Genomic DNA, 57,671 nt, shown 5'->3' with positions numbered 1-57,671 from the left:
GCGGATCGACCGGATCGTGCGGTTCACGGCGCGGCGGCTGGATGCCGTCGTCGGGGTCAGCGAGGGGTCGGCGCGCCGGCTGGAACGCTTCGTCGGCCTGCCGCGGGGTGCGGCGCGCGTCGTGCGCAACGGGGTCCCCGAGCCGGGGACCGGTCGCCCCGTGGCAGCACCGCCGGGCCGTCTGGTGGTCGGGGCCGTCGGCCGGCTCGATCCGCAGAAGGGCTTCGACGTGCTCGTCCGGGCCGTCGCCGGCCTGCCGGACCTGCACCTGGCGCTGGTCGGGGACGGTCCCGAGCGGGCAGCGTTGGAGACGCTGGTAACCGAACTCGGCCTGCAGGAGCGGGTCACCATGACCGGCTGGTCGAACGAAGTTCCTGCCCTGCTGCCCTCCTTCGACGTGCTCGCCGTCCCGAGCCGGTGGGAGGGACTCCCCCTGGTCGTCCTCGAGGCGATGCTCGCCGGCATACCGGTGGTCGCGACTCCGGTGGGCGGGGTTCCCGACGCCGTGCGCCACGAGCAGACGGGGCTCCTCGTCCCGGTCGACGACGCCGCGGAGCTCACCGCCGCCCTGGACCGGCTGATCACCGACCCGAGCCTGCGGCGGCGACTCGCCGCCGCGGCGGCCGACGATGCCCGGCGTCACTTCACCGTCGAGGCGATGGTCCGCTCGTACGTGGCGCTCCACGCCGAGCTGCTGGGCCGGCGCGCTGACGGACGGCGACTAGAGACGACCGACGAGGTGGTCGACACCGTCCTGCCGGGCGGACCGTGGCCCGTCCTGGCGCCTGCTCCTGCCACGCCCGTGCGTCGATTGGCGGACCCGCCCACGTTCTCGGTGGTCATCGCGGCTCACCAGGCGGAGCACACCGTCGCCGAGGCCGTCGAGTCGGCGTTGGACCAGACGCATCCACCGCTCGAGGTCGTCGTCTGCGACGACGGGTCCACCGACCGCACGGCAGAGGTGTTGGCCGGATTCGGCGACGCCATCCGGGTCGTGCGCCGGCCCAACGGCGGCGAGTCGGCTGCAAAGAACACGGCTGTCGCCGCAGCCAGCGGCGACTACGTGGTCGTCCTGGACGCCGACGACGTCTTCCACCCGCGCCGGCTGGAGGCCCTGGCGTGGTTCGCGCAGGAACGGCCGGACCTCGACATCCTCACCACGGACGCCGTCGTGGAGGCGGACGGCGTCCCTGTCCGCCGCGCTTACCACGCGGAGTGGCCGTTCCCGATCGAGGGCCAGAGAGCAGCGATCCTGGACGGCAACTTCGTCCTCGGCATGTGCGCGATTCCTCGTGGGCGGTGGCTCGAGGCCGGCGGTTTCGACGAGTCCCTCGCGGTCACCGCGGACTGGGAGTTCTGGCAGCGGTTGGTCCTCAGCGGCTCTCGAGTGGGACTGGTGGACGCCCCCCTCGCCCGCTACCGCCTGGCGCAGGGCTCCCTCAGCTCGAACCCCGTCGGGATGACCGAGGCGCGGCTGCGCGTCCTCGACCGCGCCGCCGGGCGGACTGACCTCGACCCGCCGGAGCGAGGGGTGGTCTGGCGTGCCCGGGCCCGCGAGCTCTGCGAGTTCCGATGGCGACGGCTCATCTACCTGCTCGCTGAAGGCCGACACGGGGTGCGTGAAGCAGCCCTTGCAGTGTTGGTCGACGCAGGGCAGCGACCGCGGAGCCGCGTGGTGGCTCTCTTGGCCTTCGTCTCGCCGGGTGTGGCAAGTCGACGACGCCGGCGCCGCGTCGGGGACACCGTCGAGATCGGAGCAGGCGTCCGCGTACGGCGCGGCGAGGCGTGACGTCGCGAACCCTTCGCCGCCGGAGGCCCGGACGCCTGTCTGCCCTGGGCGCCTGGCTTGGCAGGGCAGCGATACCGCGTCACTACCGGCTGGACGGGTGCTTGTCAAAGCACTGAGCGGACTGTCTTCGTGGACGCCGCGCCGGGCTACCGCATGGCCGAGCTGCGCACGTTTTGCGCGGCACGGTCGAATCATCCGCCGGAGCTAGTCCCGTCCCGCGGTCTTCCCCCCTGTCAGCCGTCCACGAAGTGGGGCAAGGAGGGTCTCGAGGACACGAAGCGACTCACGCCACACGAGCGCGACGTCGCCCGGCCCTGGGACCACGAAGCGGTGAGCTGGGACCCCGAGCACGCGCGAGGCTGCGACCACGAGGAAGAGGGACTGCAGCGCACTTGCCACGATCCCCGTCAGGCATGCGCCGAGGATCCCGAACCTGGGGACCAGAACAACGAAGACGGCGATGTTGATCAACAAGGTCAGACCGAAGCCCAGACTGCGGAGCCCCGGCCGACCGAAGGAGGCCAGTCCCGCGCCGGCCAACGGACCGGGGATGTAGCAGACCACGGAGATGAGCAGGAGCTGGGTCGGCAGGACCGCGTCCGCGAAGCTCTCGCCGAAGAGTGGGACCATCCAGAGGGGCGCGCTGAGGCCCAGAACTACGCACCCCACCAAGCCGAGCAGCGTCGTCACCCGACAGGCGGTCGCCACTTGGACCGCGTTGCTGGTCTTGCTGTTGACCCCGTGCAGGGCACCGGCGACAGCTCGCGAGAAGATGATCGGCACGTCCATGACGGTCGCGGCCACGCTGTACAGCCCCAGATCGCGCACGCTGGCTAAGGGCGTCATGAGTATCTGGTGGATCGTGGCAGCGAGCATGCTTGCCACCGAGCCGAACCACGTCCGTCCCCCGTAGGAGACGAGAGGGACCAGGACCCGCTCGGCGTCTCCATAGACCGGTTCGGCAGCCATGCCCGGCGGCTTCCGCAGCAGGGGCCAGTAGCAGAGTCCGGCGACAGCAGGCGCCAGGAACGTCACCATGACACCGATCAGCGGTGTCAGATCGCCGGTGAGCCACAGGCCCACGAACACCAGCACCCTCAGGCTAGTGGTGACGATGCTCTCCAGGGCAACGGCTCCCCACATCTGATGGCCCATGGCTGCCCCGCGCAGTGCACCCACGATGAGCATGGGAATGGACAGCGCCATCGCCAGGAGCATCAGACGGCCGAGCGCCGCGTCGCCATCGGACAGGAACGGCAGCAGCGCCCAGGCGAGGAAGAAGCACAGGACGCCCATCGCCACAGACAAGAGCGCCGACCACGCCAACGCCCGTCGTACGGTCCACGGCCGCTTCGCGGCCAGGTACGTCAGGGCATCCGGCAGCCCCAGCGTGGCCACCGACCCGGCGAGCACGGCGGGGACGATGGCGGCGGCCATCTCTCCCCGGCCGGTGGCTCCCAGAGCACGCGCGAGGACGGGCTGGGTGAGCAGGCCTGCGAGCGGGACCAAGGCGCTGGACGCGCTCGTGAACAGGACTGCTCGCCGAAGGCTAGCGCCGGGAGCGCCGGGAGCACCGGTCACGTCAGCCACTCGGGGAGCCTAAGCGCAGGTCAGTCACTCCCTCGTCCGGGGCAGACGATCATCGCAGCACTGATCGGTAGACCTTGTCGTAGTCCTCGGCCATCCGGCGCACCGAGAAGAAGCCCGCGTTGTCCCGTGCGCGCGCACGCCACCGGGCCAATTCGTCGCTGTCGGTCATGAGCCGCCGCAACGCGGCTGCCATGGCTTCCGGCGCCGACGCTGGGACGAGCTGACCCGCTCGCCCGTGGTCCAGCACCTCGGGGACACCACCGACGGCGGTCGCCACGACGGCGCAGCCGGCTGCTCGGGCCTCCGCGATGCTCAGACCGAAGGGTTCGTCCAGGGATGACGAGACGAAGACATCCGCCTGCTCGAGCAACCGCCAGGGCGTGAGGCTGGGTCCGGTGAAATGGACGAAATCCGACATCCCCAGGTCCCGGGTCAGCGCCTCCAATCTGCCCTGATCCGGCCCGGACCCGATGACGTGCATGTGCCAAGCCGGAGCGGAGGACTGCGCTTCGCTGAAGGCGGTGATCGCGTCACCGACCGCCTTGCGCGCATGCAGGCCGCAGAGACTGACGACGCTCGGCCTCGCCAGGGGCCCGATGGTCGCGTCGTCGCGCAGCGCCTCCCTCGGTGACGCGACGGCGCCGTTGAGGACGCACCTGACCTTGCGCGCGGGGAATCCGCGATCGATCAGTCGCTGCCGCTCGGCCTGACTGACCGCAACGACGACCGCGCCCAGGCGCATGAGCCAGGAGTGCCCGTCGAAGGAGTTGTGCATGGTCGTCACCAGAGGGCTGGCCACGAGCTTGGAGACCGGATAGGCGAGGACCGCCGAGGACATCATATGGGCGTGCACCACCTGGGGGCGCGCCCGACGAGCGACGTGCAGGAGCGCTCGCTCGCTCCGCAGTGCGCTCATCGGCGACCTTGCTTCAGGAACGGTTGCTATGGCGACGCCATGGTCCCGGAGGAGCTCGTCGTAGGAACCGTGCGCATGGGCGAAGGTCACCTCGTGGCCGGCGTCCGCCTGAGCACAGGCGAGGTCGACTGCCACGTGGACGTGCCCGTTGCTGCGCTGTGAGTGCTTCAGGACGTGCATGATCCTCATGGCGGGCAAGCTCCTCCCGTCCGTCTCGTCGCGGGACTCACGGACCCGCGGGGCGCAGCGCCCGCTCCGCCTCGACAGTCGAGGCTCGCGCGGTCGGCTGGTACTGGAACGCGCCTTGACGACCGAGGGACTCGAGCCCGAAGTCGCGTAATGCTCGGACCGAGTCCCGGGCGCGCTGTCCACTGCCCTGTGTGTAGATCGGGTACGCGTTATCCAACACGTGGTGCCCTTCCAGGCGCAGGTCACCCACGAGGAGACCATTCGCGGCGCAATGCGCCCTGAAGTCCTCCACCGCAACTTCAACGGAGTTGTTCACACGCTCACCGATGACTTCGACGGTGAAGAACTCGCGCCCACCCGAGGATCCGTAGAAATCGGAGTACACGGTGATGCGCTTCCAGGCACCCTCGCGCGAGAAGTTGTACAAGATCGGCGTCTGAAAACCCTTGCTGCCCGAGAAACTGCAGAAGAGGCTCAGGAGGGTGACAGTCGGCAGCGGGGCGCCAGGGGCCTCCAGGCCGCAGAGCCTGAGCGCTCGGTCTAGGGGGATGGTCGAGACAACTCTCGGGGCGGTCACCGATCCGCGCTCCGTGGTCACGATGAACCTGTCACCGTCCTTGCGGATCTCCCGCATAGCAGTGTCGAGGTGGAACACGACCCCCCGCTCGCTCAGGCTCCGCACGGCTGGTCCGTACAGGAAGCCGTAACCCTCCCGTGGACGAGCCAGCTGCCTGTTGTGACTGGGTGGCTCGGGGTTGCCGGTCATCGATCGCAGCAACCGTCGGACGAGGTTGCGGGCGCTCGACTGGTCCTCCAGCCACCCGAGACGGCTTCTCGCGAACTCGAGGTCGATCTGTTCCGGCGGCAGACCACAGAGCCGCTGCATGTAGTAGCCCAGGCCCGACCGCTCAACGAAGTAGGCGCCGAGCAGATGCTCCGCGAAGTCCCGCACATTCCTCTGACGTCGCTTGGCGACCCTGCCGGCGATGGCGGAACCGACCATGCGGAGGAGCTCGAGAACACCTGCCCCGAGCACGTCGTCCCGGATGGAGAAGGGATAGTGCGTAACGAGGCCCTGCGGGTTCAGCCTCGACCAACTGGGCTCGATCGGGACGTACCTGGGCAGGATCTCGGGGAAGTGGACGAGCAACGGTGAATCGTCCTGGAAGATGAGGCTGCCGATGTCGAAGGTGTAGTCGCCGATGGTCCGGTCGATGTGATTTCCGCCTACATGGGCGTACTCGTCCAGCACGATGACGCGCCGAGTGCCCTGTGCGAGCAACACGGAGGCGGACACCAGGCCGCTGATCCCAGCTCCGAGCACGACGGCGTCAGCTGACAGCGGATCCTCGTCCCGAGCGTCCGACACCCCTTCTCCTCCCCGTCCCCTGGTCACTGCTCGCCGCTGCCACGGCGGTGCGCCATCGTGTCATCCGAAGCTGGCGGCGGCCATGGGACTGCTGGTGCAGTCGTGGCGTCCATGCTGTCGCGTGGCCGACCAGAGAAAATGTCACGCAACGCGCTATCGGCCGATACGCGGCGAAGTGAAAGCGACGTTATCGTCCCCACATGGCTTGGAGCGCGGCCCGAACGGGCATCCTCCGGTCGATCGCCGTCGAAGCGGTGCACCACCCACAACTGCTGACCGAGGTTGCGCCCTGGCTGAGAGACCGCAATCGTTCGACCGTCGACGTGCGACGGCCGTGGTGGCCGTACCGCGCGGCGCAAGCCGTCGCTGATCTGCTGCCCGAGGGCGCCGAGGTCTTCGAGTTCGGTGGGGGTGGTTCGAGCCTCTGGCTGCACGACCATGGCGCCCGGTTGACCGTGGTCGAGCACGATCGCGAGTGGTACCAGACACTCAGCAGCCTGCTGCCCGCGGACGTGACGCTCCTGCTCCGTGAGCCCACGCGGAGCGGCCACATGACCTCGGAGGCAGCTCCGGGCTCCTACTTCGATGACTACGTACAGACCATCGCCGATACCGCGGAGGGCTCGCTCGACCTCGTCATCATCGATGGTCGCGCGCGCGTGGCCTGCGCACGTGCGAGCACGACGAAGGTGAAGCGAGGAGGGGCGCTGCTCCTGGACGACTCGGACCGGCCGCGGTACGCCGGACTCTCCGTCGACCTTTCGGAGTGGCACCGGACAGACATCCGAGGTCTGAAGCCAGGCGGCGGCGGCGTGCATCAAACGACGCTGTGGCGAAGGCCCACCTAATCTTCGCGAACGCGCGACAGCCCGTACCAGTCCGCTGCACCGCGCTGGTGGGTCCAGCCGCCATTCGACCTCCCTACCCCTCCTCACCCCGGTTCTCCTGATGTCCCCGGCACTTCGCGGGTACCGGTTGGCTGACGGTCTCCCCAGTCGACGCCCTGGCGTGCATCTCCTCGCCGGATCAGAAGGTGGAACCGATCCGTGCGATCAACCCATGTCCCGTCAGGTCGGCCGGCTGATGGTACTGGCGGGTTTCGTCCCCCACCATGATGACGTCTCTGACATTGTCGTAAGCGCGGTACTCCGTCGTGTGCTGCGCCCGGTGACTTTCGTCCACCATGAGCGCTGATGCCGAGGGCGTGAACTTGAAGTGCAACAGCGCCAGTTCCGCGGGCTTGAGCCCTCCGTTGAGATTCCTAGGCCAGATGAGATGGGCAGCGCGCAGGAATGCGTAGCGCCGACGCCACAGGACGAGCGGCGTCTTGTTGAGCGCCGGCCCTTCCCAACGCCTGGGAAAGAACAGGCGCCCGCGCACGCCACCCTTGACCCACGTGGTGGCCGAGGGCCAGTGATGATGACGTTCGTAGCCAGTCGCGTCGAAGAGATTGCACACCTCGAGCGGGTCCTGCCCCTCCCGCACGATGTTCTCCGTCGCCTTTCTGTCGCTGTACATGTCGATCATGATCGCCTGCAGGGACCGGCGCCCAGACTTCTCGAGCCATGCACACACCGACAGCAGGTCGGGCAGTTCTGAATCGAACACCAAGAACTCGTCGGCATCGACATGGACGACCCACTTGCCGCTGCAGTGACGAGACAGCACGGTGTTCAGCCAGTCGAGTCCATAGCGCGCAGAACTGAATGACCCTTCAGCCCTGTAGATCGATACGTCATCGACATCGCTCAGCAAGCTGAGCAGAGTGTCCGTGGACTCGTTGTCGATGAAAATGAAGTGTTCGACCCCGAGTCGTCGATAGTGCCGAAGGAGCGCCGGGAGACGATGTGCCTCATTCTTCACCATCACCGCGGCAACCAAATGCGCCGACTGCAAGCCCGGTCGAACGACAACGGGGCGGATCTGCCGACGCTTCATAATGCGACGCACGTGGGCCTTGACGGGTTCGAGCAGTGCAAAGCTCAATCTCTCCCTGAACAGGACAACCCTCCCACTCATGACCTCACTCCTCCGTCGACCGTGAGGGCGAGGACCCTGTGGTACTCCCGCGCGAGTGGTCAAGGACGGCCTGGGTCGACCCTCCGCCCTGATCCCGGAGGGCAGCGTGAGCGAGGACCCCCAACGATAGCCAGAGAATCCCTGAAGGGTCGGACAAGTCGGGTCCGGACACCACCTTGGCGGTCAATGTTGCCGCCAGCGCCCAGATCACCGGTCGCACCTCGACCAGTTTCCAGGTCCTGCGGACCAGTACGACGACGGCGGCGACGAACAGTGCAGTGCCGACGATCCCGACGGTGCTCAGCAGCGATGCCGCGAATGACGACCCTCGGTTGGAGCCAAGACCCGCTCCGATCCCCCAGGTGTCCATCACGAGCTGATAGGACCTGCTGTCGGCTGAGGACCGGTCGTTGTATGACGAGGTTCCGACCTTGGCCTCGATCTCGGCGCCGACGGTGTTCGCGATGTAGGGCAGCAGCCAGACAGCCGTCAGGGCAGCGCCACACAGGGCCGCGACCACCACCGTGCTCAACGTCCCCCGGCCGAGCACGAACGAGGCGACGTGGACCACGGTTGCCAGTCCAGCCAGCATCACCCCTGCGACTAGGAAGGTCGTGGATGTCGAGATGGAGCCGAGATACAGCGCGGCACCCCCGATGATTAGCACGCCGAGGCTCCGCGGCCCGCGTACGTGTCTCATGCGAGAGGCGCAGTAGGCGATCGTCACAAGGCAGGAGATCGCCAGACCGGCTGGCTCGGAGAAGATCCCTCTGACTCTCGGAGCCCCTCCGGGCAGGGTGTTCTGGAACGTGAACGCCGGGGAGTTGTCGAACAGGCCTTCGGGAAACGGGATTCCCGCGGCCATGTGGGTCCACGCCCAGAACGACAGCATGGTGGTGAGGCACGCTGCTGTCCCGACAATTTCCGGTCCCGTCCAACGAGAACGAGCGAGATATGCGACGACCCCAACGCTCAGGACGAGGTAGACGCTCTGCGCGAGGTTCGACTTCGTGACAACCCCGGCGACAAGCGTGCCGACCCCGCCTGCGGGGTTCAGGACCGGCAGACCGTCGAAGAGCAGGGGCGACACGAGGGTGATGAGCACCGAGATGACCACGAGGAGCACCAGCGGCCGGCTGGCCGGCACCGGTGAGGGCACGGCGCCGGACCGATGGCCCTGCCGGAGGAGGCGCAGCCCGACGCCGATGACGGCGCCCACGGCCACGGCGTAAAAGGTCGGCACGGCGATGGCGCCCACCACCGCTGCCGCGCCGACCGGGGTTGCGGCTCCCAGCGCGAGGGCGCGCCCATACCCACGGGCGTTGAACACCCCGTAGACGACGACCGCGACCGTGACGAGGGTCAGGCTCGTCATGCTGGCCTCCGGACGGGCGCACCCGACCGGTGACGCCTGCGGCGCCCGGACGGGTCCACCTTGTTCCCGGCACTCACGGCCGCCGCCAACGGCGGATGAGCAACCGTCGGACCAGAGCCTGGGGAGCCGTCAGCACCGCCAAGCACCAGCCGGCGATGAGCAATCTCGTCCGCAGGGACTCAGGGCCGGGATGCACCGGGGATAACAGTGCGTCTAACAAGAGCCGCTGTCGTCCATCGTCCGGAAGGAGCGTCCGTCCGGGCGTGAGCCGTGAGCTCGCGACGCGCATTTGCAGCAGCTCCCGACTGCGGCGCAGGGGGCGCTCATCGATCTGGTCCTCGGGCACCCCAACGGAGCGTTGCGCGAAGCGCCACCGTGCCCGTGCGGTGACCACCTCCCGCGAGAACCGCGTGTCGTCGGCGAGCAGGTTGCTGTCGTTGCCACCGTGCTGGCGGTACCCCACCACCACATCAGGCAGCGTCAGCACATCACCGTGCAGGGGCGCCGCCGCGAGGCAGCCGGAGTCGGCGGCGCGTCCGAGACTCGAGTCGAGCGGGAAGATCCGCTCGAGGAACCACCGGGCGTAGGCGTTGCCCGATCCGGGCGGAGTGGGCTGTGCGGACGTGCGTTCCATCCACTGGCGCACCTGCCCGGGCGTGGGGACCCTCCGCCATTCCGGGAACGGCCGCCCGAAGGGGATGCCGGCCGTGTCGATGCGCTGCATGCGGAACTGCACCTTGCTGACCGTCGGCGACCAGACCGCCGCGAGCCGCTCGGGGAGTTCGGGCGGCAGCACGTCGTCAGCATCCAGGAAGATCACGACGTCGCCGCTGGAGGACGCGAAGCCATGATTGGCCGCTTTACGTTGGCCGCCGTTGGCCGTGAAGTAGAGCTGCACACGGTCGGCGTAGCGCTGCAGAACCTCGGCCGAGTCGTCCGTCGAGCCGTCGTCCACCACGACCACCTCGACGTCGTCCCAGCGCAGACCGAGGGCGCTCTCGACGGCCGTCCCCACGAAGCGGGCGTAGTTGTAGTTCGTGATGACGACGCTGAGGCGCCTCACCAGCGCCGTACCAAGGCAACCCGGGCGCCTCGCATCTGCTCCTCCCCTCCGCTGAGGGTTGATTCTCACTGGTGACGCGGCCACCCGCTGCCTCATTCCGTTGCAGGCAGCCTAGGTGTTGGAGCGGGAACGGTGTCGACAGCAGGCGAGGGCGGCATGACTACAGGGGCTTCTGGAGGGATTAGCGGGGCTTCGCTCCGCCCTATGGAATCGGAGACCTGCTCGTCGCTCCTGCACCGTCCGTAGCCGGACGGGGATGGGGTTGAGAGCGATGAGTGACCAGGTCGGGTGCCCTGAGCGGTAGAGCCGCTCACGCGCTGGGGGTGGGACGCGGCCGTCGAGCGCTGCTGCAAGTCGCATTGTCAGCCGAGGGATGCGTCACCGATGAGCTCCCGTATCGTCATCGCGCGTCGAGCACCATGCCGGGCCGACAGGCCACGCTTGGCCTGACCGCCTCTACCACAGGTGTGGATGCACCTCCCCCAGGAGCGCTTCGAGTGGCCAGGTCAACCGACTGGCCAAGAGGGGCTGAGGCAGGCTGTAGGCCAACCGCTGCGCAGAGGAAGGCCTTGAGCCAGGATCTCTTCCGTGAGACGGCGAACTGTGACTGATCGAATCCAGGGGTTCTGGCTTAATGCGGTCGCAGCTAGCCCGCTGCTTCCGCAGCGGATTCGGACGCACGTGCTGCGCTGGGGTGGCGTCACTGTCAGCCCTAGTGCGGCGGTGGCGGAACGGTGCCAGTTCATCAGTGGCATACAGGTGGAGTTGCGGGACCAGGTGTTCGTGAACGCGGGATGCGTGTTTGATGCATGGGCACTGATCACCCTTGGTGCAGGCGTCCGGGTGGGGCCGGGTGTCCACTTCCTGACGTCGACACATGAAGTCGGTGGCCCCGAGATGCGCGCGGCCGAACTCACCCATGCTGCGGTGCACGTGGGGGAAGGCACGTGGATCGGCGCTGGGGCGATCGTTCTGCCGGGCGTACGCATTGCACCGGGCTGTGTCATCGGCGCAGGCGCCGTCGTCACCCATGACACGGAGGCTGATGGCCTCTACCTCGGTGTACCGGCCCGGCGCGTCAAGGACTTGCCTACCGCACAACCGGCTCAGGCGGTGTATCAGACCTCGGACTAGGACGTCGCTGACTTGCAAGCAAAGCAACGTGGGTGCCGACGGGGGCATCCCTTGTCCACCGGGGTGATCGGACGCCGTGGTGACGGATCTTGCGTCCCCAGCGGCCTGGTCCGAAGGAGGGATGCACCGCTGCCCATCTCGATCCGCACCTAGTAGCGGCAGCACCCCACCCCCAGGGGTGGGATTCGAGCGGCTTCGACCGGTTCGTCCTGCTCACGGGGACGGCGACGGCGCATCATGGTTCGCCCGACGAGGCGCCCGTCTCGAACCGCAGCACTCAAGCGGCCGCTGCACTGGAGTTGACGATGTTCAGGAGAGCCTGGCGCCTTGGCCAGCGGATGTGCCGCCCCGGCACGTCCCGGCTGTTCCGGTGCCTGGTCGTCGCCGACGTGGACCTCGACGCGGGGACCGCCACGGCACTGTCCCCCTTGACGCCGTATGCATCCCCAGCCGAGGGCGTGCACGCGCTGGTCTGGATACACGGGGTGCCTGTAGCTGAACTGACCGTGGACGGGGATCCAGAGGACGTGCTGGCGCGGCTCCCGGAGCTCGCCGCCCGCGCCGCGCACGGCGCCGTCGAGATGCATCAGGCTCAGCACGGGGACGGGAGTGCACGGTGGCCTCTGGAGGACCGCTCGCCCTGCCTGGCGGAGGAGCAGTGGCGCTCGCGTGCTGGCACTTCGGCCTTGACGGTGGCGGTGTGCACGCGCGATCGGCCCACCGATCTGACGCGTTGCCTCGACTCCCTGCGAAACCAGACGGTCGACGTCGAGGTCCTCGTCGTGGACAACGACCCTGGCGGTGACGAGGCGCGGCTGGTGGTCGAGCAGCACCCAGGGGTCCGCTACGTCCGAGAGCCTCGACGGGGCACGGCCTGGGCCCGCAACCGCGCGCTGGTCGAGGCATCCACCACCTTGATCGCCTTCGTCGACGACGACGTGCAGGCACACCCCCGGTGGGCAGAGGCCCTGCTCATGGCCTTCGACGCCCATCCCGAGGCCGGCGCGGTCACCGGCCTGGTAGCACCCGCCGAGCTCTCCACGTCTGCCCAGGTCGCGTTCGAAGCGGCCGGCGGGTTTGGCCGCGGATACCGCCAGCGACGGCTCAAGTCGGAGTCGCAGGACCCGCGCGAGACCGCCAAGGCGGTCTACCACATCGGAGCGATGGGCACGGGCGCCAACATGGCCTACCGGCGCGAGCGACTGCTCGTCGCCGGGGGCTTCGATCCCGCCCTCGGGCCCGGCACCCCCACGGCCGGTGGAGAGGACCACGAGGCGCTCTGCCGGCTGCTCACCACCGGGGATCTCCTCGTCTACGAGCCGGCCGCCGTCGTCCGACACCGCCACCGCCGGACGATGGCGGAACTACGCAGCCAGCGCCGCGCCGACGGCACGGGCAGCGCGAGCATGCTGATCGGTGCGAGCAGGAAGCTCGGTGCTGCCCACCACCGGCAGTGGCGGATCCTCGCCGCGCAGTGGTTCGTCAAGAGCGCCGCCTGGACGGTGGCGGCGAGCCTCGTCCGTCCCGCCGCGCGCCCACCGTCGCTCACCCTTGCCAACCTCGCGGGGTGGACGTCCGCACTGGCAAGCGATCCGTACCGTCGTGCCGTGGTGCAGGTCCGGCAGCAACTCCAGGAGCACCCGGACGAGCCGCTGCTGGCTCCTCTGGCCTGAGCTCCGAGCATCGCAGGGCCGCACCTACACGTCCCTGAGCCGGATCGCCGCCGAGGCGATCACCTTATGCTCGCCGAGGTGAGCGTCCTGTGGGGCAAGGCAGGGCTACGTCTCCGTGCGCTCCTGCACTTGGCAGGGCGACTGGTGAGGGCGACCGTACGCGTCGCTACTCACGACCCACGACTCCTGCTGGCTCGGCCGGAGATCACGCTCCTGCGTGCCCGGGTCGTGGGCAAGGCGTGCCCCAGCCGGCTCTCCGGTTCGGAGGCCACCGGGATCCTCGACCCACGGGTCTCCCTGCACCGGGACGTCATCTCGGTCCCGCTGACCGCAGGCCGTGATCGCGACTTGCGAGGAGGCCTCGTGCACGGTGACAGCCATCGGCTCATCGACCCGGCTGTGCTCCGCAGCGGCTCGGAGTGGCGACAGGAGGAGCCGGTCGACGAACTGCTCACCATGGACCTCGAGCGCATGAGAGAACTCAAGGTCCCGGTCCTGTACGGCGGTGTCCTGTTCACCCACTTCGGCCACTTCCTCCTCGAATCCCTTGGCCGGCTGTGGGCCTACGAGCACCTGCGGCCCCTGGACCCCTACATCGCCTTCCACGAGGGCTTTGGAAAGGTCGACTGGTCGGACGAGCGCACGGTCGCCCATCAGGTGCTCCGCGGCCTGGGCATCCCCCTGGACCGCGTCTTGCTGCTGAGCCAGCCCGTCCGGCTCGCTCACGTGTTCGTCCCGTCGCAGCTGTACGGCTACGGGTTCTCCCGCAACCCGCCGCAGACCTTCGTCGAGCACATGCGGCGGTTCAGGTTCACCCGGTCCGTCCCGAGCGACTTCACCGGGGCGAGGAGGGTGTACATCTCCCGCTCCGGGCTCCCGGACAGATACGGGCGGCCCATGGGCGAGACGCTGTTCGAGGACTATCTCCGCGGTCAGGGGTACGCCGTGCTGCACCCGGAGCGGTACCCCCTGCACGAGCAGCTCTCGGTCTACGAGGCCGCCGACGAACTGGTCTTCTGTGATGGCGCAGCCCTCCACGGCTGCGTGCTCCTGCCGGATCTGACAGCCCGGGTCGCCGTCATCTCCCGTCGACACGACCCACGCTGGGACGGGAGCGGCATCGTCGACCAGTTCAAGGGCTACGGCCAGGACGTGACGTGGATCGACGCCGTCCGCTATCAGTACCAGTTCGGATTGGAGTCTTGGGACGCCAGGAGCTTCGTCGACTGGTACGACGTCAGCAACACCCTCATGGAGCGTGGCTTCACGGACACGGCGTTCGACGCCTTCCGTGCGGTTGACACCGCCGAACTCGTCATGTCGGAGGTCCACGACTACGTCGACGCCATCCGCGACGACCCACGGTTCTTCCGCTTCATGACAGAGTTCAGGACAGAGGCGGTCGACCATCCCACGCGGTCGGGGAGTACAGGAACGCCTCCTCGAGGCTGATGTTCATCGCAGACGCCTGTTCGAACGAAGATGCACCGTGCCCACCGCACGGACAGCCCACGACGCGGACGGACGCCCCGAACACCGTGCCAGCATCGCGCCGCCCATTCCTCCGTGGAGCACGAGTGCTCGATGGAGGACGTGACGACGGGGTGGTATCGAGAGCGCCATGACAGGGACGGCACCGCCGCACGGACGAAGTCCTCGCGTCCTGCTCCATCGCCTGTGGCGGCCACTCGCGACGCATCCGCTCGTCGGCCGTGCGCCGTGGTTGATCGGCTGGCGGCTGCTGGTGCCCCTGCTCCGCCGCCTCTCGCGCATGCGACTCGGCAGTCTGGAACCGGGCGCTGTCACGGTCATCACGGTGAACTGGAACGGCGCCCCGTACCTGCGCGTCCTGCTGGACGTGGTTCGCAGCCGGAGCCCGAGCGACGTCCGGATCGTCGTGGTGGACAACGGCTCGACGGACGACTCTCGGGAACTCCTGAGGGAACGCCGTGACGTCAGACGTTGGCTGTTGCCTGTCAACCTCGGGCACGACCTGGCGCTCGACCTGGCGGTGCTGACGTGCCGGACGGAGTACTTCATAACGCTCGACGTGGACGCTTTCCCGTTGACCACGGGATGGATCGACAGGCTGCTCGTCCCTCTGGCGAACGGGACCGCGGAGATCTCGGGGGCGCGTCTGTGGCGCCCGTACGTCCACCCGTGCTGCCTCGCGATGCGGACGGCTCGTTTCGTCCGCTCCGGACACTCTTTTCGTTCCCGTTACCAACCGGAGACGGACACCGAACCCGCCCGGGGGGACGTCGGAGAGGAGATGTCAGCGCGAGAAGCTCCCCGCCTGCACTTCTTCGAAGTGACGAGCCAGCGCGGACCGGGCGACGTAGGCACCGTCTTCGGGGACCTCGTCTACCACAACTTCTACGGGACCCGATTCGGTGCCGGACACAGCACACTCGACGGTGGAATCCGGCCGGACGACCCCCGCCTGGCCTGGGCCGAGGCCGTGGAGCGGTACGTTCGGTGAGACGTCCGGCCGGTGCACATGCCCGAGGCGCTGGCCGTCGGCGAGCGCGCTGCGGGTGAGGGCCAGGTCCCTCGCGCCCTCGAGGAGCGGGGATAACGCCGCTCCGGTCGTCGCTCGCACCGTGTCCTCGCGACGTCCTCGTGAGCTCGGCTGCTATTGATCGAGCCTCCGCACCTGGAACGGCAGTCCGAGGACGACCACGCGGTCCCGCTGCACGGACTCCTCGCCGTGCAGGGTGAAACCGAGCGCTGACCGCTCGTGCTGCACGTCCTCGTGCGGCGTCCCCAGCCACACGCCGACCGTGTAGTCGCCGTGCGCGAGCACGGGTGGGATCTCGAGCGCGACCTCGTGCTTGCCGACCGGGAACTCCTCGGCCTGGACGTGACTCAGGGTCTCGTCGAGTACGCCGACGCCTCGCTGGTTGACCAAGGACACCGCGACGTCGAGCCCCATGCGCTCCTCGAGGACCTCGAACTGGACGACGACGCGGAACGGCTCGTCGCGGACGAGTGGCCGGGACGAACCGTCGAGGGGCTCCACCCTGACCTCGAGGATGTGTCCAGCCTCTGCCCCGCCGCGCGGCGCGCTCGACATAGCGTCGACGAAGCCGGAGGTGAGGTAGTCCCGCACGACGGACGCAGTCGGTCCTTCGCGTCGGATCTCGCCGGCCTCCAGCCAGACCGCGCGGGTGCACAGCCTGCTCAGGGCCGCGAGGTCATGGCTGACGAAGAGGACCGTTCGTCCTTCCGCCCCCGCTTCGGACATCCGCCTCATGCACTTGCGCTGGAACTCGGCGTCCCCGACGGTCAGCACCTCGTCGACCACGAGGACGTCCGGCTCGAGGTGTGCGGCGACCGCGAAGGCGAGACGGAGGTACATCCCGCTGGAGTACCGCTTCACCGGGGTGTCGAGAAACCGCTCGACACCGGAGAAGTCGACGATCTCGTCGAACCGCCGAGCGGTCTCCGCACGGCTCATGCCGAGGATCGCGGCATTGAGGAACACGTTCTCCCGCCCCGTCAACTCGGGGTGGAACCCCGTGCCGACCTCGAGCAGCCCCGCCACTCGACCACGCATCCGAGCCTCTCCGGTGGTGGGCGAGGTGATGCGCATGAGGATCTTCAGCAGGGTGCTCTTGCCCGCTCCGTTGCGGCCGAGGATCCCGACGGCCTCGCCGTCACCGACGGTCAGGCTGACATCTCGGAGCGACCACAACTCACTCCGCGGGTCACTCCGCCGGCGCACCGTCGCGACGAGGGCCTCGCGCAGGTTACGTTGCTCGCCGAGGACGTAGCGCTTGCCGACGCGGTCGACCTGCACCCGGTCCACCTCAGATCACGTCCGCGAAGGCCCGGGACGCCCGGAGGAAGTAGCGGACCCCGAGGACGGCGATGAGGACGGACACGGCGGTGGACAACGCGAGCACGGTCCCCGGCCATCTGCCACCCACGAGGACGAACCGGCCGAGTTCGAGGACACCGACCACGGGATTCATCGCGTAGGCAAGCTGCGCAGCACCCTCCAACGACGCCGCGGAATAGGCCACCGGGCTCAGGAAGAGCAGGATCTGCAGCGCAGTGGGCACCACCTGACCGACATCACGGAAGCGGACGTTGACCGCCGCCAGGAAGCAGGTCGGGCCGAGCGCCGTGAGAGCGAGCAGCAACAACCACACCGGGAGCAGCACGACGCCAGCAGTCGGCGTGACGCCCTGCACGATGCAGACGACGGTGAGGGCCACCAACCCGACCACCAGATCGACCAGGGGTGGCAGCAGCGTCGCGACGGGTGCCACCAACCGCGGGAAGTAGACCTTCGTGACCAGGGCCGTGTCGCCGACGAGGACCTCACTGCCCCGGGCGATGCACCGGGACACGTAGTTCCAGCTCAGGAGACCCGCGAGCGCGAAGGCGATGTAGGGGACGCCACGCGTGTCGACGCCGGCGAGGTGGTCGAACACGAGCGTGAACGCGGCAACCGTGACCAGCGGCTGGAACACGACCCAGGCCGCCCCGAGGACGGCCTGCTTGTAGCGAACACGGAGGTCCCGCAGGGCGAAGAAGCCGACGAGTTCGCGGGCGTCCCACAGTTCCCGCCAGTCGACGAGCTTTGCCCCGGCAGAATTCACCGTCCACGGTGACCCCCAGTCGGCAGACATGTCTCCGCACGCTACCGACCGACCGGGACGACCACCGCGAAACGGTGACGGACCAGGCACCATGCCGGTGTGCCACCCGTCCCCTTGGTCTCGCTCGTGATGCCGGTGCGCAACGGTGCTCGGTTCCTCGACGAGGCAGTCGGCAGCGCCCTGGCGCAGACGTACCTGGACCTGGAGCTGGTCGCCGTGGATGACGGCTCCACCGACTCGACCCCCTCCCTGCTGGAGTCGTGGCGGCGACGCGATCCCCGGGTGCGGGTCGTGACGCGACCTCGTCCGGGTGGGATCGTCCGTGCGCTCAACGACGGTGTGGCGGGCAGCACGGGAGACCTGCTGGCCCGTCTAGACGCCGATGATCGAGCAGCCCTCGACCGGACTCACCGGCAGGTCGAACAGTTCCGTGCCCGTCCCGGTCTGGGCTTGCTCGGGACGGGCGTGCGGTACCTGGACGACGTGGGCCGGGTCGTCGGCACGGACGCGGCGGTGACCGGTCCCGCCGCATCGGAGGAGTTGCGCACGGGCAATCCCTTCTTCCATCCCAGTGTCATGATGCGGCGAGCCGTCTACGAGGCGGCGGGTGGCTACCGACCGCAGACGGAGCTGGCAGAGGACCTGGACCTGTGGCTGCGCATCTCGGAGCGGTCCGAGGTCGACAACCTCGCAGAACCGCTGACCGACTACCGGATCCACGAGGCGCAGACGACGTTCCGGGCTGCCTCGCAGCAGGCGGTCGCGACGGCGGCGGCACACTGGGCCGCGGATGCCCGAGCGACAGGATCCGTCGACCCCCTGGATGGCCTCGAGGTGGTGGACGAGGAGCTCCTCCTCTCGCTCGGTGTGACCGTCTTCGCGATCCGGCGTGAGCGGGTCGCCGTACACCGGTGGGCCGCCGAACTGTGCGAGATGGCCGGCTACGAGCCGAGGGCGAGAGTCGCCTGGCGGGCGGCGCTGACGGAGGCGGCGGCGCTCGACCGGACCGAGGTGGCGCGGCTCCTCCTCCTGCGGGCCCGCCTGCGCCGGGAGCAGGGCCGGCCGCTCGCACACCGGGTCGACCAGCTCCGTGCGCTCGCCGCCGCACCGCGGCTGGCCTCTGCGGGCCTCGTGCGGCGGCTGCGCGTACCCGGACGGGTGGACACGCAGGCGAGGAGCAACCAGGCCGTCCCGGCGCCGGCCGACCGGACACTCCGCCCCGTCGTCCGCAACCGGCCACCGTCACCCTGACCGCCCCGGGCCTGGCGAGCCGATCCACGTCCGCAGGCTCGCTGAGCGCTCCCGACCGCCGGCGTCAGGGTGGGTCCTGCGAATGGTGGCGCCGGTGGCTCAGGCGAGGACCGTTCGCTCCTCTTCACCAGGGGAGACGGCCCGTACGACGCGACCGCCTCCGAGGTCCTGGTCGCTCACGTGGTCGATGGCAACGCTCACCGAGGTCACCCCCACGCCGGCCAGCAACTCGAGGGCGAGCAGGAAGTCGGCGCGCTTCGTCGCCCCGGACTCGACCACGACGAGCGCGTTGCCGGCGAGCTTCGCCGCCACGGCCGACTCCGACCGCTCGACCACGGGGGGGCAGGCCAGCACGACGTAGTCGAAGGGTTCCTTCAGCGCGTCGAGCAGCTTCCGCATGGCCGGTGTGCTCATCCGCTGCGCCGAGGAGGCGTCCACCCGTCCTGCCGGGACCTCGAACACCTTCTCGCCGGGACCGAGGGTGACCACGTCGTCGACCTTCGCCGAGCCGCCCAGCACGTCCGCCACCCCTGGGGCGGACGGTCCCGCGTCAGCACGCCGGCTGGACCGGTCCCGACGCTCGTCGTCGGCGCGGAGATCGAGGTCGACGACGACGACGTTGGAGCCGATCTCGGCGAAGGCGGCGGCCAGCTGCCGCGCCACACCTCGGGCGTCGGAGGCCCCCGTCACGCCGGCCACCGCGATGGTCTCCCGCACATCGGAGCCGAACAGCAGGTTCGCTCGCAGCTGGCGGAACGCCTCGAGCCGCGCGTCGGTCCGCGCCACGTGCCGGGACCGCTTCTTCGGGGCGGGCATCGAGGTCAGGGTCACCAGCCCGGGAGCGGGCGGCAGGTCGCTCGTGGACCGGATCCGGGTGGACAGTGCGTCCGCTACGACCACCACCGCGACGCCGAGCACCAGCCCGACGGCGAGCCCGATCAGCAGGTTGTTGCGGGGTCGAGGTGAGTCCGCCTCCCCTGGCGCCTGGGCCGCCTGGACGACGGTGAGCCGCACGGGCGACGTCGGCTGCAGGGCGTCGAGGAGTGGGGCCTGCGATGTCAGCGCGGTCGCGACTGCGTCGGCACGGGCGGCGACGCCGGCGGGGTCGCTCCCTGAGGCGGTGACGTCGATGAGGGACGTGCCCTCGCGGGTGCTCGCGCCCACCGAACCGCGCAGGTCGTCGACGCCCGTGCCGTCACCGAGCGCGGACGCAGCCGCCTCGAGGACTGTCGTCGTCTCGGCCAGGTCGGCGTACGTGATCGCACGCTGCGTGGCGAACGACTGGCCGGTCTGCAGGTCGGTCGGCGTCTCGTTGCCGCTGACGGAGACGTAGACGGTCGCCGTCGCCGTGTAGGAGGGGGTCTGCGAGGCGGTGAACGCGATGGCGGCGAGCAGTCCCAGCGCGGTGAGGCCGGCGATTACCCACCATCCACGCCGCAAGACCCTGAGGTAGTCCTGCAGCGTCACTCGACCACGTCCTGCGGAGAAGAGGCGGTTGTGGGGATCCGCGCCCCGTACACGGTCACAGCGCCCAGTTTCGGGTCAGGACGGTAACAGCGCATCACCCGACACGGGTGGGCGAGCAGTCAGGTCCAGACGCGCACCCAGTCCACGTACAGGTCGGTCAGGCCTCCGGTCGGCGCGAGATCCACCGGCCAGCCCCCGCCCAGGGCGAGGTCGACGAGGAAGAAGAACGGCTGCGCCGTGAGCCCCAGCCGGTCGGCCCCCGCGACGACCTGCCCGTCGATCGAGAAGGTGGCCCCGTCCGGCGCGATCCGCACGCCGTAGGTGTGCCAGGCCATCGCCCAGTCGGTGAAGCCGTTCGGACTGGTGCAGGAGGGCGCACCCGTGCTGGGTCCGGTGACCTCCTCGGCGCCCCAGTCGTGCACGGTGTGGCAGCTGCCGAGGGGGTCGTGGCCGTAGAGCTCCACCGCGTCGACCTCGGCCGACCTCTCCCCTCGAACGGCGGCGCTCTCCGTGTTCAGCATCCAGAAGGCCGGCCAGGACCCCAGCCCAGGGGCACCGAGCATGCGAGCCTCGAAGTAGCCATACTGCGCGGCGAAGCCGGCCCCTCCGGCGTCGGTCGAGGCGAGGATGCCCGCGACGTTCTCCGTCCCGTCCCGGGCGCTGCGCGGCCCCGCCGGCTGCGTCCGGATGCGCAACCACTCGCCGTCGACCACCGCCAGCGTTCCGTTGCCACCGGCGGGGTCGGCGAACTGGGCGTCGCCGAACTGGCCGCTGCTCGAGGCGTCGGGCTTGATCGCAGAGTAGTCCGCCTCGATCCCGGTGGCGCTGGCTGACAGCGGCCCGGTGAACTCCTCGGCCCACTGCAGGGTCATCCCCTCCGGCGCCGCGCCGGCGGCCCCGAGGACTCGGCCGCCCCGGTTCACCAACTGGACGTAGAGGGGGTTTCCGGGGTCGTCGGTCGTCTCCTGCACCTTGAGCGCCAGCGGACCGTGCGGGGCCTGGGACGTGTCCACGGACAGCACGGCCCGGCCGTCCTCGTCGGCCGTCGCTGTGGCCGCGACGCCGACGGCGTTGGTCCCGATGCCCGAGACACCGGTCCACGCGAGGGCCTCGACCGGTGTGCCGGGATCAGCGGCGACGACCACCGTTGCTGTTCCGTCGACAGCGGCCCCGGGTGTGGGGCAGACGAGGGTGAGCCGCCCCTCCTCCGGCTCGGCCACCGGCTCCGAGGCGGCGTCGCACGACTCCACCTCCGGCGCGACGGAGTAGGTCTCCCCGTCCTGCGGCCAGCGCGGTGGTGTCGTGCCTGCGTCGTAGACCGCGAGCCCGCGGAGACCCACCGGCGCCTCCGGATCCGGACGCTCGAGCTCCAGCCGCACTGCCACGGCCAGGCGGGGCGCGAAGGCGATGGTGGTCGGCTCGTCGTCCCCGGGCGCGATCGCGGAGACGCGGACGGTGCTGCCGTCGTCGAACCGGAGGACGCCGCGGAGGGACGTCTCCGCGGACGTCGGACCGAACACCTGCACGCTCGCGACCTCCCGGGGTGAGTTCCACGACAGCGCAGCCCACGGCGCCTCGTCGTCGTCCGCGGCGGTCCACTCCTCCCCCGTGTCGCCGCCGGCGACGTCCCCGTCCGTCAGGGCCTCGAGCGGGGCGTCACCGTTGCTGGACGCCGCGCCCGCGACGGTCTCGCTGTCCCCGTGCTGGGGTGGATCGTCCGCCGAACCGTCCACGGACAGACCGGCCAACGCCACGGAGTCGGCACCGTCGGGCACGCCGGCGACCGTCACCCGGACTCGGGACACCGTGCGCTCCGGGAAGGCCACGACAGCGTCGCCGGACTCGTCGGTCGTGACCAGCAGCGAGGAGCCCCCGTCGAAGGTGAGGAGCGCGCTGGTCGGCCCGGGGACGTCGCCTCCTGGGCCGAGCAGCCGTACCAGGTCCACCGTGGTCGGCTCCGGGTAGGCGAGCTCCACCCACGCACCTTCGGTCTCCCCGTCGGCTCTCCAGACGGTCTCCCGGTCGGCGTCAGCTCGTCCGGCGTCCGCTGCGTTCTCGAGCAGGCTAGAGGGGTCCGACCCGGACGACGCGGTGACGCGGACGTCGGTCGAGGCGCCGACCACGAGGACGACGGCGGCCACCACGACGACGACCACCACGAGGGACAGGACGAGGAGCTGCTTCCTCGACGGCACGACACCTCACCGTGGGCTGTGACCCGCACCGGGGTCCCGTCCGTGGATACCGGGATCGTCCTGACGGCGACGACGTCCCGGGACGACGCTACCCAGCTGGGATGACGGCACGCTCCGGCTCCGCACTGGAGCGTCGCGCCTGATGCTCAGTCGTTTGGCGGTTCGAGGGTGCGGGCGACGCAGGCGTTGGCCAGGGCATCTCCACTGAGCCGCGGGAACGCGCCGGCGCACCAGGCCCGGACGTCGTCGCCGCTGCCGAAGCCGGCGTCGACGATCGTGATCCAGTACGGGTCGCCGTTGGCCGCCGCGGACCGCCGGCCGAAGTCGAAGCTGGTCAGCACGTGCACCTGCGACGTGTCGGCCAGCGAGAGGAGCGACCGGCTCTCGGCGAGGATGTCGACGGCGAAGAACTGGTGGCTGCCGGTCGCGGTGGTCTGCAGCGGGTCGGTGATGCCGACGTTCTTCGACGCCACCTGCGCCACCCACCGGCCGTCCAGCGACAGGGACGCCCGCGACTCCTCGCGCAGCGACTCCAGCTCGGCCAGCGCCTGCTCCTCCGGCGACGCCGTGGGGGTCGCCGGCGCCGGAGCCGGGGCCGGAGCGCTCGAGGGCGCCGCACCGCCGTCCTCGATGCCCTTGTCCACCCCGTCAGCGGTGTCCACCGGCTCCGACACCGCCACCGGCGGAGACGGCGCGTCGTCCCCGGCCAGGCCGGACCAGGCCGCCACCCCTCCCCCGACCACCAGCGAGGCGGCCAGGACGCCGATCAGCACCCCGCGGCCCCGGCCACCACGCGACGTGGGCGCGGGCGGCGGAGGCCCCAGCTGGCCGGGGCCCCCGCGCTTGGTCAGGTCGACCGGCGGCTGCGCCACCGGCACCGGGCCCGACGGCGGAGGTGCGCCGCGACCGTCCCACGACAAGGGCACCGGCACGCCCACCGGCGGCCAGACGTTCGTCGCCGGCGCCCGTGGCACCGGCGTGCCGGGCGACCACACCGGCGTCGTCGGCCTCCGGCCACCCCGGGTCCGCACCCCGCTCGAGGTCCTCTCACGCCACCAGGCCTCCCGCGCCCGGCGCCGGAGACGTCACGGAACGGGCGTGTCTCGGCCCGAGCGGGGTAGCCGCCCGATCGGGTGAACGGGACCGTCTCAGCCGGCCTGCACCGGGCCGGTCCCGGCCCGCCGCCGGCGCAGCCACACGATGCCCAGGACGACCAGCACGACGGCGGCGAGCAGCACCACGAGAGGCGCCCCGGCGCGCGCCGCCCACGCCGACAGCCCGGGCACCGAGGCCCCCACCCCGACCTGCAGCACCGTCCCCGGCACGAGGCCGAGCGCGGTCGCCGCGAGGTAGGGGCCGAGCGGCACAGCGGAGAGGCCGGCCGAGTGGCTCAGGACGCTAAAGGGCACCACCGGCAGCAGCCGCCCGACGAGGACGGCGGCGAACCCGCGGCCGGCCAGCGCCCGGTCGACCGCGGCCACCCGCGGACCGCCGAGCCGCGTGACGGCGTCCCGGCCGAGCGCCCGCGACAGCGCGAAGGCCACCAGACCGCCCAGCATCCCGCCGGCCAGGGCGACGGCCAGCCCGGTCCAGAACCCCAGCACGACGCCGAGCAGCACGGACACGGCCGTCCGCGGCACCGGGGCGACCAGCACGAGGCCGACGGCGACCGTGAGCAGGAGCAACCCGGGGGTCCCGGCACCCTCGACCCAGCGGCGCACCGCGGCGACGTCCGGCAGGTCGACGGTCAGCGCGAGGACCGTCGCGACGGCGAGGACGGCGAGCAGCACACCCGCCCGCACCCACGCCGTCCGCACCCGCCCCATGGTGCCGCGGAGGCCGTCGTCCCGGGGCGGCACACTGGGGAGGCCGCCCGCCGCCCCCGCCCGAGGAGCCCGATGCGCCCGCCCGCCCGGACCCGCCCGGCCGTCCTGCTCGCGCTCCTCTGCCTGGTCCTCGCCGCCTGCTCGGGCTCCCCGGAGATCACGGCGGAGTCGAGCAGCCCGTCCAGCAGGAGCACCGCGCCGACGGGGACGACCGAGCCGACGACGCCGCCCGCGGACCCGGTCGCCCGGCAGGTGGACGCCGCGCTGGCCGGCATGGACCGCCGGGCGCAGGTGGCGCAGCTGTTCGTCGTCGGCGTGCGGCTGGAGGACCTCTCCCCCGGCGACGCCCTGATCGCCGGGGGCGTGGGCGGCGTCTTCCTCGCCGGCCGCTCGCAGGCCGCGGCGGCCGACATCGCCGCCGTCACCGGGCGCTGGACGGACGCCGCGCCCGGGCCGCGGCCCTGGGTCGCCGTCGACCAGGAGGGCGGGCAGGTGCAGTCGCTCCAGGGCCCCGGCTTCGACCGGCTGCCGCCCGCGGCCGAGCAGGGGCAGCTCCCGCCCGAGCAGCTCGCCGCCCTCGCCGGCACCCTCGGCGCCCAGCTCGCGGCGGCCGGGATCAACCTCGACCTCGCGCCGGTGGCCGACGTCGTCCCGGCCGGCACCGAGGCCGCGAACGACCCGATCGGCGCCTTCGGCCGCCAGTACGGCAACAGCGCGGCCGACGTCGTCCCCGACGTGCGCGCCGTGGTCGACGGGCTGGCCGCCCACGGCGTCACCGCGACGCTCAAGCACTTCCCCGGCCTGGGGCTGGTCGACGCCAACACCGACGAGGCCGCCGGCGTCACCGACGACGTGACCACCGCGAACAGCGAGCAGGTGGCCGCCTTCGGCGAGCTCGCCCGCTCCGACGCCGGCCCGTTCGTGATGCTCTCCTCGGCCACCTACCCCCGGCTGGACCCCGGCGCGCCGGCCACCTTCTCGCGGCAGGTCGTCACGACGCTGCTGCGCGGCTTCCTCGGCTTCGACGGCGTGGTGATCACCGACGACGTCGGCGCGGCGGCGGCGTTCGAGGACGTGCCGCCCGGTGACCGCGCCGTCCGCTTCCTCGAGGCCGGCGGCACGCTGGTGCTCACCGTGACCGAGGACGTCTACCCCGAGATGCTCGACGCCGTCCTCGCCCGCGCCGAGTCCGATCCGGAGTTCTCGGCCACCGTCGACGCCGCCGTCCGCACCGCGCTCACGGCGAAGGCCGAGGCCGGCCTCCTGGGGTGACCGGACGGGCGGTCACGAGGCTGGGTGTCCCCCAGGCGGGGCCTCGTCGTCGTCATCGGGCACCGACCGGTCACTCCGGGACTCGCGCCGGTCAGCCGTGCGGACGACCCGTCCGACGACCAGCGCGACGGCGACCGCGAGGACGGCCCACACCACCAGCGCCCACACCCACCACGGCACGTCTCCCCCAGCCGACGGACGGCCCCCGTGGCCCCCGCGGGATGGCTACCCGCAGAGCACATGGCGACACACCTGGTGGCGACGCGCGCCGAACGCGTCCCCCGTGATCTCCACCGGACGCGTTGCTCGCAACAGGATAGGCCGGGTACACATGATGCGGAGCGCGTCTCCAACCACCGGGACGGGATCGCCCGTGCACGCGGGGACACGACCGGGAAGGCGGCAGTGGGGGACCCAGGCGGGACCGGGCGGCTCGGCAGCGCTCCGGAGCAGCGGCAGCTCGACGAGATCGCCTCGGCCCTGCGCGGCGAACTGGCGATGCAGGCCGCCGGCATCGGCACCTTCGACTGGGACCTGGACACCGGCGTCCTCGACTGGGACGAGCGCCTCGTGGCGCTGTTCGGGTACGACGGCACGACCTTCGACCGCAGCATCGGGGGCTTCTCCGCCCGCCTGCACCCGGACGACCGCGACGAGGTCATGGCCGCGCTGCAGGCCGCCGTCGACGGGTGCGGGGACTTCAGCGCGCTCTACCGCATCTCCCTGCCCGGCGGCGCCGTCCGCTGGATCTCCGCCCAGGGCCGCGCGCTGTGCGGCGTCGACGGGACGGCCACCCGGCTGCTCGGCGCCGCCTACGACGTCACCGACCAGCGCGGCGAGTCCCTCGGCGTCACCCAGGTCCTCGAGGCCATGCCCGCCGGCTTCTACTCGCTGAGCCCCGACTGGCGCTTCACGCACGTCAACGCCGAGGCCGAGCGGCTGCTGGGCCGCCGCCGCGAGGACCTGCTCGGCGAGGACATCTGGGCGGCCTTCCCCGCCGCCGTCAGCTCGGTGTTCGAGGAGAGCTACCGCCGCGCGGTGGAGACCCGCCGGCCGGTGTCCTTCGACGCCTACTACCCCGCCCCGCTCGACGGCTGGTACGAGCTGCGCGCCTGGCCGACCGCGGAGGGCCTGTCGGTCTACTTCATCGAGGTCACCGACCGGGTCCGCGCGCAGGAGGAGCTCCGCCGCGCCGCCGAGCGGACGCTCACCGTGGCCCGCATCAGCACCGAGCTGGCCGGGTCGATGGACGCCGAGGTCGCCACCGGGCAGGTGCCCCGGATGGTCGTCCCCGCACTCGCCGACGCGTGCATCGTCAGCGTCCTCGACGAGCACGGCCACATCCGCGGCGTGAGCTCCTGGCACGCCGACGAGGCGTCGCGGGAGCTGCTGCAGGACTACGCCCGCTCCCGCGCGGCCGCGCTGACCAGCCTCCCCGCGGTGAGCCGGACGCTCAGCACCGGCGAGCCGCTCCTGCTGTCCGGCGAGGAGGCCCTCGCCACCACCCCGGCCGGCGAGCCGCACAGGCTGCTGTCCCGGCTGGCGCCCAGCGCGGCGGCGGCCCTGCCCCTGCGGGGCCGCGGCCACACCCTGGGCCTGCTCTCGCTGCTCTACACCGACGGCCGCGTCCCGACCGCGGACGAGGTCGCCACCCTCCGTGACGTCGCCGAGCGACTCGGGATGGCCCTCGACAACGCCCGCCTCTACGGCGCCCAGCGGCACCTGGCCCTGCAGCTCCAGCGCTCGATGCTCACCGCGCCGCCCGAGCCGGACCATGCCGAGATCGTCGTCCGGTACTTCCCCGCCGCCGAGGCGGCCGCCGTCGGCGGCGACTGGTACGACGCGTTCCTGCAGGCCGACGGCGCCACCACGCTGGTCATCGGCGACGTCGCCGGCCACGACGCCGCCGCGGCCGCGACGATGGGCCAGCTGCGCAGCCTGGTCCGCGGCATCGCCGTCGCCACCGGCGCCGGGCCGGCCGCGGTGCTGCGCGACCTGGACCGCGCGATGGAGCTGCTGCGGTTCGGCACCCTCGTCACCGCCGCCGTCGCCCGCCTGGAGCAGACGCCCGGGGAGGTGGAGGGCGGCACCACCCGGCTGCGCTGGTCCAACGCCGGGCACACCCCGCCCATCGTGCTCACGGCCGACGGCGAGGTGCGCGTGCTGGCGCCCGAACGGGCCGAGGTGCTGCTCGGCGTGGACCCGGAGCGGCCGCGGACCGAGTCCGTCGTCGAGCTCGACCGCGGCGCGACCGTGCTGCTCTACACCGACGGCCTGGTCGAGCGGCGCGACGCCGACCTCGACGCCGGCACCGCCCGGCTCACCGCCGCGCTGGCGGCGCTCGGCGACCGGCCGCTGCAGGAGCTGTGCGACCTGCTCGTCGAGCACATGGTCGACGGCCACCCGGACGACGACGTCGCGCTGGTCGCCGTCCGCCTCCACCCGCAGGACCGGCCCCGGCCCGCCGTCGCCGGCCCCAACGACGTGCCCGATGCCGTCCCCCCGGACCCGGCCACGCCCCACTCTGGCGCTCTGGGGTCGGCCCGGTGATCGTCGTGACCGCCGCGGGCGGACCCACCGGCACCGCGGTCGTCCGGGCGCTGCGGGCGCGCGGCCAGCGGGTGCGCGCCGTCGTCGCCACCCCGCGGCCGCGGCCGGAGCTCGAGGCGCTGGGCGCGGAGGTCGTCGCCGCCGACCTCGCCGGGGACCCCGCGCCCGCGCTCGCCGGCGCCGACGCCCTGTACCTGGTCTGGCCCAACTTCGACCCGCGCGAGGCCGACGGCGCGCCCGCCGTGCTGCGCGCCGCCGCGCGGGCCGGGGCGGCGCGGCTGGTCTACCACTCGGTGCTCCGGCCGCAGGTCCGGTCGATTCCGCACCACGCCGCCAAGGACCGCGTCGAGGAGGCACTCGACGGCGCCGTCGCCGGCACCGGTGCCCGCTGGCGGGTGCTGCAGCCGTGCGCCTACGCCGACAACCTCGACGCGCAGGTGGCCGCCGCGGCGGAGACCGGCGAGCTGCGCAGCCCGTGGGGCCTGGAGCGGGCGCAGTCGTTCGTCGACCTGCGCGATGTCGCCGAGGCCGCCGCCGTGCTGCTCACCGGGGACGGCCTGGACAGCGGCACGTTCGAGGCGGCCGGCCCCGAGGAGCTGACCGCGCCCGACGTCGCCCGGCTCGTGGGCGAGCACCTCGGCCGGGAGGTCACCGCCGTCGACGTCGCCCCGCCCGAGGACGACGGCTCCTACGCCCGCCGCTGCCTGACGACGATGTTCACCGAGTACCGCGCGCACGGGTTCACCGGCAGCCCGCGGGTGCTCACCGCGCTGCTCGGCCGCCCGCCGCGGACCTACGCCGAGCACCTCCGCGGCGCATAGCACCCTCCTGCGCACCGGCAGGGGACACGGGCCGGCCTGCGGATCGGTCGGCGTGGCTCCGTCCGCGCTGCCCGCAGCCACCCGGCGGTTCGGCGTCGGGCTCCGGCGCCGCGTTGCTAGGGTCCGCGGGGCGCAGGACGCGGAGGAGTCGTGATGGCAGGCCGTTCCCGCGGCAGATCCGGAGCACGGCACCGCGGCCGGGGACGCGCCGTGGTCATCGCCGTACCCGTCGCCGTCCTCGCCGGACTGGGCTCCTGGGTGGCGTCCGCGCTGCTGCCCGGGGCGGACGGCGCAGCCGGGTCGGAGACGGCTGCGGTGAGCGTGCCGTCGTCCGTGGCGAGTCCGCCCTCGTCCGCGGCGAGCCCCTCGGCTCCAGCGGTCAGCACGCCGCCGCCCCTCCCGCTCGCCGGCCGCACCGTCGTGCTCGACCCCGGGCACAACCGTGACAACGGCAGCCACCCGGTGGAGGTCAACCGGCAGGTCGACGCCGGCGGCTTCGCCAAGGCGTGCAACACCACCGGGACGGCGACGGATGCGGGCGTCCCCGAGTCCACGATCAACTGGGAACTCGCCCTCGAGGTACGTCGGCGACTCGAGGTCGCCGGCGCGCACGTCCTGCTCACGCGTGACGCCGACGCCGGGTGGGGGCCGTGCATCGACGAGCGCGCGGCGATCGCCAACCGTGCCGGCGCCGACCTGCTGCTCTCCCTGCACGCCGACGGCGCGGCCGCCCAGGCGCACGGTTTCCACGTCATCACGCCGGGCGAGCTCCCCGGCCACACCGACGACATCGCCACCGAGAGCCGACTGGCCGCCGTCGCCGTCCGCGACGCGCTGGTCGGTGCCGGGCTCCCGCCGGCCACCTACACCGGCGTCGACGGCCTCGACGAGCGCACCGACCTGGGCACGCTCAACCGGTCGGAAGTGCCCGCTGTCATGCTCGAGGCGGGCAACCTCCGGAATGCCGGCGACGCGGCCCTCCTCACCGGCGCGGACGGCCGGGCCCGCCTGGCCGACGCGCTCGCCGGTGCGGTCACCGCGTACCTCAGTCCTGGCCGCTGAAGGCGACGTCGCTGATCGCGGTGAAGTCGCGGAGCGCCGTGTCGTTGCCCGTGCCGGTGACCTGCAGGACGACACGGGTGGAGCTCACCGGAGCCGGCAGGTCGCTCACGGCCAGGCTCGCCCGGGGCGCGTCGATGCGCTGCACGAACGACGTGCCGTCGTCGAAGCTCCAGGTCACAGCCGTGACCGTGCGGTTCTCGGTGAACCGGTTCGTGCCGTCCGCCGGGTCGACCTTGGCGTAGCCGGGCACGAGCCCCACCGAAGCGAGCGACACCTCGTGGCCGAAGTCGAAGGTCAACCTCGCCCCGACCGCGGATCCCGGGCAGCGCCAGGCCGTCGCGGGGACGCCGTCGAGCGTCAGCGCCGGCTCGTAGGTGACGGGGTCGCCCGCCGCGTCGATGCCGGGCGCGGCCTGGCAGGTGGCCGCCACGGCGACCGGCTGCAGGGGGCCGGGCGGACTCGTCGGCTGCGGCTCGTCACTGCGCTCGCCCGGCGGTGACGGGTCCCCGTCCGCCGCGTCGAGCGGAGCAGCGGACGTCGAGGCGGTGGACCCCGGTGCGCCGAAGGTCGCGGACTCCTCCGACGCCTCGGTCCCGGACCCGCCGCTGCCGGTCCGGTCGACGACGAGGTAGCCACCGACCGCGAGGACGCCGGCGGTCGCGACCCCCAGCACCCAGGGCAGGCCGCGACCGCGCCGAGGCTCCGGTCCCGGGCTGCCGATCACCCCGCCGTCCGGCGCCCACGACGTCGTCCCCTGGCCGGGGCCACTCCGCGGCGCCGGGTCCGCCGACGCCGGACCGCCCCACGGAGGCGGTGTGGCCGGCGCGGCGGCCGGGGCGTCCGTACGCAACCAGGGTGCCGGAGCGGCGCCCCCTTCGGTTCGGTCGGCCATCGGTGTCCTCGTCTCAGTCGTGCGGCGGGCTCAGGGTCCGGGCCGCGCAGGTGTTGGCCAGCTGTTCAGGGGTCAGGGTCGGGAAGGCCCCGGCGCACCAGGTCTCGACCTCGTCGCTGCTGCTGAACCCCTCGTCGACGACCGTCACCCAGAACGGCCGGCCGTCGGTCCAGTGGGACCGCTTGCCGAAGTCGGTGCTGGCCAGCACGTACACCGCTGCGGGACCCGACGCCCGGAGGGTGGCGTCCCGGCTCTCGGCGAGGATGTCGCGCGCGTAGAAGGTGTGCGTCCCGTTGGCCGCCACCTGCAGCGGATCGGTGATGCCGACCGCCTTGCTGGCCACCTGCGCCACCCACCGGCCGTCGAGGGAGACCCGCCCCAGGGACTGCGCACGCAGTGCCTGCAGTTGGGCCAGGGCCTGGTCCTCGGTCAGGACGGCGGGCGCGCCCGACGCGGCGGACGCACTCGGGGTGGCGGAGGTGCTCGGGGTGGCGGAGGTGCTCGGCGCGACGCTCGTCGTCGCGGCGCTGGACGGGCGCGCCGGGACGGACGCCGCCGCGCTGCTGCCGGCCCCGTCCTCTTCTCCGCCGGCGGACGCCGAGGCCGGGGCTCCGTACGCCGCCGACGGCGTCGCCGGCGCGGTCTCCCCGCCGCGGGTCAGGTACCAGGTCGCCCCGGCCGCTCCCGCGACGAGGAGGACGCCGGCCACCGCAGCGACGACCCGGCGGGCCGGACCGCCGCCTGCGCCGTGCGGGACGGGACGTCCCACGGGTGCCGGGCCGGCGGGCGGGGGGCCCGGCGGCGGCGGGACGGGGAGGGTGGGGGGCGCCGGTGCGGAGGGTGCGGCGGCCGTGGGTGGTGGCGGGGTGTGCGTCGCCGCCACCACCCACGGCGCCGCCCGCTTCCGCGACGCCCCGTCCGCGACCTCGTTCGTCACTGCGTCGTCCCCTCCTCCGTGCCCGCCCGTGACCGGGACGTCGGCATCAGTACGCGCCGATCGTCACCTGGAAGGTGCCGACGCCGCCGTAGTAGCCGATGTCCCGCATGTCGAGCAGGTAGAGCCCCGGCTCGTCGGCGTACACCGTCGAGGTCTGGTCGGAGTAGTAGTACGGGGAGTCCTCGTCCACGTAGTCGTAGTCCGCCGTGTAGAGCTCGACGGACGGGACGGTCGTGCCCACCCCCTGGACGTCGATCTGCGCGGACTCGCCCTCCCGCAGGAGGACGTACTGCAACGCGGACCCCGTCTCGTCCTCCGACACGACCGCCGACCCGCCGATGGCGAGCGCAGCCGTGAGGGGCTCGATGCCGATCGGCTGGTCGGCCGGGACGGTCACGCGGTGGGCGCCGCTCTCCTCCGGGACGAAACCGGTCGCCCAGACCGTCTCGCCACCCGGCGTGGTGACCTCCACGCCGCTCCCGCCCTCCGTGCTGAACAGCAGCGGCTCCCCTGCGGTCGCCTGGAACTCGAGCACCCGCCAGCCGCACGCGTCCTCGCCGGTGGGCTCCACGACCGCCGGCAGCGTGACCTGCTCGACGGAGGACAGCACCGGGCGGAGGGTGAAGCCCTCGGGCTCGTCACCGGTGCCGACCACGACGACGCGGTGGACACCACCCTCCGTGGCCAGGCCTGCGCCCTCGCCGGCGGGCCGGCCTTCCGGGCCGTAGAGGGACGCGTAGGCGTCACCCTCGACGCAGGTCGAGACCACGCTCCCGGCCGGCACGTCGATCTCGTACAGCGCGGGCTGGTTCCAGGCCGCCGTGCCGTCGACCGTGGCGCCGTCCTCCAGCCGGCCGTCGACCCCGCCGAACTGCGGCACCCCGAGCACGGTCGCCACGGCATCGGCGTCCATGTCGGAGACGGCCTGACGGACGTCGGCGACCAGGGTCGCCAGCGGGCTGAGGTACCAGCGACCGTCGACCTCCTGGGTGAGGACGGTCAGCGCGTCGAGGCCTGCGGCGGTCTCCGGGGCCAGGCCCTCGTCGGCGAAGACCTCGTCCAGGCAGGCGCCGTCGGTGTCGCCGTCCTCGTTCCAGCTCACGCAGGTCCGGTCGAGCGTCCAGGACGTGTAGTCGCCGTCGTCGTCGTAGACGCCACCCGATGCCGAGCGCACGGTCACCGGCGTGTGGTCACCGACCTCCTCGCCGGCCACGGCGTCGACCGAGGTGATCTCCAGCTGGCCCTCGGACTGCAGTTCGGCCAGCGCGCCGTCACGGTGCAGGGCGGTCACGACGGCGTCGCGGTACTGGTACAGCGCGGCGGCCTCGTCGGGGCTGAGCAGGTCGAGCAGCCCGTCGACGTCGTAGGACGCAGCTGCCTGGGCGGCCTGCTGGACGGCCGCTTCCGCCGAGTCGGCTCCGGTGTCGGCGAGGTCGAGCTCCTGCGTGAAGTCGGGGGCGGGCAGCCCCTGGCTCGTACGCCAGGCCTCGAGCAGCGTGTAGGTGGGGCTCACGTACCAGTCGCCGTCGCGCTGCACGGTCATGATGCGCAGCGGGGCACCGTCAGTGGCCTCGGTCGTGACCTCGACCAGGTCGGCCGAACCCTCCGCACCCTCGCGCACGTCACCGTCGGCGTCGATGCGCAGCGCGCCCTGCATCTGGCCGGGATCGACGGTCCACGAGACCGTGCCGCCGGTGACCGTCACCGCGGCGACGTCCTCGCCGAGCTCCTCGACCTGCACCCGCACGTCGTCGAGTCGCAGGTCGAAGCCCGCGAGCGGGTCGGCCTCGGCAGCCACCCCGGTGCTGGTGGCCTTCGCCTCGACGTCCTCGTACAGCTCGACCAGCGGACCCACCTCACCCGGGGGCAGCAGGCTGAGTGCCGTGGCGGCGTCCTCCGCACTCGCGGCAGCCGAGAGCTCGAGGACGGCGGCCTCCGGGGAGTCCGCGCCGCCGGCACCGGTCAGCTGGTCGACGACGACGTAGCCGACGGCACCCAGTACACCGAGGGCCGCCACCCCACCGGCGCCGACCAGCAGGCCCCGGCGGCTCTTCCGCGGCGCGGCGGGCGAGGGACCGGCGGGCGAGGGACCGACGGGCGCGTGCCCGACCGGCGGCGGCAGGACCGCCGGCTGCCCTGCCGACGACGGCACGCCCGTCGCCTGCCCGGCCGGCGGCGGTGCGGGTACCTCGGCAGCCGCCGGCGACGCGGGGACGCCGACAGCGACCGGTACCGGGGCGGTGGCCGCCACGGGGGCACCGCAGCTCTCGCAGAAGCGGGCGCCGTCCCGGAGCCGGGTCCCGCACGCTGGGCAGAAGGTCATGACCGGAGTCCTTTCACTGCGGCGCCGTCGCGCCGCCTGAGCAGGTCAGGAGTGGGCCGGGCGGGGAGCGCCACGAGGGCGGCGCCTCCGGCCAGAGCGAGGATGGGGCCGGGCAGGACGACGTCCAGACCGACCACGTGCAGAGCGATCAGCACGGTGAGGACCACGAGTACGACCAGCACACCGGCGGTGTGCAGCGCCACCACTGCGCTCCGGCGGGGCAGCAGGACGCAGGCGAGGAGCGCCCCGGCCGACGCGAGCGGCACGGTGAACCAGACGCAGGCGAGCGCCGTCAGCAGCGGCCGATGCAGCGCCTCGCCCAGAGCGAGCGCGAGCGACGCCGTGCCCCAGCCACTGCGGCCGGCCGCGGCCGTGCTGCTCCAGGGCAGCACGGCCGCGGTCAGCACCGCCAGCGCCGACAGCGCGCAGCCCTTCTGGCGACGCACCACCGGCACCCCGGTCAGGCGACCGGCGGCTGCGCCGGCTGGGGTGCCGCGCCGAACCGGCGCCGCACCCCGAGCACGAAGCCGCTGGGCACCTTCGCGGCCACGACCGGGGCGAGCAGGCCGGTGACCAGGCCCCAGAGACCGAGCACGAAGGCGGCCATCAACGGGTTGAACGTCACCGAGGCGCCGCCCTCGACCGAGAACTCGCCCGCCTCGGTGTCGAAGGCGATGCGCAGCAGCAGGCCCGCCGCGAAGGCGACGACCGCCAGGGCGCCGGCGAAGCGGACACCCTCACGGCGGGCGTCCTCGACGGTGTTCTGCCGCACGGCCAGCGCGACGGCCACGAGGACCGTGGCGGCCAGCAGGACCACCGGCGCCAGCCAGGACCACGCACTGGCGTCGGTGAAGGTGAACAGGTCGACCTTCTGCGAGCCGCTGGGTGCGATCTCCCCCAGCGGACCGCCGGTCGCGCCGCCCTCGGCGTTCAGCGGCACACCGGCGGCCAGGAGCACGCTGGCGAGCGCACCGTTGCCGGCGGCGAGCACGGTGACCCCCAGGGTCAGCGCCGGCTCGTCCCCCTCGACGAGGGCGTAGACCAGGGCCACCAGCACGGCCAGCACGCCGACGACGAAGACCGCGAGGGCGCCGACGAGCGGAGCGCGCGCGGCGTCACGGATCACGCCGAACCGGCCGGACAGGACGGTCGCGCGAGAGAACAGCCACGTCAGGCCGAGCGTCGCGACCGCGAACAGCAGAGCACCGATCACCGTGCTGAGCACGCCGACGCCCACCCGGCCGAGGACACCGGTGACGTCGAAGAACTCGCCCTCGGCGTCGTACCGGGTGAACAGCGCCAGCGGCAGGAAGCAGGCGGTGAACACCAGGGCAGTGCGCACGCCCTGGAGGAGAGCGTCGGACGAGGTCGCACCGGCGCCGCGCCGCAACTGACGGACGGACTGCCAGGCGAGGACGCCGAGGCCCGCGAAGGTGACGGTCAGCGGCAGCAGACCGGCCGACGCCGACGTCGTGAACGAGTCGACACCGGACTCGGTGAACGCGTCACCGCCCACGGCGAGGCAGACCGCGGCGAAGACCAGCGCGACCGTCTCCCGGAACCCGACACCGCCCCCGGTGGCCAGCAGGACACCGACGAGCGAGACGGCGAGCATCGCGGCCACCCCGAGTCCACCCGCACGCGCGGCACCTCCCCAGTCCCCGGTGAGCAGGGCGTCGACGAGGTTGCGACGGGGGGCCGCGGGCTGCTGGGGCGCCCCGGCGGGCGGCGTCCCCCACGGGACGGAGGGGTGCTGGGGCGCACCGGTGGCCTGCGCCCCCCATGGAGCGGCAGCCGGCTGGGACGGCGCGCCGGTGGCCTGCGCCCCCCATGGAGCGGCAGCCGGCTGGGACGGCGCGCCGGTGGCCTGCGCTCCCCACGGCGCGGCCGGGAACTGCTGCGGCGCACCGGGAGCCGTCGGAGTCCACGCACCGGCGACCGGCTGCTGCTGGGTCGAGTGGGCGGGCGGCACCGGAGCCGGCTGGGCCACCGGCGGAGCGGCAGGGGCCCATCCCGTCCCCGCCTGAGCAGGCTGCTGCTCCACCGGGGGCGCGGCCACGGCTCCACCACACGAGGCGCAGAAGCTCGCCCCGGGCATCCGTTGCGCACCGCAGTGACTGCAGTAGGTCCCCGTCATCCGTCGTCCTCCTGGAAGTCCCCGCGCACCGTTCGTCCGGTGCGGCAGGCTGGTATCGCACGAGTTCTCGGCAACGACCGGCCGGACTTGAGCGCAGGCCGGTCACCTCGCCCGACGGAGCGAGATGGGCCGCGTCCCGGGCCGGGGACGCCCCTGCCGGCGACACCGGACGGGACCGCAACTCATCCGCAGGGGTACTCGACCTGGTGGCTACTCGCTGCCACCATCTGACCGCCGAGCGCAACGGGCCTCGGCTGTCACAGGGGAGAACCGTCACCATGACCCGTTCCGCGGGGAGCTTCACCTACGACCCGGCGACGCTGGGCACCGCCAGCCGCGACCTCGCCTCGGGGGCCGCCTCGGTGGACGCCGAGCTCAGCTCCCTGAGCGCCCGCATCGAGCCGCTCCAGCAGGCGTTCGTCGGCGCCGCCGGCCAGGGCTTCCAGCAGCTGTGGGTCGAGTGGCACGACTCCGCCAAGCGGCTCAAGGCCAGCCTCGAGGGCCTCAGCCAGCTGCTCAACCAGGCCGCGAACAACGCCGCGGACATGGAGTCGGCCAACGCCCGGCTCATGCAGGGCTCCTGACCTCCTGACGGAGATCTCCCACCCGTGTCCGACAAGTTCACCGTCGACCCCGTCGTCCTACAGGGCCTCGCCCGCGGCCTGACCGATCTCGCCGAGAAGCTGTCCGAGGTCCGGACGGTCACGCAGGGCGTGCGGACGCACGACTTCGGCAGTCCCCGGTTGGCCGACGCCGCGCACTCGTTCGTGGAGAACTGGCAGTGGCAGGCGGACCAGCTGCGTGCTCGCCTGGAGAGCACGGGCAAGCGCCTGACCGAGGCCGCCGGCAACTACCAGCAGGTCGAGGACGCGCAGCGGCAGGCGCAGGGCCAGGCCGCAGGAGGCTGCTGACATGGGATGGGAGCTGGTCGGGGGCCATCCCGCCCCCGGCTCACCCGACGCCGTCCGCTCGGCGGCCTCCGCCATGGCGCAGGTCGCCGAGCTGGCGGGCGATGCGCGCCACGTGTTCAGCCAGAGTGCTGGCCGGCTGGACCCGTCGGTGTGGCGTGGCTCGGCCGCAGACGCGTTCCGCGCCGACATCGACGACCTCCCCGACCGGCTGCGGGAGGTCTCCGACTCGCACCGGAAGGCGGCCGCCGCGCTGCGCCGGTTCGGCGACGAGCTCGAGGACCTGCGGTTCGAGGCGGACGGTGTCCTGCGCCAGGCCGATCAGGCGGACGCCGACCGGCGGCAGGCCCGGCAGCGGCGTGACGCCGCGGAGAACGAGCTCGAGTCACTGCGCGGCCGCAAGCGCGGCGCCAGCCGGGACTTGACCGCCCTGCAGTCCCAGCGCGCCTGTGCGGTCGACCCGGCGCAGGCCGCGGCGATGCAGCAACCGCTCACGTCGGCCCAGTCCCGGCTCAACCGGCTCTCGGCCGACGTCCGCGCTGCCGAGGACACCGTCCGGCGGCACGAGCGGGCCATCGAGGACGCCGAGGAGCGACTGCGACGGGCCGTCCGCCGGGCTCAGGACATCGCCGGGCGCGTGGCCGGTGCCGTCGGCAACGCTGTCCGCGACCTGCAGGCGGCGGAGCAGGCCGCCCACCTCCCCGGCTGGTGGGAGCGGCAGTGGACCGACGCGAACGTCTGGCTCGACGAGAACGCCGAAAGGTGGATCCGCCGCCTCGAGGGCATCCAGTCGGTGCTCTCCTTCGCCGCGATGGTCTTCCCGCCGTTCGCGCCCGCCTTCACCGTCGCCGCCCTCGCCCTCGGGGGGGCCGCCTTCGTCCTGAGCGTGGCCAAGGTCGCTGCATCCGACGAGGGCTTCAGCGGCGCAAACGTCCTCGACCTTGGGGTGAAGTTCATCGGCCTCGCCGCCGGCGCCACGGCCGCCGGCGCCGCCCGGAACCTCGGCTCCGCCGCCAAGCTCGCGGCCGCTGGTGACGACACTCTCGCTGCCGCCAGGATCGCCTCGGCCAACAGGCTTACCAAGGTCGGAGAATGGCTCGGTGGTGCCGAGGACTTCGGCAAGGTCGGGCACGGCTTCGTGGAGGGCGGCGTGGCCGGTGGGGCGACAGCCGTGGGCGCCTACGTGGTCGGCAAGGGCGTCACCTACGGCGGCTCACGGTTGCTACGCGAGGGATTGGACGAGCTCAACGAGACCCGGGTTGCCGGGCCGCTGAAGAACATCAGCCGGAGCTTGGCAGGACGCAACCCCGACGGCACGAACACCACCGTGAGCCTCTCCGACCTGCCCAACGTCCAGGGCCTCCAGAGCCTCCTCGGGACAGGTCGGGTCCACCCCGGCAACTCCCTGCCCGGCCTGACACCGGGCGTGCCACGCGACGACATCAACCGCGCCATGAGCGATCAGGCGTTGGACCAGTTCACCCGTGAGGCGATCGAGGCCCCGGCCAAGTGGGCCAGCGAGCAGGGCGTCAAGCTCGGGGTCGGGGCGGCGGTGGACCTGCTGGACGGTCCCGACGGTCCCGAGCTGGAGATCGAGCTCCCGGCATCGAGCAGGAGTAACCCGTGAGCAGCCTCCAGATTACGTTCCCCCGCCCCTGGGCCGTAGTGTCCTCAACCGGCCGTGAGCAGGCGGAGTTGCTCGGCTCCGGCGTAGCGGTCGACCTCGGCCCCGAGGGCCGCGCGGCCGCGCAGGCGTACCTGGACGCGCTCCTGCCGCTGCTGCACAGCGGCGGGGTAGACAGCTTCGCCTCGCTCGTCGTGCAGATCCCGGAGGTCGGGCACACCGTGCAGGCCTTCTGTGCCGTCGGGGTCCTGGGCCGCGACCGGACCGTCGACGGCGAGGCCGAGGTGCGCGTGCTCGCCGAGACGGGGCTGCACCCGGGTCTGGAGCGCGAGACCACGCCGGTCGACCTCCCGGTCGGCCGAGGTCTCCGCTCGGCCGCCTTCCGGCACGCCACCGAGCTGATCGACAGCGAGGGCGTCGCGCCGTACGCGGCCGAGGTCCGGTACGTCGTCCCCCTGGACGCCGAGCGGGTCGCCGTCCTGCACTTCGAGACGCTCTCGCTCGTCTACCTCGACGAGCTCACCGAGATGTTCGACGCCATCGCCGGGACGGCGCGGGTCGCCTGACGCGTGCTCGTGCTCTGCCCACGGGAGTGGGCAGAGCACGAGCGTCAGCAGAGGACCTCAGCCCGCCCAGGGCACCTGCACGATCTCCCGGCCGCCGCGCACGCTGAGGTACGCCCGCCCTGGCCCGGCGGTGAACGCGTCGTCCACCCGCACCGTGGTGCCCACCAGGTCGCCGTCGCCGGTGTGCGGCGAGAACAGCAGCCCGCTGGTCCCGGTGCGCAGCTTGGCCTTCCAGCCCAGGTAGCCGGTCAGCGACGCCGGGTCGCCGGCGACCACCAGCCGCACCGCGGGCGAGGCCAGCGCCGCCGACATCAGCGGCGAGTCGTCGGGCACCCGACCGGCGTCGTCGACGAGCACGACGGCGCCCTCCACCAGCTCCACCGCTGCCCGGGGGTCCACGACCTGCACCTCGGGGAACCGAACCGGGTCCGACGTGGCCACGAGCACGGGGACGCCCTTCGCGGTCAGCTGGCGGGCGAGGAGGACGAGCGCCGCCGTCCGGCCCTTCCCCGCGGGGCCGGCCACCACGAACGGGCCCTCCAGCCGGTCCAGGTCGACCACGCGGCCGCCGAGCTGGTCACCGCCGACGCCGACGAGCACCTCCCGCGAGCCGGCCGCCGTCCCGCCGGGCAGCGCCCCCGCGTCCGCCCAGGTGATCAGCCCCGGTAGGTCGTCGAGCCGGAACGGCACGTGGTGGACGGCGGGCGCCGCGGTGGCGGCGATCTCGGCCAGCGCCGCGTTCTGCGCCTCCGTGCCGCCGTCCTCGCCGAGGAGCGCGATCTGGACGGCGTTCCCTGTACCGGGCCGGTGCGCACGGCCGGGTGGGATCTCCGCCGGCAGCTCCCGCACGGGGACGGCAAAGCCGGCCATGTCGTCGCGCTGGTCGAAGCGGAGCACCAGCACCTGCTCCAGCGCGCCGATCAGCCGCGACTGGTTGACCGCCTTGCCGCCGGCGACCACCAACTGGATGCCCAGCGCCGGTCCCTCGTCGGCCAGCCGTACCAGTGCCACCCGCAGACCCTCCGCGGGACCGGAGAAGTTCTGCACCAGCTGGTCCCAGCCGTCGACGAGCACGACGACGTGCGGCGGTGCCGAGGGGTCGGTGCGGCGCAACTCGGTGACCGTGGACGCTCCGCGCGCCGAGAGCAGCGCCGCGCGCTCGTCGGCCAGCTGCCCGAGGCGGGCCACCAGCCGCTCGGTGCGGTGCCGCTCGTTGCGGGTGGCGACGACGCCGCAGTGCGGCAGCCCAGCCAGTGGCCGCAGCACCGAGGCGGCGGTCTGGTCGATGACGTAGAGGTGTACCTCGTCGGCGGTGTGCCGGCTCGCCAGGGCGGCCGCCAACGTGCGCAGCGCCGTCGACCGGCCGCTGCCCCGGCTGCCCACCACCGCCAGGTTGCCGCCGCCCAGCCGCAGGCCGACCCCGATCTGCTTCTGCTCGGCCGGCCTGTCCTCGATGCCGACCAGCCCCGTGCCCCAGGGCACCTGCCCGGCACCGCCGACCAGCTGGCGCAGCAGCACGGTCTCCCCCAGCGGTGGGCGCCACGGGCGTCGGGCGCGCGGTGCGCCGGACTGCTCGGCAGCGGTCTGCAGCAGCCGGACGACCTCCGACAGCTCGGTCGCCGACGTGTCCTCCTCCGCGCGGTGCGCCGGGCGGGCCGGCATCCCGCAGGCCGTCCAGCCCTGCTGCCGCACCACCGGGGCAGGGACCTCGTCGGCCGACGTCGTCCGCACCGGGCCGCTGACGTAGGCCGACTGCAGCACCTGCGGCTGGCCGTCACCGCTCACCAGGGCCGCTCGGCCCTTCACGCGGTTCGGGAAGGCCGCCGCCACCGCCGACCCCACCAGGTCCTGGCTGGTGCCGGGGTCGAGCACGCGCAGGCAGATGCGCAGGTTGGCGTTGTCGCGGATCTGCGCGGTGACCACCCCCGCGGGTCGCTGGGTGGCCAGCACCAGGTGCACGCCCAGGGAGCGGCCCACGCGGGCGACGTTGACCAGGCCGTCGACGAAGTCGGGCTGGGCCTCCTTCAGCTCGGCGAACTCGTCGACGACGATCACCAGGCGGCTGACCGCCGGCAGCTCCGGCCGCAGCGCCCGTGCCGCCCGGTACGCCCGCATGTCCTCGGCGTTGCCGGCCGCCTTGAACCAGCCCTTGCGCAGGTCCAGCTCGGCGCGCAGCGAGTCCAGGAGCCGGTCGGCCAGGTGCCCACCGATGGTCAGGTCGTCGGCGTACCCGACGACGTGCGGCAGGTCGGCGAGCTTGCCGAAGGCGCCACCGCCCTTGAAGTCGATGAGGAACAAGCCCAGGTCCTGGGGCGGCGCCGACAGCGCGAGTCCGGTGAGCAGGGTCCGCAGCAGCTCGCTCTTGCCCGACCCGGAGGTCCCGGCCACCAGCGCGTGCGGGCCGTCGTGCACCAGGTCGACGGTGACCGGACGTCCCGACTCGTCCACGCCGAGCACCGCCTGGCACTCCGCACCCGCCGACCACCGGGCGAGCACCTCGGGCACGCCGGCACCGTCGAGGCGGTACAGGTCGGAGAAGCGCACCGAGTCCGGCAACGCCGCCGCGCCGGAGCCGCCCAGCGGCACCAGCGGGGCCATCGCCCGGGCGCTGCGCTCGGCGGTGGCCACCGCCACGAGGTCGGGGACGATCCCCGTCAGCGGAGCCGCGCCCCTGCTCTCCAGCACGGCCACGGACGACCCGGAGCCCTGCGGGTCGATGACCAGGCGCGCGGTCGCCTCTGCGGGCAGCCGGGCCGCCACGGCGTCCACGGCGAGCACCCGGATGCCCACGGCCGGCCCCTCGCGCAGCACGCGGACCACCGACGGGAGGGTGCGCAGGGCGCCGGCGCCGTCCAGGACGACCAGCACCTCAGGGAGCAGCAGCTGCGGTCCGTAGCCGAAGGAGGTCAGCTCCGCCCGCTGCCCGATGAGCGTGGTCAGCTCCTCGAGCCGCCGGTTGAGCGCGTCCCTGCCCGGGGACACGGCGTGGACGTCGACGTCGAGACCGCGGACGTGCGGCACCCAGCGCAGCCAGGACCAGCCGTCGTCCGTGCCCTCCGCCGAGAGGTGGACGACGACCAGCTCGTCGGGGCTGCGGGAGGTCACCAGCTGGTGGACCAGCGCCCGTGCCGCGCCGCGGGCGGACGCGAGCGGCCCGGCGATGCCGGACACCGGGTGTGCCCGCAGGTCCACCGTCGCCGGCGTCGCGGTCAGCACCGGGACGGCGACGTCGTCCTCGGTGCCCTGGAACGTCACCCGCGCCGGCCGGTCGTGCGTACCGACCCGGACCAGCATCGCCTGCTCGTCGTGCCCGTCGACCGACCACAGGTCCGACGTGGGCCCGAGGGCGGCGAGCGCACCGGTCGCGGGGTCGGTCGTCGCCCGCCAGGACCGCTCGGCTTCCTCGGCGACCGCGGCGGCGATGCGCTCGTCGGCGCGGGCTCGGGCGGCCTCGTACTCACGGCGCTTGCGGGCGGCCTCACGGCGGGTGCCGCGCTGGGCGAGCAGCGTGCCGCCGATGAAGACCAGCGGCGCGACCAGACCCAGCAGGGCGTACACGTAGTTGCGCAGCAACAGCGCCGAGGCGACGCCGACGCCGAGCATCGCGACGCTGCTCGCGATCTGCAGACCGATGCCCGTGCGGACGGGATCGCCGGGCGGACGCGGGACGGCGATCCTGGCCGTCTGCTCCGGGGCCCGGTAGCGGACGACCCGGTTGAACATCGCGTCCCCGTCCGGGGACACGTCGACGGAACCGTCCGGCCGGACCGGTGCCAGCACGGCGACGACCGACTCGCCGAGCAGGAACCGCTCACCGGGCTGCACCCGGGCCTTCTCCCCCACCGGCAGCCGGCGACCGGCGACGACGGTGCCGTTGCTGGACCCGAGGTCGGCCACCTCGACGGTGCCGTCGTCGCGGAGGTCGAGCGCGGCGTGCCGGGTGGAGACGGTGGGGTCGCCCAGGACGACGTCCGCCGGCGCTCCGCGGCCGACCACCACGGACCCGGTGGCCAGCGGGTGCAGCGTGCCGGCGTCGACGCCGCCGAGCACCGCGAGCGCGGGCCCGTCGAGCGGCCAGCCTCCGTCGGCCCCGGGCTCGCCCACCGTGAGATCGGCGCCGCTGCGCACCGGGCTCCGGCCGACCGGGCAGGCCAGGTCGACCCGACTGCGCCCGGCGTGGACGACGTCGCCCGGGTCCAGGTAGTCGCCGAGGACCTCGCCCAGCGGGCTCGCGGGGCCGGCCTCGACCACGAGGTCCCGGCGGCGGCCCCGCCGGCTGGTCAGGGTCAGCTCGAGTCGCACGGGTACCTGCCCGGATCAGTTGGTGGGCAGGGCAGCACCCGTGGTGGTCACGGGCGACGGCACCTCGCTGGGCACGCCGTAGAGGGTCGGGTCGCCCCAGACCGCGTACACGTCCGCGTCGTCCCAGCCGTCCCTGCAGTTGGGCTCGATGCGCGTGGCGGAGACGTTGAGGCGCAGCCCGCCGGTGACGTCCACGGCCACCGGCACCGGGGCGCCCAGCGTCGCGGTCTGGGTGAAGACCGAGCGGCCGTCGACGAAGACGTCGAACTGGATCAACCCGGCGGACTGGCTGCCGTCGCTGAGGCCCACGGTCGCCTCGAACTCCCGGTAGCTGCGGCCCAGGTCGTACTGGATGCTCACCGTGTCACCGCACGACGTCGACGAGCTCACCGGGTGGATGTAGGTGACGCCGTTCATCGTGACCGTCGATCCGGCGCTCATGCTGTAGCCGGACGTCTCGACCGCGTCCAGCGAGGTGAGGAAGGTGCCCACCGGACGGCGGGCGACCGTGAGGGTGACGGTGTCGCCGCGCTCGAGCCGAGTGCCCTCGATGGGGTCCTGCGCCATCACGGTGTTGTCGGCGACGGTCTCGTCGAGGACCTCGGTGACCACGACGCGGAGGCCGGCGTTGGTGATGGCCGTCTGCGCCGAGGCGAGCGTCAGCCCCGTGACCGACGGGGCGACGCCGCCCGACGGTGCACTGGTGGTCGACCGCGCCGCCGTCGACGAGCGGCCGGCGGAGGTCTCCCGCTCCGAGGAGGACGCGGACGACGAGGAGGACGGGGTGGCTGCTTCGGCCGCGCCGTTACCGCGCGAGGGCTTGAGCAGGACGACGGTGAGCACACCGAGGACGACGACGAACGTCAGCACGGCGGCCAGCGCGACCGGCCACCGCCTGCGCCTGCGGGGCTCCGGGGAGCGCGTGCCCGCGGGCTCGGTCGCCGGGACCGGCTGGGTCTCCGACCGCAGGCCCGTGACCGTCGGCTGGCTGACGACGGGCGGCGCCGGCGGCGCCTCCAACGGGCGCAGCTGCGGGGCGTCGGCGACGCTGGGCGCGGCAGAGGCCAGCCAGGCGCGGAACGCCTCGGCGCTGGGCGGCCGCTGCGCCGGGTCCTTGGCGAGCAGGGCGGTCACGGCCGCCCAGACCGCGTCGGGCATGCCCTCGGGGCGGGTCGGCTGCTGCTCGGCGTGCCGACGCAGCACCGCCAGGGGGCTGCCCCCGCTGAACGGCGTCACCCCGGCGACGAGCTCGTAGAGCATGACGCCGACGGCGTAGAGGTCGCTGGCCGGCGTGGGCGTGGCCCCGTCGGCCACCTCAGGGGCGAGGTACTCGGGCGTGCCGATGACCGTCGTGCGGCGGGCCTTCTGGCTCTCCTCGGCGATCCGTGCGACGCCGAAGTCGGTCAGCCGCGCCTCGTCGGGGCGTCCGCCGGCGAGCAGGACGTTCTCCGGCTTGACGTCGCGGTGCACGACGCCGCCGGCGTGCACCGCGGTCAGGCCGGCCAGCACCCCGTCGACGACCGCGAGGGCGTCGATCGGGCGGTAGGTCCCGCGGCGTGCGAGTTCGGTGCGCAGGTCCGGTCCCTCGACGAGGTCCATCACGATGGCCAGCCGCGATCCCTCGGCGACCAGGTCCCGTACCCGGACGAGGTGCGTGTCGTCCAGCCGGGTGAGGATCTGCGCCTCCTGGACGAAGCGCGTGACCACCGCCGGGTCGCTGGACAGCTCCGGCCGGAGGACCTTGATGGCCAGGGACTCACCCTCGTGGGTCCGCCCCCGCCAGACCTGACCCATGGCGCCGGCGCCGATGGGGGCATCCAGCAGGTACCGGCTGCCCAGGGCCTCAGGGCTGTTGGTCGGGTCGGTCATGGCAGTCCTCGTCGATCAGCGAACACAGGGAGTGTTCGGAAGGATGCGGTTCGCAACCGCAGTCGCCGGATGCTAGCGACGCCCCCCTCCCTCGAGGGGGGTGGACACGACGGGACCGGGGGCACGTGGGACGGCTGTGTCTGGGGTGCTGATGGACGAGGACCGCCGGCCGCACGAGGGATCAGACGGCCTGCCGCCGCCGAGGGCGCGCTCCGCGCATGCAGGTGCGTACCGCCGGTCAGCGCGTGGCCGGTGCTGGACCGGCGAGCTGTCGTGCACGGCTGTCACGACCTGGAGCAGCGCAGGAGGACGAGCGGTCCCGACTCTCGCGTCGTGCCCCGCCCCACCGGCCGGGGTGGGACACGGCGGTCAGCGGGTGACGGTCGGCGCGTGGCCGTTCTGCCGGGCGGCGAGCCGCTCGCGCTGCGGGACCACCGTGTACTTGGGGTCCCGGGCGCTGGCCATCCCGGCCTCGAAGACGCCGAAGCGGGTGAGCAGCGAGCCGGCGGCCAGCAGCAGCCCGGACACCACCGCACCGGCCCGACGGCGCCCGGCCACGACGGTCAGCGCCGCCCCGGCCGCGGTGCACGCCTTCGCCGCCCGCAGCATGGTCCCGGGCCGGCCCTCGTGGTACGGCTCGCTGACGATCCCGTGGTCGCTCTCCACCCGGTGCATCACGGCCAGCTCGATCGCCGCCCCGGCCACCGCGGTCCGCCGCGAGGGCCCGGCCTCGGCCACCGGCGTGAACACCATGGTCATCCCGCCGCCGGCCGCCATCGCCGAGCCGCCGAAGACGAACGGCAGCTGGTCGTGCGCCGCGTGCCACGAGGGCACCGCGGTGTTGGCCAGCAGCACGCCGGTGTAGGTGGCCAGCGGCCCGCCGAACAGCGCCGACACGACGCCGCCGAAGCGCTTGAGCCGCGGGAACCAACCGAGCAGCTCCACGGCCGCCGTCGCCGCGGCCGCCCCGCTGAACGGCGCGAGGATGTAGGAGCCGACCGACAGCGGCGAGGTCGGCTTGAACACCCGCAGCATGTGCAGGAACCGCTCGGGCCGGCCGAGGTCGTGGATGAGGAAGACCACCGAGGCGAGCGCCCCGCCGCCGGCGGTGTAGCGGCCGATCCGGGTCAGCGTCGGCCGACCGGTGACGTCGGCGACCGCGGCGAGGATCGACGACGACCCCGCCATGCCGCCGAGGAACAGGTACAGCGGCACGTCCGGCGACTTCCACACCGGCGGCTTGATGATCGGGCGCCCGTAGTACGAGGTGAACTGGGCGTCGTCGACCATCGGCACCTCGCCGCCGCCGCCGCGCCGCCCGCCCCTCCGCCGCCGCTTGCCGCGGGCCTCCGCGGCCGGGCCGTCGGCCCGCCGCCAGCCCGCGCCGGGAGTGGTCAGCCCCTCCGTCACGGCCGCCGCCCGAGGAAGGACGAGATCACGACGCCGGCGATCATCGCCGCGCCGGCCGCGGCCGCCCGCCACATCGACGGCAGGTCGCGGGTGGTGACCACCGGGTCCGGCGGCAGGCCGTAGACCTCCGGCTCGTCGAGCAGCAGGAAGAACGCGCCCGCGCCGCCGACGCCGTCGTCCTCGTCCCGGCCGTAGAGCCGCGCCGTCTCCACGCCCTGCGCCTTGAGGGTCGCCAGCCGGGCGTCGGCACGGGCCTGCAGCTCGTCGAGGTTGCCGAACTGGATCGACTGGGTCGGGCAGGCGGTGGCGCAGGCCGGCTGCAGCCCGTCGGTGAGCCGGTCATAGCACATCGTGCACTTGAAGACCCGGCCGTCGCCCTTGCGCTGGTCGATGACGCCGTAGGGGCACGAGGGCACGCAGTAGCCACAGCCGTTGCAGATGTCGCCCTGGACGACGACGGTGCCGAACTCGGTGCGGAACAGCGCCCCGGTCGGGCAGACGTCCAGGCAGCCGGCGTGCGTGCAGTGCTTGCAGACGTCGGAGCTCATCAGCCAGCGGATCTGCTTGTCCGTGCCGCTCTGCCCGGTCTGCGGGTCGAACTCGGAGAGCGCCTCGGCGTTGAGCACGCTCGACTGCTGGGCGTTCGCCAGGCTGTCGTCGTTCTGCCCCTCGGCCACCGACGGGCCGCTGCCCTGCCGGTCGTCGCCCGGGCGGCCGAAGGTCGGCATCGGCAGGTCGACGGTGCGCGCCTGCTCGATGAACGCGACGTGCCGCCAGGAGTTGGCCCCCAGCTGCCCGGTGTTGTCGTAGGACATCCCGGACAGCCCGATGACGTCGCGCACGCCGTGCGAGTCGTCCATCGGCAGGGTGTTCCACTCCTTGCACGCCACCTCGCAGGCCTTGCAGCCGATGCACACCGAGGTGTCGGTGAAGAAGCCCACCCGCGCCGGGTGGTCGGTGTCGTAGCCGGCCTCCCCCTGGACGTCGGGCAGCGGCCCGAACAGCCGGTTCTCCGGGTCGCGCCCGGTGAAGGCCGGGCTCGCCGAGCTGATCGAGGTCATGCCGGCCTCCTCACTGCTGGGACCCCTCGCCGGCCTCGGCGGCGACCGGGTCGCGGCCGTTGACCCCGACCCGGCCGGACGCCACGCCCGCGCGCCGCCGGTACTCCTCCACGAACTCGATCAGCTCGGGACCGCGCGGGCGCCGTCCCGGCCGGATGTCGGCGGTGCTGACCTTGTCCTCCTGGATGTGGGTGTTCGGGTCGAGCACGATCCCGAGCAGGTCGTTGGCCGAGTCGCCGGTGGAGATGCCGCTGTAGGACCAGTGGTAGGGCATCCCGATCTGGTGCACGACCTGGCCGTCGCGCAGTCGGATCGGCCGCATCCGCTCGGTGACCAGCACCTTCGCCTCGATGGCCGTCCGCGTGCTGACCAGCGTGGCGTACTCCCCGTTGACCAGCCCGCGCAGCGCGGCCAGCTCCGGGCTGACCTCGACGAAGAACTCCGGCTGGAGCTCGGACAGGTAGGGCAGCGTCCGGCTCATCCCGCCGGCGGTGTGGTGCTCGGTCAGCCGGTAGGTGGTCACCTGGAACGGGAAGACCGGGCTCAGCGGCGGGTTCTCCCGGTTCCACGGGCCCTCGATGCGCTCGATCGTCGGGTTCGCCTGCTGCTTGTACAGGGCGTTCTCGACGACGGACTCCGCCGGCTCGTAGTGCGTGGGCAGCGGCCCGTCGACGACGCCCGCCGGCGCGTACAGCCAGGCCTTCCCGTCCCCCTGCATGATGAACGGGTCGGCGCCGCCGATCGCGTCCTGCGCCCGGGCCCCCTCCGGCGGCACGTAGTCCGGCCGCTTGGTCGCCTCGAAGTCCGGGTTGTCGGCGCCGGTCCAGCGGCCGGCCTCCTCGTCCCACCAGACGTACTTCTTCCGCTCGCTCCACGGCCTGCCGTCGGGGTCGGCCGAGGCGCGGTTGTAGAGGATGCGCCGGTTGTACGGCCACGCCCAGCCCCACTCGGAGGCGACCTGGCCCTGCTCGCGGCCCGGCCGGCGGCGGGCGGACTGGTTGACCTCGTCGGCGTAGACGCCGGAGTAGATCCAGCAGCCGCACGACGTCGACCCGTCGTCCTTGAGCTCCATGTAGCCGGAGACCGCACGCCCGTCGGGGCCGACGCCGTTGATCTCCCGCAGCACGTCCTCGGCGCTGGGCTCCTGGTCGGGACCGTGCGTCGGGTAGTCCCAGGTGAGGTCCAGCAGCGGCCGGTCGCGCGGGTCGGTGGACCCCGCGAGCCGCTCGCGCAGGATGCGGCCGAGGTGGAAGAAGAACCACAGGTCGCTCTTGGCGTCACCCGGCGGGTCGACCGCCTTGTGCCGCCACTGCAGCAGCCGCTGGGTCTGGGTGAAGGTCCCCTCCTTCTCCGCGTGCGACGCCGCGGGCACGAAGAAGACCTCGGTGGCGATCGTCTCCGGGGCGAGCTCGCCGGTCTCGATCTCCGGCGACTCCTTCCAGAAGGTCGCCGACTCGATCATCTGCAGGTCGCGGACGACCAGCCAGTCGAGGTTGGCCAGCCCGAACCGGTTCATCCGGCCGTTGGGGTGGCCGACCGTGGGGTTCTCGCCGACCAGGAAGTAGCCGGAGATCTTCCCCTCGATCATGTCCTTGATCTGCTGGTAGGAGCTGTGGTCGCCGTCGATCAGCGGCATGTGACCGAAGGCGAAGTCGTTCTCCGGCGTCGCGGCGTCGCCCCACCAGGCCTTGAGCAGGCTGACGGTGTAGGCGCGCTTGTTGCCCCAGAAGCCGGCCTTGCCGGCGGCGTCGGCGCAGTAGTCGTCGAGCGACTGGTGCTGCATCGCGTGCGGCATCGGCAGGTAGCCGGGCAGCAGGTTGTACAGCGTCGGGACGTCGGTCGAGCCCTGGATGCTGGCGTGTCCGCGCAGCGCGAGGATGCCGCCGCCGGGACGGCCGATGTTGCCCAGCAGCGTCTGCAGGATCGAGCAGGTGCGGATGTACTGCGCGCCGACGCTGTGCTGCGTCCAGCCCACCGAGTACACCCACGCCGTCGTCCGGTCCCGGCCGCTGTTCTCGGTGACCCAGCGGGCCACCTGCAGGAACGTCTCCGGCTCGATGCCGCAGACCTCGGCCACCATCTCCGGGGTGTAGCGGGCGAAGTGCCGCTTGAGGACCTGGAAGACCGTCCGCGGGTGCTGCAGCGTCTCGTCGCGCTTCGGCTTGGCCGGGATCGGCGGGCCGCCGCTGCCGGCCGCCTGCGCCTTGTCGGTCTTCCGGATCTGCGGGTGGTCCTCGAGCTCGTCCTGCGCGGCGGCCCCGGCCGGGTCGTCGGAGCCCGAGTGCGGCGGCTCCTCCGGCTCGTACTGCCAGCTGGACTCGTCGTAGGTGTTGTTCTCCGGGTCGAAGCCGGAGAACAGGCCGCCGAGGTCCTCGGCGTCGACGAAGTCCTCCCTCACCAGCGCCGCGGCGTTGGTGTAGGCGACCACGTACTCCTTGAAGTACAGGTCGTTCGTGAGGACGTGGTTGATCAGCCCGCCGAGGAACGCGATGTCGGTGCCGATGCGCAGCGGCACGTGCAGGTCGGCGATCGCGCTGGTCCGGGTGAACCGCGGGTCGATGTGGATGACCTTCGCGCCGCGTGCCTTGGCCTCGCCCACCCACTGGAAACCCACCGGGTGGCACTCGGCCATGTTGGAACCCTCGATGACGATGCAGTCGGAGTTCGCGAGGTCTTCCTGGGAGTTCGTGGCACCGCCACGTCCGAACGAGGCACCCAGACCGGGCACCGTGGCGGAGTGCTATATGCGCGCCTGGTTCTCGATCTGTATGGCGCCCAGGGCGCTGTACAGCTTCTTCATGAGGTAGTTCTCCTCGTTGTCGAGGGTCGCCCCTCCGAGGCTCGCCAACCCCATGGTGCGGTTCACGCGCTTGCCGTCGTTCTCGTCCTGCCAGCCCTTGCGCCGGGCCTCGAGGACGCGGTCGGCGATCATGTGCATCGCCGTGTCGAGGTCGAGGTCCTCCCACTCCGTCCCGTACGGCCGGCGGTACTTGACCGTCGTCACGCGGGTCGGGCTGGTGACCAGCGACTTGCTGGCGCTGCCCTTGGGGCAGAGCCGGCCGCGGCTGATCGGCGAGTCCGGGTCGCCCTCGATCTGGACGATCTGCTCGTCCTTCACGAAGATCCGCTGCCCGCAGCCGACGGCGCAGTACGGGCAGACGCTCTGGACGACGCGGTCGGCGGTGGCCGTGCGGCTCACCACGTCCTCCGTCGCCCTGCTCCGCGCGGCCCTGCCGCGCCCGAGCGGATCGGGGCCGGTCAGCTGCCGGAACACCGGCCAGGCGTCGAGCCAGGTCTTCACGCTGTGGACTCTGCCACTCCCGGCGCGATCCGGCGCGCGGAACGCCCCGGTACCGGTCGTGCCGGTACCGGGGCGTCCGGCGGGCTCAGCGCACGTGCACGAACTCGTCGTGGCTCAACAGCAGGCCCTCGGGACCGGGGGCGGCGGGGTCGGTGAGGCAGAACTGCACGTAGGCCTCGCCCCGGGCCAGCGCACCGGCGCCGGCGCGCTGCCCGCCGTCCCACGCCGGCTCCAGCTGGTCGACCTCGAAGGTGCCGACCCGGCTCCTGCCGTCGCAGGTGAAGGCGTTGCGGTGGCTGTCGCTCCACGCCGCGGAGATGCCGCTGCTGCCCTCCTGCTCCAGGCGCGGGTCGGCCGTGCGGTCGGCGGTCTGCTTGACCGACACCCACAGGCCGAGGTCCTCACCGGCGGCGCAGCGGTAGCGGACCTGGACCTGCGCCACGGTGCGGTCACCACGGTCGACCTGTACGACGCCGACGACGTCGGCCTCGTAGACGGGCTTCGGCGCCGCGGCGGCGGGGGCGGCGAGGGCGAGGACGGACGTCGCGGCGAGGGCGGTGCCGGCGACGAGGGGGCGCAGACGCACGGGATCTCCTGTGATCACGGGTTCGGGACGGCGGCGGAAGATGCCAGACCCCGCGGCACCCGGCCAGGGGTTCCCGCGCGGCGCCGTACCGCCCGGTACCGGGAGGGACTACCGCCCGGCGAGGTGCTCGCGCGCCAGCCGGGCCGGCGCCTTGGCCAACCAGGCCTCGGTGACCAGCTCCTCGAGCTCGGCGACGTCGATCGCGTCCAGCCGGACCAGCACGGCGGCGTACCCGTCGAAGTGCGGCGTCGTCAGGTAGACGGCGGGGTCGTCGGCGACCAGCGCGTGCTTGACGCCCTCGTCGGCGACGGCCGCGCCGAGGACCGGGCCCTCCGGCGCGACGTCCCCCAGCTGCTCGACGTCGGCGCGGCGCAGCGGGCGCTCCCAGACGAAGGCACGGTCGCGGACCTTCCACGCCGGCCGTCCGTAGGAGGTGCCCTCCGTGGTCCCGGGCAGCGCGAGGGCCAGGCGCCGCACGTCCGCCCAGGTGGCCACGGCGCGACGCCAGCGCTGCCCGGGTCAGGCCGGGGTCGCGCCCGGCGCCCGCTGCCCGCGCGGCAGGGCCACGCCGCAGGCGGCCAGCCGCTCCCGCAGGCGGTCCGCCTCCCGTCGTCGGTGCTCGGCGCGCCGGCGCAGCACCGCCACCTGGACCGGGTCGGTGGTGCGCTGCGCCCGCAGCTCCAGCACCGCCGCCGTCTCCAGGTGCAGCGCCATGCGCCGCAGCTCGCCGGACAGCTCCGCCGCCGGCCGTGGCAACCCCGGGTCCCCCGCTGAGGTCATGGGAGGCATGGTGGAACGCATCCGTCCCCGCCGCACCCGGAGCGGCGCGCCGGGCCGGCTTCCCCGGACGGGGGACGGCGTCCGCGGACCCGTCGGTCCCCGGGTCGATACTGGCCGCGTGGAGGGTCCCGGGCTGCACTGGATCGGCCACTCGACCGTCCGCGTCGAGCTGGCCGGGTCCACGGTGCTCACCGACCCGGTGCTCACCCGCTCCCTCGGCCCGCTGCGGCGGGTCGCCCCCCTCCCGCCCCCGGCCGCCTGGGCCGGCGCCGACCTGGTCCTGGTCAGCCACCTGCACGCCGACCACCTGCACCTGCCCAGCCTGCGGCTGCTGGACGACGACGCCCGCGTGGTCGTGCCGCGCGGCGCCGGCGCGTGGCTGCGCTCGCGCGGCGTCCGCTGGGTGGACGAGCTCGCCCCCGGGGAGTCGCTGGTGCACCGCGGGCTGCGGGTCACCGCCGTCCCCGCGGTGCACAGCGGCCACCGCTGGGGCCCGCGCCTGACCTCCGGCCCCGAGACGGTCGCCGTCGGGCACCTGCTGGAGGGCGCCGGGTCCAGCGTCTACGCCTGCGGCGACACCGACCTGTTCGAGGGCATGACCCGCATCGGCGACCGCGGGGTCGACGTCGCGCTGGTGCCCGTGTGGGGCTGGGGTCCCACGCTCGGCCCGGGCCACCTCGACCCCGAGCGGGCCGCGGAGGCGGTGGCCCGCGTGCGCCCGCAGGTCGCCGTCCCGGTGCACTGGGGCACCCTCGCCGTCCGCGGCGGCACGGCGCTGCCCGGGCTGGCCGGGCGCTACCGCCGGCTGCTGACCGAGCCGCCGCTCGCCTTCGCCGAGGCGGTCGCCGCCCGCCGGCTGCCCACCACCGTCGTCGTCCCCGAGCCCGGCCGGCCGGTCGCGCTCCCCGCCGTGGCGGACGCCGTATGAGCACCACCCTCGCCGCCGCCTGGACCGACGGGTCGCTGGGCTACCCGGTGCTGTTCGGCGGCGTGCTGCTCGGGTCGATCGTGCCGGTGGTGCCCACGGGGCCGCTGGTCGGCGCCGCCGCCGCGTTCGCGGTCACCGCGCACGAGCTCAACCTGGTCGCGGTGCTCGTCGTCGCCGCCCTCGGCGCCTGGCTCGGCGACGTCACCACCTTCGCCGTCTGCCGCTCCGGCGGGCCGGCCGCGGTGCGCTGGGTCGCGCGGGGCCAGCACGCCGACCGGATCGAGGAAGTCCGCGGGCAGTTCCGCCGGCACGGCTGGCAGATCATCGTGGCCGGACGGCTGCTGCCCGCCGGGCGCATCCCCGTGCTGCTGGCCGCCGGCGCGCTGGCCTACCCGTGGCGGCGGCTGCTGCCCGCCTCGTTGCTGGCCGCCTCGCTGTGGGCGGTGGCCTACGCGCTGCTCGGCGTGGCCAGCGGCGGGATCTTCGACAGCCCGCTCATCGCCACCCTGGTGGCGACGCTGCTGGTCCTCGTCGTGGGCGCGCTGCTCAACCTGGTCGGGTCCCGCCGCCGGCGGCACGACGGGCCGGAGCGGCAGCCGGAGGACGAGGGCAGCCCGACGTCGTGCGGCCCCGCGTGAGCCGGCCGGACCAGCGCGGGCGGGTGCTCGGCCGCGGGCGCGCCCCGGCCCGGGTGCTGCTCACCTGGCTGCTGGCCACGCTCGCCCTCGTCGTCCTCGACCGGTGGCTGACCGGTTTCGCGATGCCCGCCTGGTGGCAGCCGCCGCTGACCGCGCTGCTGCTCGGCCTGCTCGCCGGCGTGGTCTGGCCGCTGGTCATGCGCGTGGCGCTGCCGCTGGCGCTGTTCACCCTCGGCCTGGGCAGCTTCCTGCTGCTGGGCGCGGGGGTGCTCGCGGTCTCCTTCGCCGTCCCGGGCGTCGTGGTCACCGACCTGGGCACCGCCACCCTGGTCGTCGTCGCCATGGCGGCGGTGACGGCGGTGGTGAGCAGCGCGCTGGCGATCGACGAGGACGAGCTGTTCTTCCGCCGCGCCCGCCGCCGCGCCGGCTCCGCCTCGACCGCCGGGCCCTGCCCGCCGGGCGTGCTGTTCCTGCAGATCGACGGGCTCGGCGCCGACACCGTCCGGCGCGCGGTCCGCGACGGGTCGATGCCCACCCTGGCCGCGTGGCTGCGGTCGGGCAGCCACGCGCTCACCTCGTGGCACACCGACTGGAGCTCGCAGACCGGCGCCTCGGTCTGCGGCATCCTGCACGGCTCGAACCACGACATCCTCGGGTTCCGCTACTACGAGAAGGACCGCGACCACGTCGTCGCGGTCTCGCACCCGGCCGACGCCGCCGAGGTGGAGCGGCGGCACTCCGACGGGCGCGGGCTGCTGGCCGGCGGCGGCGCCAGCCGCGGCAACCTGTTCACCGGCGACGCCCCGCACGTCAGCCTGACCATGAGCGCGCTGCCGCTGGTGGTGCCGCGGCGGTCCGGACGGCGGCGCGAGCGGGTGGGCGCCGGCTACTACGCCTACTTCGCCAACCCGGTGAACGCGCTGCGCACGCTCGGCGTCTCGCTGGCCGACGTCTACCGGGAGCTGTCCGCGGCCGCCCGGCAGCGCCGCGCCGACGTGCGACCCCGGGTCAGCCGCGGCGGCATCTACCCGCTGGCCCGGCCCGGGACCACGGTCATCGCCCGCGACGTCGTCGTCGCCGCTGTCCTGGAGGACATGATGGCCGGCCGCCCGGCCGTCTACGCCGACTTCCTCGGCTACGACGAGGTCGCCCACCACAGCGGCGTCGAGCGCTTCGACACCCTCGAGGTGCTGCGCAGCATCGACCAGCAGGTCGGCCGGCTGGCCCGCGCCGGGGAGCTCGCCCCGCGGCCGTACCACGTGGTGCTGCTGTCCGACCACGGCCAGACCCAGGGCGAGGCCTTCGCGCAGCGCTTCGGCGAGACGATCGAGTCCTTCGTCGGCCGGCACTGCGGCGGCACGCCGGACCCGGGCCGGCGCGGACCCGAGCCGCGCGACAGCCGCCGTCCGGCCGAGGGCTGGCAGGTCACCAGCGCGCTCGCCGAGGTGGCGTCCGGGCCGGGCTTCATCGCCCGCCGGCTGCGCGAGCGGGTGGTGGCCGCCGGCGCCGGCGAGCACGCGCACCGGACGCCGTCCGGGGAGCCGGGCCGGGTGGCGCGGGTGGCGCCGGGCGTGGTGGTCGTCGTCTCGGGCCACACCGCCGGCGTCTCCTTCCCCGACCTGCCCGGCCGGGTGCCGCTGGAGGAGATCGAGCACCACTGGCCCGACCTGCTGCCGGCGCTGGTCGACCACGACGGCGTGGGCTTCGTGCTGGTGCACTCCGAGGAGCACGGCCCGGTCGTCCTCGGCCGCGACGGCCTGTCCCGGCTGGCCACCGGCGTGGTCGTCGGCGAGGACCCGCTGGCCGGGTACGGCGAGCACGCGCCCGCGCTGGTGGCGCGGGTGTCCACGTTCCCCCACTGCCCCGACGTCATGGTCAACAGCCGCTACGACCCGGACACCGACGAGGCCTCGCCCTTCGAGCCGCACGTCGGGTCGCACGGCGGGCTCGGCGGCCCGCAGCAGCGCGGGTTCCTCGCCCACCCCCGGGTCCTGACGCCGCCGGGCGAGATCGTCGGGGCCGAACACCTGCACCGGGTGCTGCGTGGCTGGCTGACCGAGCTCGGGCACCCGGAGCCCGACGGCACCGGCGCGCGGGTGGGACCGGACAGCCCCGCGGCCCTGCGGGATCCCAGCCGCGTCTGACGGCGGAACGTCCGGCTACGGCTCCGTGAACACCGGCCGGGCCCGTGGCGGCGCGCCGGAGGGCTCCGGGACAGTGGGGCGATGCGACCCGACGCCGCCACCTGGTTCTCCGGCCGCACGTCCGCCGTCCGTTCGGTCGCCGACGTCGACGTCCTCGGCCTGCTGCGGGCCAAGCGCCGCGGCGGCCACAGGGTGAGCCTGGTCCTCCCCGCGCGCGACGAGGAGGCCACCGTCGGCGGGATCGTCGCCGCCCTGGTCGAGCGCTGGGTCCGGCTGGTCCCGCTGGTCGACGAGGTGGTCGTCGTCGACTCCGACTCCACCGACCGCACCGCCGAGGTCGCCCGCGCCGCCGGGGCCGACGTCGTCGCGGCCGCGGACGTGCTGCCCGGGCACGGCAGCCGGCCGGGCAAGGGCGAGGCGCTGTGGAAGTCCCTCGCGGCCACCACCGGCGACCTGCTGGTCTTCCTCGACGCCGACCTGCTCGGCGACGTCACGCACTACGTGCCGGGGCTGCTCGCGCCGCTGCTGACCGATCCGCAGGTCGGCTACGTGAAGGGCTGCTACGCCCGGCCGCTGGAGGTCGACGGCCGCGTCACGCCCGCCGGCGGCGGCCGGGTCACCGAGCTCACGGCGCGCCCGCTGCTCAACGCCCTGTGGCCGGAGCTCGCGGGCTTCGTGCAGCCGCTGGGCGGGGAGTACGCCGGCCGGCGGGAGGCGCTGGAGCAGGTGCCGTTCGTCTCCGGCTACGGCGTGGAGGTGGGCCTGCTGGTCGACCTGCTCGGGCTGCTGGGCCTGCACGGGCTGGCGCAGGTCGACCTGGGCGTGCGCCGGCACACCTCGCAGGACCAGGAGGCGCTGGGCCGGATGGCCGGCCAGGTGGTCTCGGCGGTGCTGGCCCGCAGCGGCCGGTCCGGCGCCGGCGGGCTGCTCACCCAGTTCCGCACCGACGGCAGCGGCTTCCTGCCGGTCAGCACGCCGGTCGCCGTCGACGAGCGGCCGCCGATGGCGACCGTCCCCGAGTACCGGGCCTCCCGGGCCGGGGCGGTCTGACCCCGCGCCGGCGGTCGTGCTCTGCCCCGCCTCCCGGGGCAGAG

General features: G+C 73.1%; 43 protein-coding genes and 2 pseudogenes (1 of these 45 running past the window's edge). 19 read left to right on the top strand and 26 right to left on the bottom strand.

Going from position 1 to position 57,671, the window contains the following annotated elements; all coding sequences use genetic code 11:
• Positions 1-1,789, top strand: the 3' portion of a protein-coding gene (locus ACI8AA_RS14820) for a glycosyltransferase (protein ID WP_457045166.1). 383 nt of this gene lie to the left of the window's left edge; 1,789 of the gene's 2,172 nt are visible here — the last part of the coding sequence; its start codon lies beyond the left edge, outside the window; it ends in the stop codon at positions 1,787-1,789.
• A gap of 204 nt (positions 1,790-1,993) precedes the next feature.
• Here ACI8AA_RS14820 and ACI8AA_RS14815 read toward each other — a convergent pair whose 3' ends face one another.
• The 3 genes from ACI8AA_RS14815 to ACI8AA_RS14805 are packed head-to-tail and all read right to left on the bottom strand — an operon-like array spanning position 1,994 to position 5,853.
• Complete coding sequence (locus ACI8AA_RS14815; RefSeq protein WP_457045221.1) at positions 1,994-3,370, bottom strand: lipopolysaccharide biosynthesis protein; 1,377 nt, start codon at positions 3,368-3,370, stop codon at positions 1,994-1,996.
• Between the two features lie 58 nt (positions 3,371-3,428).
• The gene (locus ACI8AA_RS14810; RefSeq protein WP_457045165.1) at positions 3,429-4,484 is read right to left on the bottom strand and encodes a glycosyltransferase family 4 protein; all 1,056 of its coding nucleotides are present in this window, start codon (positions 4,482-4,484) and stop codon (positions 3,429-3,431) included.
• Positions 4,485-4,521: 37 nt separating this feature from the next.
• Positions 4,522-5,853: an FAD-dependent oxidoreductase gene (locus tag ACI8AA_RS14805; protein WP_457045164.1), complete on the bottom strand. Its 1,332-nt coding sequence runs from the start codon at positions 5,851-5,853 to the stop codon at positions 4,522-4,524.
• Positions 5,854-6,053: 200 nt separating this feature from the next.
• On the opposite strand from ACI8AA_RS14805, the gene ACI8AA_RS14800 reads away from it, so the two are divergent.
• Positions 6,054-6,701, top strand: coding sequence for a hypothetical protein (locus ACI8AA_RS14800; protein WP_457045163.1), 648 nt, complete (start codon positions 6,054-6,056; stop codon positions 6,699-6,701).
• 178 nt (positions 6,702-6,879) lie between these two features.
• On the opposite strand, the gene ACI8AA_RS14795 is transcribed toward ACI8AA_RS14800, so the two are convergent.
• The 3 genes from ACI8AA_RS14795 to ACI8AA_RS14785 form a co-directional block, all read right to left on the bottom strand.
• Complete coding sequence (locus ACI8AA_RS14795; protein WP_457045162.1) at positions 6,880-7,839, bottom strand: glycosyltransferase family 2 protein; 960 nt, start codon at positions 7,837-7,839, stop codon at positions 6,880-6,882.
• A gap of 37 nt (positions 7,840-7,876) precedes the next feature.
• Positions 7,877-9,247 (bottom strand): hypothetical protein, encoded by a 1,371-nt coding sequence (locus ACI8AA_RS14790; protein ID WP_457045161.1) that lies wholly within the window; start codon positions 9,245-9,247, stop codon positions 7,877-7,879.
• A gap of 73 nt (positions 9,248-9,320) precedes the next feature.
• A complete protein-coding gene (locus ACI8AA_RS14785) occupies positions 9,321-10,310 on the bottom strand; it encodes a glycosyltransferase family 2 protein (protein ID WP_457045160.1) in 990 nt (329 codons plus the stop codon).
• Between the two features lie 681 nt (positions 10,311-10,991).
• Here ACI8AA_RS14785 and ACI8AA_RS14780 point away from each other — a divergent pair.
• The 4 genes from ACI8AA_RS14780 to ACI8AA_RS14765 all read left to right on the top strand — a co-directional run bounded on the left by ACI8AA_RS14780 (position 10,992) and on the right by ACI8AA_RS14765 (position 15,599).
• Positions 10,992-11,444, top strand: coding sequence for an acyltransferase (locus ACI8AA_RS14780; RefSeq protein WP_457045159.1), 453 nt, complete (start codon positions 10,992-10,994; stop codon positions 11,442-11,444).
• A 389-nt stretch (positions 11,445-11,833) separates the two neighbouring features.
• Positions 11,834-13,117, top strand: a complete 1,284-nt coding sequence (locus ACI8AA_RS14775; protein ID WP_457045158.1) for a glycosyltransferase family 2 protein — start codon at positions 11,834-11,836, stop codon at positions 13,115-13,117.
• Between the two features lie 78 nt (positions 13,118-13,195).
• The gene (locus ACI8AA_RS14770; protein WP_457045157.1) at positions 13,196-14,569 is read left to right on the top strand and encodes a glycosyltransferase 61 family protein; all 1,374 of its coding nucleotides are present in this window, start codon (positions 13,196-13,198) and stop codon (positions 14,567-14,569) included.
• 169 nt (positions 14,570-14,738) lie between these two features.
• Positions 14,739-15,599 (top strand): glycosyltransferase family 2 protein, encoded by an 861-nt coding sequence (locus ACI8AA_RS14765; RefSeq protein WP_457045156.1) that lies wholly within the window; start codon positions 14,739-14,741, stop codon positions 15,597-15,599.
• Between the two features lie 153 nt (positions 15,600-15,752).
• Here ACI8AA_RS14765 and ACI8AA_RS14760 read toward each other — a convergent pair whose 3' ends face one another.
• Positions 15,753-16,919 carry an ABC transporter ATP-binding protein gene (locus ACI8AA_RS14760; RefSeq protein WP_457045155.1) on the bottom strand — a complete coding sequence of 389 codons (1,167 nt, stop codon included), beginning with the start codon at positions 16,917-16,919 and terminating at the stop codon, positions 15,753-15,755.
• Between the two features lie 10 nt (positions 16,920-16,929).
• The gene (locus tag ACI8AA_RS14755) at positions 16,930-17,757 is read right to left on the bottom strand and encodes an ABC transporter permease (RefSeq protein ID WP_457045154.1); all 828 of its coding nucleotides are present in this window, start codon (positions 17,755-17,757) and stop codon (positions 16,930-16,932) included.
• A gap of 69 nt (positions 17,758-17,826) precedes the next feature.
• Between ACI8AA_RS14755 and ACI8AA_RS14750 the strand changes: the two genes are divergently transcribed.
• A complete protein-coding gene (locus tag ACI8AA_RS14750) occupies positions 17,827-18,978 on the top strand; it encodes a glycosyltransferase (protein WP_457045153.1) in 1,152 nt (383 codons plus the stop codon).
• 99 nt (positions 18,979-19,077) lie between these two features.
• Here the strand turns inward: ACI8AA_RS14750 and ACI8AA_RS14745 are convergent, their stop codons facing one another.
• The 4 genes from ACI8AA_RS14745 to ACI8AA_RS14730 form a co-directional block, all read right to left on the bottom strand.
• Entirely contained in the window at positions 19,078-20,445 is a 1,368-nt protein-coding gene (locus tag ACI8AA_RS14745) for a Wzz/FepE/Etk N-terminal domain-containing protein (RefSeq protein WP_457045152.1), read from the bottom strand.
• Between the two features lie 119 nt (positions 20,446-20,564).
• Positions 20,565-22,640 carry a DUF7402 domain-containing protein gene (locus ACI8AA_RS14740; RefSeq protein WP_457045151.1) on the bottom strand — a complete coding sequence of 692 codons (2,076 nt, stop codon included), beginning with the start codon at positions 22,638-22,640 and terminating at the stop codon, positions 20,565-20,567.
• Positions 22,641-22,786: 146 nt separating this feature from the next.
• Entirely contained in the window at positions 22,787-23,518 is a 732-nt protein-coding gene (locus tag ACI8AA_RS14735) for a hypothetical protein (protein ID WP_457045150.1), read from the bottom strand.
• Between the two features lie 270 nt (positions 23,519-23,788).
• A complete protein-coding gene (locus ACI8AA_RS14730; RefSeq protein WP_457045149.1) occupies positions 23,789-24,457 on the bottom strand; it encodes a TVP38/TMEM64 family protein in 669 nt (222 codons plus the stop codon).
• An 81-nt stretch (positions 24,458-24,538) separates the two neighbouring features.
• Here ACI8AA_RS14730 and ACI8AA_RS14725 point away from each other — a divergent pair, with 81 nt between their 5' ends.
• The 4 genes from ACI8AA_RS14725 (at position 24,539) to ACI8AA_RS14710 (ending at position 30,171) form a co-directional block, all read left to right on the top strand.
• Positions 24,539-25,738, top strand: coding sequence for a glycoside hydrolase family 3 N-terminal domain-containing protein (locus tag ACI8AA_RS14725; RefSeq protein WP_457045148.1), 1,200 nt, complete (start codon positions 24,539-24,541; stop codon positions 25,736-25,738).
• Positions 25,739-26,143: 405 nt separating this feature from the next.
• The gene (locus ACI8AA_RS14720; protein WP_457045147.1) at positions 26,144-28,288 is read left to right on the top strand and encodes a SpoIIE family protein phosphatase; all 2,145 of its coding nucleotides are present in this window, start codon (positions 26,144-26,146) and stop codon (positions 28,286-28,288) included.
• Entirely contained in the window at positions 28,285-29,109 is an 825-nt protein-coding gene (locus tag ACI8AA_RS14715; protein WP_457045146.1) for an SDR family oxidoreductase, read from the top strand. Before ACI8AA_RS14720 ends, ACI8AA_RS14715 begins: the two co-directional genes overlap by 4 nt.
• Before the next feature lie 210 nt (positions 29,110-29,319).
• Positions 29,320-30,171, top strand: a complete 852-nt coding sequence (locus ACI8AA_RS14710; protein WP_457045145.1) for an N-acetylmuramoyl-L-alanine amidase — start codon at positions 29,320-29,322, stop codon at positions 30,169-30,171.
• Here ACI8AA_RS14710 and ACI8AA_RS14705 read toward each other — a convergent pair.
• The 6 genes and pseudogenes from ACI8AA_RS14705 to ACI8AA_RS14680 all read right to left on the bottom strand — a co-directional run bounded on the left by ACI8AA_RS14705 (position 30,155) and on the right by ACI8AA_RS14680 (position 36,421).
• Complete coding sequence (locus tag ACI8AA_RS14705) at positions 30,155-30,844, bottom strand: NADase-type glycan-binding domain-containing protein (RefSeq protein WP_457045144.1); 690 nt, start codon at positions 30,842-30,844, stop codon at positions 30,155-30,157. The genes ACI8AA_RS14710 and ACI8AA_RS14705 overlap by 17 nt on opposite strands.
• 232 nt (positions 30,845-31,076) lie before the next feature.
• Positions 31,077-31,772: a hypothetical protein gene (locus ACI8AA_RS14700; RefSeq protein ID WP_457045143.1), complete on the bottom strand. Its 696-nt coding sequence runs from the start codon at positions 31,770-31,772 to the stop codon at positions 31,077-31,079.
• 274 nt (positions 31,773-32,046) lie between these two features.
• Positions 32,047-34,152, bottom strand: a complete 2,106-nt coding sequence (locus tag ACI8AA_RS14695; protein WP_457045223.1) for a hypothetical protein — start codon at positions 34,150-34,152, stop codon at positions 32,047-32,049.
• Positions 34,153-34,254: 102 nt separating this feature from the next.
• Positions 34,255-34,323: pseudogene (locus ACI8AA_RS14690) on the bottom strand (zinc-ribbon domain-containing protein); the annotation flags it as partial.
• A complete protein-coding gene (locus ACI8AA_RS14685) occupies positions 34,320-34,778 on the bottom strand; it encodes a hypothetical protein (protein WP_457045142.1) in 459 nt (152 codons plus the stop codon). The gene ACI8AA_RS14685 and the pseudogene ACI8AA_RS14690, both read right to left, overlap by 4 nt.
• Before the next feature lie 5 nt (positions 34,779-34,783).
• Entirely contained in the window at positions 34,784-36,421 is a 1,638-nt protein-coding gene (locus tag ACI8AA_RS14680) for a streptophobe family protein (protein WP_457045141.1), read from the bottom strand.
• 317 nt (positions 36,422-36,738) lie between these two features.
• Here ACI8AA_RS14680 and ACI8AA_RS14675 point away from each other — a divergent pair, with 317 nt between their 5' ends.
• The 4 genes from ACI8AA_RS14675 (at position 36,739) to ACI8AA_RS14660 (ending at position 39,558) form a co-directional block, all read left to right on the top strand.
• A complete protein-coding gene (locus tag ACI8AA_RS14675; protein ID WP_457045140.1) occupies positions 36,739-37,044 on the top strand; it encodes a WXG100 family type VII secretion target in 306 nt (101 codons plus the stop codon).
• 24 nt (positions 37,045-37,068) lie between these two features.
• Positions 37,069-37,371: a type VII secretion target gene (locus ACI8AA_RS14670; RefSeq protein WP_457045139.1), complete on the top strand. Its 303-nt coding sequence runs from the start codon at positions 37,069-37,071 to the stop codon at positions 37,369-37,371.
• Between the two features lies 1 nt (position 37,372).
• On the top strand, positions 37,373-38,995 hold the full coding sequence (locus ACI8AA_RS14665) for a hypothetical protein (RefSeq protein ID WP_457045138.1): 1,623 nt from the start codon (positions 37,373-37,375) through the stop codon (positions 38,993-38,995).
• Positions 38,996-39,063: 68 nt separating this feature from the next.
• On the top strand, positions 39,064-39,558 hold the full coding sequence (locus tag ACI8AA_RS14660) for a hypothetical protein (RefSeq protein WP_457045137.1): 495 nt from the start codon (positions 39,064-39,066) through the stop codon (positions 39,556-39,558).
• Between the two features lie 57 nt (positions 39,559-39,615).
• On the opposite strand, the gene ACI8AA_RS14655 is transcribed toward ACI8AA_RS14660, so the two are convergent.
• From ACI8AA_RS14655 to ACI8AA_RS14620, 8 genes and pseudogenes are all read right to left on the bottom strand, one after another.
• Positions 39,616-43,860 (bottom strand): FtsK/SpoIIIE domain-containing protein, encoded by a 4,245-nt coding sequence (locus ACI8AA_RS14655; protein ID WP_457045136.1) that lies wholly within the window; start codon positions 43,858-43,860, stop codon positions 39,616-39,618.
• A 15-nt stretch (positions 43,861-43,875) separates the two neighbouring features.
• Positions 43,876-45,729, bottom strand: coding sequence for a protein kinase domain-containing protein (locus ACI8AA_RS14650; protein ID WP_457045135.1), 1,854 nt, complete (start codon positions 45,727-45,729; stop codon positions 43,876-43,878).
• Positions 45,730-46,098: 369 nt separating this feature from the next.
• Entirely contained in the window at positions 46,099-47,139 is a 1,041-nt protein-coding gene (gene nrfD, locus ACI8AA_RS14645; protein WP_457045134.1) for an NrfD/PsrC family molybdoenzyme membrane anchor subunit, read from the bottom strand.
• Positions 47,136-48,200 carry a 4Fe-4S dicluster domain-containing protein gene (locus ACI8AA_RS14640; protein WP_457045133.1) on the bottom strand — a complete coding sequence of 355 codons (1,065 nt, stop codon included), beginning with the start codon at positions 48,198-48,200 and terminating at the stop codon, positions 47,136-47,138. Before ACI8AA_RS14640 ends, nrfD begins: the two co-directional genes overlap by 4 nt.
• 10 nt (positions 48,201-48,210) lie before the next feature.
• A pseudogene (fdh, locus tag ACI8AA_RS14635) lies at positions 48,211-51,501 on the bottom strand (formate dehydrogenase).
• Between the two features lie 85 nt (positions 51,502-51,586).
• Positions 51,587-52,087 (bottom strand): hypothetical protein, encoded by a 501-nt coding sequence (locus tag ACI8AA_RS14630; RefSeq protein ID WP_457045132.1) that lies wholly within the window; start codon positions 52,085-52,087, stop codon positions 51,587-51,589.
• A 108-nt stretch (positions 52,088-52,195) separates the two neighbouring features.
• Complete coding sequence (locus tag ACI8AA_RS14625) at positions 52,196-52,582, bottom strand: MmcQ/YjbR family DNA-binding protein (RefSeq protein WP_457045131.1); 387 nt, start codon at positions 52,580-52,582, stop codon at positions 52,196-52,198.
• A gap of 24 nt (positions 52,583-52,606) precedes the next feature.
• Entirely contained in the window at positions 52,607-52,867 is a 261-nt protein-coding gene (locus tag ACI8AA_RS14620; RefSeq protein WP_457045130.1) for a hypothetical protein, read from the bottom strand.
• A gap of 118 nt (positions 52,868-52,985) precedes the next feature.
• Here ACI8AA_RS14620 and ACI8AA_RS14615 point away from each other — a divergent pair, with 118 nt between their 5' ends.
• The 4 genes from ACI8AA_RS14615 (at position 52,986) to ACI8AA_RS14600 (ending at position 57,627) form a co-directional block, all read left to right on the top strand.
• Complete coding sequence (locus tag ACI8AA_RS14615; protein ID WP_457045129.1) at positions 52,986-53,795, top strand: MBL fold metallo-hydrolase; 810 nt, start codon at positions 52,986-52,988, stop codon at positions 53,793-53,795.
• Positions 53,792-54,433, top strand: a complete 642-nt coding sequence (locus ACI8AA_RS14610) for a DedA family protein (RefSeq protein ID WP_457045128.1) — start codon at positions 53,792-53,794, stop codon at positions 54,431-54,433. The genes ACI8AA_RS14615 and ACI8AA_RS14610 overlap by 4 nt, the downstream gene beginning before the upstream one ends.
• On the top strand, positions 54,430-56,577 hold the full coding sequence (locus ACI8AA_RS14605) for a phage holin family protein (RefSeq protein ID WP_457045127.1): 2,148 nt from the start codon (positions 54,430-54,432) through the stop codon (positions 56,575-56,577). The genes ACI8AA_RS14610 and ACI8AA_RS14605 overlap by 4 nt, the downstream gene beginning before the upstream one ends.
• Positions 56,578-56,658: 81 nt before the next feature.
• Positions 56,659-57,627: a glucosyl-3-phosphoglycerate synthase gene (locus tag ACI8AA_RS14600; RefSeq protein ID WP_457045126.1), complete on the top strand. Its 969-nt coding sequence runs from the start codon at positions 56,659-56,661 to the stop codon at positions 57,625-57,627.
• Positions 57,628-57,671: the final 44 nt, after the last annotated feature.

This window comes from Geodermatophilus sp. SYSU D01180, assembly GCF_054050415.1.
Note: the sequence above shows the minus strand (reverse complement) of the source record. Positions and strands in the feature narration are given on the sequence as shown.

Coding starts and splice junctions, on each gene's coding strand:
- ACI8AA_RS14725 (WP_457045148.1), top strand. CDS start 24,539: ATGCGCCCGCCCGCCCGGACCCGCCCGGCCGTCCTGCTCGCGCTCCTC.
- ACI8AA_RS14755 (WP_457045154.1), bottom strand. CDS start 17,757: ATGTCTGCCGACTGGGGGTCACCGTGGACGGTGAATTCTGCCGGGGCA.
- ACI8AA_RS14765 (WP_457045156.1), top strand. CDS start 14,739: ATGACAGGGACGGCACCGCCGCACGGACGAAGTCCTCGCGTCCTGCTC.
- ACI8AA_RS14800 (WP_457045163.1), top strand. CDS start 6,054: ATGGCTTGGAGCGCGGCCCGAACGGGCATCCTCCGGTCGATCGCCGTC.
- ACI8AA_RS14640 (WP_457045133.1), bottom strand. CDS start 48,200: ATGACCTCGATCAGCTCGGCGAGCCCGGCCTTCACCGGGCGCGACCCG.
- ACI8AA_RS14600 (WP_457045126.1), top strand. CDS start 56,659: ATGCGACCCGACGCCGCCACCTGGTTCTCCGGCCGCACGTCCGCCGTC.
- ACI8AA_RS14610 (WP_457045128.1), top strand. CDS start 53,792: ATGAGCACCACCCTCGCCGCCGCCTGGACCGACGGGTCGCTGGGCTAC.
- ACI8AA_RS14650 (WP_457045135.1), bottom strand. CDS start 45,729: ATGACCGACCCGACCAACAGCCCTGAGGCCCTGGGCAGCCGGTACCTG.
- ACI8AA_RS14675 (WP_457045140.1), top strand. CDS start 36,739: ATGACCCGTTCCGCGGGGAGCTTCACCTACGACCCGGCGACGCTGGGC.
- ACI8AA_RS14665 (WP_457045138.1), top strand. CDS start 37,373: ATGGGATGGGAGCTGGTCGGGGGCCATCCCGCCCCCGGCTCACCCGAC.
- ACI8AA_RS14810 (WP_457045165.1), bottom strand. CDS start 4,484: ATGAGGATCATGCACGTCCTGAAGCACTCACAGCGCAGCAACGGGCAC.
- ACI8AA_RS14680 (WP_457045141.1), bottom strand. CDS start 36,421: ATGCCCGGGGCGAGCTTCTGCGCCTCGTGTGGTGGAGCCGTGGCCGCG.
- ACI8AA_RS14620 (WP_457045130.1), bottom strand. CDS start 52,867: ATGACCTCAGCGGGGGACCCGGGGTTGCCACGGCCGGCGGCGGAGCTG.
- ACI8AA_RS14790 (WP_457045161.1), bottom strand. CDS start 9,247: ATGACGAGCCTGACCCTCGTCACGGTCGCGGTCGTCGTCTACGGGGTG.